General features: G+C 45.4%; 47 protein-coding genes (1 of these 47 only partly in view). 16 read left to right on the top strand and 31 right to left on the bottom strand.

Translation table 11 applies throughout. The annotated features are described in order from the left end of the window. A protein-coding gene (topA, locus tag FEF09_RS08505) for a type I DNA topoisomerase (RefSeq protein ID WP_146304708.1) crosses the window boundary here: on the top strand, positions 1-1,084 show its 3' portion. 1,271 nt of this gene lie to the left of the window's left edge; 1,084 of the gene's 2,355 nt are visible here — the last part of the coding sequence; the start codon falls outside the window, past its left edge; its stop codon occupies positions 1,082-1,084. Positions 1,085-1,107: 23 nt separating this feature from the next. Next, complete coding sequence (locus FEF09_RS08500; protein WP_146304707.1) at positions 1,108-1,995, top strand: transglutaminase-like domain-containing protein; 888 nt, start codon at positions 1,108-1,110, stop codon at positions 1,993-1,995. 331 nt (positions 1,996-2,326) lie between these two features. Here FEF09_RS08500 and FEF09_RS08495 read toward each other — a convergent pair whose 3' ends face one another. Further along, positions 2,327-4,462, bottom strand: coding sequence for a carboxy terminal-processing peptidase (locus FEF09_RS08495; protein WP_146304706.1), 2,136 nt, complete (start codon positions 4,460-4,462; stop codon positions 2,327-2,329). 304 nt (positions 4,463-4,766) lie between these two features. On the opposite strand from FEF09_RS08495, the gene FEF09_RS08490 reads away from it, so the two are divergent. After that, positions 4,767-6,023, top strand: a complete 1,257-nt coding sequence (locus tag FEF09_RS08490) for an MFS transporter (RefSeq protein WP_146304705.1) — start codon at positions 4,767-4,769, stop codon at positions 6,021-6,023. A 5-nt stretch (positions 6,024-6,028) separates the two neighbouring features. On the opposite strand, the gene FEF09_RS08485 is transcribed toward FEF09_RS08490, so the two are convergent. Next, complete coding sequence (locus FEF09_RS08485) at positions 6,029-6,523, bottom strand: YkgJ family cysteine cluster protein (RefSeq protein ID WP_146304704.1); 495 nt, start codon at positions 6,521-6,523, stop codon at positions 6,029-6,031. 362 nt (positions 6,524-6,885) lie between these two features. Between FEF09_RS08485 and gcvP the strand changes: the two genes are divergently transcribed. Beyond that, a complete protein-coding gene (gene gcvP / locus FEF09_RS08480; protein ID WP_146304703.1) occupies positions 6,886-9,756 on the top strand; it encodes an aminomethyl-transferring glycine dehydrogenase in 2,871 nt (956 codons plus the stop codon). A 121-nt stretch (positions 9,757-9,877) separates the two neighbouring features. Here the strand turns inward: gcvP and FEF09_RS08475 are convergent, their stop codons facing one another. Together FEF09_RS08475 and FEF09_RS08470 are read right to left on the bottom strand one after the other, a co-directional pair. Further along, the gene (locus FEF09_RS08475; RefSeq protein WP_146304702.1) at positions 9,878-10,564 is read right to left on the bottom strand and encodes an RloB family protein; all 687 of its coding nucleotides are present in this window, start codon (positions 10,562-10,564) and stop codon (positions 9,878-9,880) included. After that, entirely contained in the window at positions 10,548-11,912 is a 1,365-nt protein-coding gene (locus FEF09_RS08470) for an AAA family ATPase (protein WP_146304701.1), read from the bottom strand. The genes FEF09_RS08475 and FEF09_RS08470 overlap by 17 nt, the downstream gene beginning before the upstream one ends. A 254-nt stretch (positions 11,913-12,166) precedes the next feature. Between FEF09_RS08470 and FEF09_RS08465 the strand changes: the two genes are divergently transcribed. From FEF09_RS08465 to FEF09_RS08450, 4 genes are all read left to right on the top strand, one after another. Beyond that, the gene (locus tag FEF09_RS08465) at positions 12,167-12,685 is read left to right on the top strand and encodes a hypothetical protein (protein WP_146304700.1); all 519 of its coding nucleotides are present in this window, start codon (positions 12,167-12,169) and stop codon (positions 12,683-12,685) included. 129 nt (positions 12,686-12,814) lie between these two features. After that, on the top strand, positions 12,815-13,165 hold the full coding sequence (locus tag FEF09_RS08460) for an MmcQ/YjbR family DNA-binding protein (protein WP_146304699.1): 351 nt from the start codon (positions 12,815-12,817) through the stop codon (positions 13,163-13,165). Between the two features lie 24 nt (positions 13,166-13,189). Next, positions 13,190-15,082 (top strand): CocE/NonD family hydrolase, encoded by a 1,893-nt coding sequence (locus FEF09_RS08455; protein WP_146304698.1) that lies wholly within the window; start codon positions 13,190-13,192, stop codon positions 15,080-15,082. Between the two features lie 70 nt (positions 15,083-15,152). After that, the gene (locus FEF09_RS08450; protein WP_146304697.1) at positions 15,153-15,875 is read left to right on the top strand and encodes an FKBP-type peptidyl-prolyl cis-trans isomerase; all 723 of its coding nucleotides are present in this window, start codon (positions 15,153-15,155) and stop codon (positions 15,873-15,875) included. Positions 15,876-15,957: 82 nt separating this feature from the next. Here FEF09_RS08450 and FEF09_RS08445 read toward each other — a convergent pair whose 3' ends face one another. The 8 genes from FEF09_RS08445 to FEF09_RS08410 form a co-directional block, all read right to left on the bottom strand. Continuing rightward, positions 15,958-16,953, bottom strand: a complete 996-nt coding sequence (locus tag FEF09_RS08445) for a chorismate synthase (RefSeq protein ID WP_089808840.1) — start codon at positions 16,951-16,953, stop codon at positions 15,958-15,960. Between the two features lie 48 nt (positions 16,954-17,001). Continuing rightward, entirely contained in the window at positions 17,002-18,282 is a 1,281-nt protein-coding gene (aroA, locus tag FEF09_RS08440; RefSeq protein ID WP_146304696.1) for a 3-phosphoshikimate 1-carboxyvinyltransferase, read from the bottom strand. Between the two features lie 12 nt (positions 18,283-18,294). Further along, positions 18,295-19,320 carry a 3-dehydroquinate synthase gene (gene aroB, locus FEF09_RS08435; RefSeq protein WP_146304695.1) on the bottom strand — a complete coding sequence of 342 codons (1,026 nt, stop codon included), beginning with the start codon at positions 19,318-19,320 and terminating at the stop codon, positions 18,295-18,297. A 14-nt stretch (positions 19,321-19,334) separates the two neighbouring features. Further along, positions 19,335-20,426 carry a chorismate mutase gene (locus FEF09_RS08430; RefSeq protein ID WP_146304694.1) on the bottom strand — a complete coding sequence of 364 codons (1,092 nt, stop codon included), beginning with the start codon at positions 20,424-20,426 and terminating at the stop codon, positions 19,335-19,337. An 82-nt stretch (positions 20,427-20,508) separates the two neighbouring features. Continuing rightward, positions 20,509-21,351, bottom strand: coding sequence for a prephenate dehydrogenase (locus FEF09_RS08425; protein WP_146304693.1), 843 nt, complete (start codon positions 21,349-21,351; stop codon positions 20,509-20,511). 5 nt (positions 21,352-21,356) lie between these two features. Beyond that, complete coding sequence (locus FEF09_RS08420; RefSeq protein ID WP_146304692.1) at positions 21,357-22,523, bottom strand: pyridoxal phosphate-dependent aminotransferase; 1,167 nt, start codon at positions 22,521-22,523, stop codon at positions 21,357-21,359. Between the two features lie 33 nt (positions 22,524-22,556). Continuing rightward, positions 22,557-23,381: a prephenate dehydratase gene (locus FEF09_RS08415; protein ID WP_012789609.1), complete on the bottom strand. Its 825-nt coding sequence runs from the start codon at positions 23,379-23,381 to the stop codon at positions 22,557-22,559. A 563-nt stretch (positions 23,382-23,944) separates the two neighbouring features. Further along, entirely contained in the window at positions 23,945-24,169 is a 225-nt protein-coding gene (locus FEF09_RS08410) for a hypothetical protein (protein ID WP_146304691.1), read from the bottom strand. A 269-nt stretch (positions 24,170-24,438) separates the two neighbouring features. Here FEF09_RS08410 and FEF09_RS08405 point away from each other — a divergent pair, with 269 nt between their 5' ends. Continuing rightward, positions 24,439-25,014 carry an RNA polymerase sigma factor gene (locus tag FEF09_RS08405; RefSeq protein WP_146304690.1) on the top strand — a complete coding sequence of 192 codons (576 nt, stop codon included), beginning with the start codon at positions 24,439-24,441 and terminating at the stop codon, positions 25,012-25,014. Positions 25,015-25,062: 48 nt separating this feature from the next. Continuing rightward, positions 25,063-26,157: a S1C family serine protease gene (locus tag FEF09_RS08400; RefSeq protein WP_146304689.1), complete on the top strand. Its 1,095-nt coding sequence runs from the start codon at positions 25,063-25,065 to the stop codon at positions 26,155-26,157. A 177-nt stretch (positions 26,158-26,334) separates the two neighbouring features. Here the strand turns inward: FEF09_RS08400 and FEF09_RS08395 are convergent, their stop codons facing one another. The 16 genes from FEF09_RS08395 to FEF09_RS08320 form a co-directional block, all read right to left on the bottom strand. Beyond that, positions 26,335-27,057: a carboxypeptidase-like regulatory domain-containing protein gene (locus tag FEF09_RS08395; protein WP_146304688.1), complete on the bottom strand. Its 723-nt coding sequence runs from the start codon at positions 27,055-27,057 to the stop codon at positions 26,335-26,337. A 98-nt stretch (positions 27,058-27,155) separates the two neighbouring features. After that, positions 27,156-27,305, bottom strand: a complete 150-nt coding sequence (locus FEF09_RS08390; RefSeq protein ID WP_012789604.1) for a lmo0937 family membrane protein — start codon at positions 27,303-27,305, stop codon at positions 27,156-27,158. A gap of 1 nt (position 27,306) precedes the next feature. Then, positions 27,307-27,492 (bottom strand): CsbD family protein, encoded by a 186-nt coding sequence (locus tag FEF09_RS08385; RefSeq protein ID WP_146304687.1) that lies wholly within the window; start codon positions 27,490-27,492, stop codon positions 27,307-27,309. Between the two features lie 66 nt (positions 27,493-27,558). Beyond that, positions 27,559-28,509 carry an aldose 1-epimerase gene (locus FEF09_RS08380; RefSeq protein ID WP_186774245.1) on the bottom strand — a complete coding sequence of 317 codons (951 nt, stop codon included), beginning with the start codon at positions 28,507-28,509 and terminating at the stop codon, positions 27,559-27,561. Between the two features lie 1,111 nt (positions 28,510-29,620). Further along, the gene (xylA, locus tag FEF09_RS08375) at positions 29,621-30,949 is read right to left on the bottom strand and encodes a xylose isomerase (protein WP_146304685.1); all 1,329 of its coding nucleotides are present in this window, start codon (positions 30,947-30,949) and stop codon (positions 29,621-29,623) included. Positions 30,950-31,013: 64 nt separating this feature from the next. Then, on the bottom strand, positions 31,014-32,495 hold the full coding sequence (locus tag FEF09_RS08370) for a xylulokinase (protein ID WP_146304684.1): 1,482 nt from the start codon (positions 32,493-32,495) through the stop codon (positions 31,014-31,016). A gap of 51 nt (positions 32,496-32,546) precedes the next feature. After that, the gene (locus tag FEF09_RS08365) at positions 32,547-34,253 is read right to left on the bottom strand and encodes a sodium/sugar symporter (protein ID WP_146304683.1); all 1,707 of its coding nucleotides are present in this window, start codon (positions 34,251-34,253) and stop codon (positions 32,547-32,549) included. 120 nt (positions 34,254-34,373) lie between these two features. Next, on the bottom strand, positions 34,374-35,504 hold the full coding sequence (locus FEF09_RS08360) for an NAD(P)/FAD-dependent oxidoreductase (RefSeq protein WP_146304682.1): 1,131 nt from the start codon (positions 35,502-35,504) through the stop codon (positions 34,374-34,376). Between the two features lie 131 nt (positions 35,505-35,635). Next, positions 35,636-36,589: an NADP-dependent oxidoreductase gene (locus FEF09_RS08355; RefSeq protein WP_146304681.1), complete on the bottom strand. Its 954-nt coding sequence runs from the start codon at positions 36,587-36,589 to the stop codon at positions 35,636-35,638. A 120-nt stretch (positions 36,590-36,709) separates the two neighbouring features. Next, the gene (gene ilvA, locus FEF09_RS08350; RefSeq protein WP_146304680.1) at positions 36,710-37,966 is read right to left on the bottom strand and encodes a threonine ammonia-lyase; all 1,257 of its coding nucleotides are present in this window, start codon (positions 37,964-37,966) and stop codon (positions 36,710-36,712) included. A 91-nt stretch (positions 37,967-38,057) separates the two neighbouring features. Beyond that, positions 38,058-39,101 carry a ketol-acid reductoisomerase gene (gene ilvC / locus FEF09_RS08345; protein WP_146304679.1) on the bottom strand — a complete coding sequence of 348 codons (1,044 nt, stop codon included), beginning with the start codon at positions 39,099-39,101 and terminating at the stop codon, positions 38,058-38,060. Between the two features lie 38 nt (positions 39,102-39,139). Then, positions 39,140-39,730: an acetolactate synthase small subunit gene (gene ilvN, locus FEF09_RS08340; protein WP_089808875.1), complete on the bottom strand. Its 591-nt coding sequence runs from the start codon at positions 39,728-39,730 to the stop codon at positions 39,140-39,142. 38 nt (positions 39,731-39,768) lie between these two features. Continuing rightward, a complete protein-coding gene (gene ilvB, locus FEF09_RS08335; RefSeq protein ID WP_315898152.1) occupies positions 39,769-41,523 on the bottom strand; it encodes a biosynthetic-type acetolactate synthase large subunit in 1,755 nt (584 codons plus the stop codon). Continuing rightward, a complete protein-coding gene (ilvD, locus tag FEF09_RS08330) occupies positions 41,489-43,168 on the bottom strand; it encodes a dihydroxy-acid dehydratase (protein ID WP_146304678.1) in 1,680 nt (559 codons plus the stop codon). Before ilvD ends, ilvB begins: the two co-directional genes overlap by 35 nt. A gap of 409 nt (positions 43,169-43,577) precedes the next feature. Continuing rightward, the gene (locus tag FEF09_RS08325) at positions 43,578-44,483 is read right to left on the bottom strand and encodes a branched-chain amino acid transaminase (RefSeq protein WP_146304677.1); all 906 of its coding nucleotides are present in this window, start codon (positions 44,481-44,483) and stop codon (positions 43,578-43,580) included. Between the two features lie 408 nt (positions 44,484-44,891). Then, complete coding sequence (locus tag FEF09_RS08320; RefSeq protein ID WP_146304676.1) at positions 44,892-45,794, bottom strand: sugar phosphate nucleotidyltransferase; 903 nt, start codon at positions 45,792-45,794, stop codon at positions 44,892-44,894. A 199-nt stretch (positions 45,795-45,993) separates the two neighbouring features. Here FEF09_RS08320 and FEF09_RS08315 point away from each other — a divergent pair, with 199 nt between their 5' ends. From FEF09_RS08315 to FEF09_RS08300, 4 genes are all read left to right on the top strand, one after another. Continuing rightward, the gene (locus FEF09_RS08315; protein WP_146304675.1) at positions 45,994-47,334 is read left to right on the top strand and encodes an alpha-L-fucosidase; all 1,341 of its coding nucleotides are present in this window, start codon (positions 45,994-45,996) and stop codon (positions 47,332-47,334) included. A gap of 109 nt (positions 47,335-47,443) precedes the next feature. Continuing rightward, a complete protein-coding gene (locus FEF09_RS08310) occupies positions 47,444-49,765 on the top strand; it encodes a family 20 glycosylhydrolase (RefSeq protein WP_186774244.1) in 2,322 nt (773 codons plus the stop codon). Positions 49,766-49,851: 86 nt separating this feature from the next. Beyond that, entirely contained in the window at positions 49,852-50,766 is a 915-nt protein-coding gene (locus FEF09_RS08305; protein WP_146304673.1) for a 1-aminocyclopropane-1-carboxylate deaminase/D-cysteine desulfhydrase, read from the top strand. Positions 50,767-50,937: 171 nt separating this feature from the next. After that, complete coding sequence (locus FEF09_RS08300) at positions 50,938-51,729, top strand: hypothetical protein (RefSeq protein ID WP_146304672.1); 792 nt, start codon at positions 50,938-50,940, stop codon at positions 51,727-51,729. Between the two features lie 83 nt (positions 51,730-51,812). On the opposite strand, the gene lipB is transcribed toward FEF09_RS08300, so the two are convergent. Continuing rightward, on the bottom strand, positions 51,813-52,529 hold the full coding sequence (gene lipB, locus FEF09_RS08295; protein WP_146304671.1) for a lipoyl(octanoyl) transferase LipB: 717 nt from the start codon (positions 52,527-52,529) through the stop codon (positions 51,813-51,815). A 474-nt stretch (positions 52,530-53,003) separates the two neighbouring features. Between lipB and FEF09_RS08290 the strand changes: the two genes are divergently transcribed. Together FEF09_RS08290 and FEF09_RS08285 are read left to right on the top strand one after the other, a co-directional pair. Next, positions 53,004-54,074, top strand: coding sequence for an RluA family pseudouridine synthase (locus FEF09_RS08290; protein ID WP_222596935.1), 1,071 nt, complete (start codon positions 53,004-53,006; stop codon positions 54,072-54,074). A gap of 103 nt (positions 54,075-54,177) precedes the next feature. After that, positions 54,178-55,803 (top strand): gliding motility-associated C-terminal domain-containing protein, encoded by a 1,626-nt coding sequence (locus FEF09_RS08285; RefSeq protein ID WP_186774243.1) that lies wholly within the window; start codon positions 54,178-54,180, stop codon positions 55,801-55,803. Positions 55,804-55,883: 80 nt separating this feature from the next. Here the strand turns inward: FEF09_RS08285 and FEF09_RS08280 are convergent, their stop codons facing one another. Then, positions 55,884-56,816, bottom strand: a complete 933-nt coding sequence (locus FEF09_RS08280; protein ID WP_012789581.1) for a hypothetical protein — start codon at positions 56,814-56,816, stop codon at positions 55,884-55,886. Positions 56,817-56,840: 24 nt separating this feature from the next. After that, positions 56,841-57,644: an anti-sigma factor domain-containing protein gene (locus tag FEF09_RS08275; protein ID WP_146304668.1), complete on the bottom strand. Its 804-nt coding sequence runs from the start codon at positions 57,642-57,644 to the stop codon at positions 56,841-56,843. Between the last annotated feature and the right edge of the window lie 27 nt (positions 57,645-57,671).

Raw genomic sequence — 57,671 nt, 5'->3', positions numbered from 1 at the left:
TTTACCCGCCCTCGCTGTAAAACAGGCGCTGGATCTGAAAGAGATGAAGGCGACAGAACGTTATAGCCGTCCTGCTCCGCGTTATACGGAAGCAAGTCTGGTAAAGAAACTGGAAGAATTGGGTATCGGTCGTCCATCTACTTACGCACCTACTATTACCACCGTACAAAAACGCGGGTACGTAGAGAAACGCGACAAGGAGGGTATCAAAAGAAACTTCCGCATCCTGAGTCTCAAGGCTGACAAGATCACGAAAGTAACAGAGAGTGAAAATACCGGTGCAGAGAAATCTAAGCTGTTCCCGACTGACCTTGGTATGATCGTGACAGACTTCCTGAACCAGTATTTCAGCTCCGTAATGGACTACGGCTTTACCGCCAAGATCGAAGGTGAATTTGACGAAGTGGCACATGGTAAAAAGATCTGGAATAAAATGCTGAACGACTTCTATACGCCTTTCCATAAAGATGTAGAAAACACACTGGAAAAAGCGGAAAGAGTAAAAGGCGAACGCCAGCTCGGTGTTGATCAGGAAACCGGTAAACCAATCGTGGCACGTATGGGACGCTATGGCCCTATGATCCAGATCGGTAAAGCGGAGGACGAGGAAAAACCGAAGTTCGCAAAAATGAAGTCCACTCAAAGTATAGAAACCATTACTTTAGAGGAAGCAATGGAACTGTTCAGACTTCCCCGTAATCTGGGACAGTTTGAAGATCAGGACGTACTGGTGAACATCGGACGCTTCGGTCCATACGCAGCACATAATAAGCAGTTCTATTCCCTGAAAAAGGAAATGGACCCGTACACAGTGGAACTGGATGAAATAGCACCGCTGATCGTGGAAAAGAGAACTGCTAAAGACGAGCGTACCATCAAAGTATTCGAAAAAGAAAAGATTCAGATACTCAAAGGCCCTTACGGACCATATATCAAACAGGGGCTTAGAAACTATAAGATCCCTAAAGAAAAGATAGATGCCGCCGCTGACATAACGCTGGAAGAAGCCAAAGCTATCATAGAAGATGTGAAGGCCAATCCTCCAAAGAAAAAAGCGCCTCCGAGGAAGAAAAAGGCGGAATAAATGGACACCTGTAGATTCATTTTATGCACGAGACCAAAGAAATAAATGCTTTGTTCCACCTGCTGGACGATCCCGATCAGGAGGTGTATGATACTGTTGCCAACAAGATCTTATTGTTTGGAAAAGAGATCATCCCTAATCTGGAAAATCTGTGGGAAAATACAGTGGATGAGTCTATCCAGGAAAGGATAGAACAGCTGATCCACCGGGTGCATTACAGCGATTTACAAGTAGCCCTTCAGCAATGGAGTAAAGCAGAAACGCCTGACCTGTTGCAGGGAGCTATTCTCGTAGCCCGCTATCAATTCCCTGATATGCAACCCGGACAGGTGGTCGCTGAAATAGAAAGGATCAAAAGGAATATCTGGCTGGAACTCAATAACTATCTCACGCCATTAGAACAGATCAATGTCCTCAACAGCATGATCTACAACTACTTCGGACTGAAAGGTGAAGAAGTGGCCTATGTGCGCAAGAACCAGTTTTTCATCAATCAGGTCATTGAATCCCGTAAGGGTAACCCTCTGACTAACGGTATCGTATATCAGAGTCTGTGCGCTATGCTGGACCTGCCTGTATACGCGGTGAATATTCCCCGCCAGTTTATCCTGGGTTATTTCGATACCTTTTATGACTTTACCGAAGTACCCAGACCGGACGATACCCGTATTTTGTTCTTTATAGACCCTATTCAGGGACAGATCTACTCCCATCAGGACGTAGAAGGCTATCTGAAAAGGATGTCTATACCGGCTACGCCTTACTATTTTCAACCGCAGTCTAATAAACGCGTTATACAATTCCTGCTGGAAGAACTGATCAAGTGCTTTCAGGATGATAAGGACGGGTTTAGAAGAGATGAACTTAAAACACTGATCAAACTGCTGGATGACAAGCAACAGGAGGAATAAGCCGAAACAATCCAACGCATTTACAACATTACGCTTACTTATAAACTACAAGAGGGCTCGCTAAAAACGAGCCCTCTTGTAGTTTAACCCGGATACTTTGACATCTTCCTGTTACTACAGGCAGGATGGATATCTTACGCACGTACCTGTTATATAAATATATACAGCTGCCGAAAGTAAGCGTCCTTCTCTTCTTTCTGTCCAATGACCTTCCATGCGGCGAGTCCGCTGTAATAGAAAAGGGAGAGGCGCTTCTTATCTGAAGCGCCTCTCCCTTTTAGTATAATTTCAGGCAATCAACATGCAATCATGCTCAATCGCCCAAGCTTCATTATTTATTCGCCGGCTTACCCTGCAGTTTAGGATAAGACAATGCGATCAGGTCGTTCATCACATTCACTGCTTCATCCAGATAGATATCTTTCTGTCTGAATTTCAACCAGTCTTTGTTACGCGCCAGTTTTGAAGAATCGCTGGCCAGTCTGTCCAGATCAACTCTCAGACTAACGATGTTCAGTTCTTTTACTTTATCATTCACCGCATCATAACGTTTCAGCGCATTGCTGTTAGTTTTCTGTTCGGCTTTATATGTCTGCAGGTTCAGGGAATAAGCTTCCTGACTTTCCATTTTCTTCAGGGTGCTGATGTTATCATTCATCATTTTGAATGCCTCGCTGCCCGCCAGACGTTTTTCGCTGCTTCTCTTCAGTGCTTCTACAGGCACCGGATCGATCCAGGTAGTATAAGGCGCTTTAGGAATTTCATCCCATGCCAGCGCATCATCATCTTTACGTTCTGCTACTTCATAATAAGGATCTGGCAGCAGGATATCGGAAGTCACACCTTTCAGCTGTGTAGAACCACCATTTGCACGGTAGAATTTCTGCTGAGTCAGTTTGATCGCTCCCAGTGCACCAATTTCCTTGTTGGAATAGAAGTCATCCAGGTTCAGCATACGCTGTACGGTACCTTTACCAAAGGTATTGCTACCGATAATCACCGCACGTTTGTAATCCTGCATGGCAGCCGCCATGATCTCAGAAGCGGAAGCGCTGTATTCATTTACCATGATTGCCAGCGGACCACCATACTGCACGCTCTTATCACGGTCACGCAGGATCATCGGATCTCCGCTACGGGATTTTACCTGTACAACCGGACCTTCCGGAATAAACAGGCCTGCCATCTGTACAACGTCCTGCAGGGAACCACCACCATTGAAACGCAGGTCAAGGATGATACCTTCCACGTTCTCTGCTTTCAGTTTGGTGATTTCTTTTGCAACATCTTCTGCACAACGGGCGCCATTTCTGTCGTTGAAGTCTGCGTAGAATTCAGGCAGATAGATATAACCCAGTTTATGCTGACCATTAATAATGGCTGATTTTGCAAATGTATCGTCCAGTACCACTTCGTCACGAACGATGTCGATCACTTTCTGTGTACCGTCTACACTCTTTACGGTCAGTTTCACCACAGAACCTTTGCTACCGCGGATCAGTTTTACGGCATCTTCCACCGCATAACCGGTTACGTCAACAGGTTCTTTATCACCTTGTGCAACTTTCAGGATCGCGTCGTTGGCTTTCAGACGACCGTCTTTCCAGCTGGCGCTACCAGTTACGATACTGGTGATCTTGATCTTACCGTCTTCTTCTTTCAGCTGTGCACCGATACCGAAGAACTTACCAGCCATCTGCTCTTCAAATGCCCTCTTTTCAGCAGGCGGGAAGAAATCAGTGTGTGGGTCCATGGTAGTGGTGATCGCGTTGATAAACAGGCTGAAACGTTCGTTGTCATCCTGTTTGTTCTTCAGACGGTCAAAGTAACGGTCGTATACGCTTTTCACCTTTGCCCTTGCATCTGCTTCCAGTTCGGCGTCAGTTTTAGGCTTTTCGGTGCTTGCTTTATCTTTCTGATCTTTTTGTTTGTCGCGGCTTTCCTGCAACTCCACGTATTTCTCCAGCACACGATATTTTAACACTTTTCTCCATGCGTCCTTGCGGGCTTCCTGATCAGCAGGAAAGTCGATCTTGTCAGGATCCAGTGTTACTTTTTCCTCTTTACTGAAGTCGAACGGCTGCGCGAGCAGTTCCGGATAGATAGCTGCTGCTTCGGTTACACGCTGTTTGATGAGCGTATTCACCGCATTGAAGCAATCCAATGGAGCTCCCTGCAGTTCATCATCGATATGTGTAGCGACTGTCTGCAGTCCCTGCACATCACTTTTCAGGAAAAACTTCTTCTCGGGGTCCAGGCTCTTCAGATATTTATCAAAAACTTCCTTTGAATAGGCGTCATTAATCTCCTTAGGCTGATAGTGTCCCTGAGTGAGTATTTGTCCTACCAGGCCCATGATCACTTCGTATCTGCCGGGAGGATCTTCTTTATGCAGTTTGCTGAATGCTAAAACCCCCATTGAGATGGAGAGCAGGGCAACTGGTATAATCACTTTCATTCTTCTCATAGAAATCCAAAATTGAGCGTCATCAAATATAACATAAAATACCCCATCCAGTCAGAAGGGCAAATTGCTTTTAACAAAAGATTGAGAAACAGTACAATGCAGCAAAACATGCAATTGGCTCGCATTTAACAGGTTGCTACATTTTACGCTTTAACAGATGCCAAAACCAGACCAACTTCTATCAGGAGATTTGATATATAAAAATAAGCATCTTCTGTCGATTTTGTCTGACCGTTTATCAGATTAGCCTACCTCTCAATGCTTCAAATACTGTATTTTTGCCACGGCTACAAAAAACTGCACAGTGGATAATCCGGCGACTATCAAGAACGACCCATACGCTTCGTTACGCATACCTGAATTCAATTATTACCTTGTCATCCGTTTTGCGCTGGTCTTCGCACTGGCAATGCAATTTACCATCGTTGAATGGAAAGTGAATGCCCTTACGCACGATCCTTTTGCCCTCGGTCTTATCGGACTGGCAGAAGTGATACCGGCGGTATTGATTGCGCCTTTCGCCGGGCACATTGTGGATAAACGGGAAAAAAGAGGCTTGCTGTTGCTGTGTGTTATTGCCTATATCATTATCGGATCGGGGCTGTTCCTGCTTACGTGGGACAGAGCTGTGGAGGGGATTCCTACAAAATGGGTACTCAATATGGTCTATTTCCTCGTATTTCTCGGGGGTGTAGCCAGAGCCTTTCTCAGTCCTGCGAACTTCTCTCTTATGGCGTTGATCGTTCCGAGAAGCCTCTATGCCAATGCATCTACCTGGAGTAGTAGTTCATGGCAGATCGGTGGCATGGCGGGGCCGGCACTGGGAGGTCTGTTCATTTATTTTCTGGGTATACACTGGTCAATGCTGCTGGTAGTAGGTGTTTTCTTTGCTCCTTTGTATTGCCTTATCAAGATCAAACCTAAACCGATTCATTATAAAGCTCAGGGTGAAAGCTTCATGGATGGCCTGACCAAAGGCATGCGTTTCGTCTGGAAGACCAAAGTGGTACTCAATGCGATGGCACTGGACATGTTTGCTGTATTGTTTGGCGGAGCGGTGTCTATGCTGCCGATCTTCGCTACTGACGTATTGCATGTAGGCTCACTGGAGTTTGGCTTCCTGCGTGCTGCGGTAGCAGTTGGTTCCCTGACGACCATGTTCGTACTGGCTTACAAGCCACTGGTCTATCATCCCGGACTCAAGCTGCTGGCGGCTGTTTTCGGCTTCGGATTGTGTATTATCGTATTCGGTCTTTCCACCAGTTTCCTGCTCTCCTTCTTTGCATTGCTCATCAGCGGCATGCTGGATGGTATCAGTGTGATCATCCGTCAGACCATCTTACAACTGAAAACGCCTGACGATATGCGCGGCCGTGTGGCAGCGGTAAGTTCTATGTTCGTGGGTTCGTCCAATGAGCTGGGCGCATTCGAAAGCGGATTTATGGCCCGTCTGATGGGCCTCGTACCTTCTGTCGTTTTCGGCGGATGTGTGACATTGGGGGTAGTGATCACCACCTATATCATTTCGCCTGCTATGCGTAAACTGGATCTGAAAGCCTGACGACGCTAGAGTCTGGTGACTTTCTTCAACTTTTCCAGTACATAGAATACGGCAGGACAGATCGTGCTGTTCAGGTATGTGATGTTTGGCCGCTTGATAAAATCAAAGCTGTCTGTATAAGGGTAATTCTCACAATCCCCGGGACGGGCATCGTAAATGCTGCAGTAGTTGTCAGCATCAAGGAATGGACATGGACTGAACTTCACCACATAATCACCGTCTTCATCCATACGCAGATATTTCTCGATAAATGCGGATTCTTTCATGCCCAGATATTTGGAAATACGTTTGATATCGGGCATTTTGAAGCGCGGGCTGATCGTTTTGCAGCAATTGGCACATTTCAGGCAATCCACATGACTGAAAGCTTCATCGTGCATATCCGGCAGTAACTTCTCTACGCCCCTTCCCCTCTTTGTCTGTAGTTTTTGCAGGAATTGCTTGTTGGCCTTCTGCTGCTCCTGGGCTTTCTGTTCCCAGTTGATAAGTAATTCGTCCATTTGCCGCAAAGATACGGATTAACAGCACCCTGCAAATAGTCTTCCCCAACCCTTATCTGACCCGGAATAAATACTATTTTCCACGTTTAAAACCCCATTAGAACCTTATCAGGCCGTCATTGCCTTGTTCCGGAACGAAGAGATAACGGCGTAATGCTGAAATAGTAAGGGTGTACGATGAGGACGCGGCTATTTCTATCTGAGCCAAACGCCGCTACCAATAACTTACATTTTCATGACAATCCTCTCTCTTTGATACCTAGATTTATCACCGCAATTTCCCCAACGAGCGGCGTGGTTTGGCCATTGTTAGAAAACAATATAGCTTTGCACATTCTTTTCAATCATACCTGCTTTACATCATGAATCTTTTTGATATACAACAGAATGAATTTGTTGGCCGTCACATCGGGCCAAATGAAGCTGAGACTAAACACATGCTGGATACCGTAGGAGTATCTTCCCTTGAAGAGCTGGTAAGCAAAACAGTGCCTGGAGCCATCCGTATGCAGCATCCGCTGGCGGTACCTCCGGCAATGAGTGAGAGCGACTACCTGCGTCATCTGAAAGACGTATCTCTGAAGAATCATGTATTCCGCAATTACATCGGACAGGGTTACTACGATACGATCACTCCAAGCGTGATCTTACGTAATGTGTTTGAAAATCCAGGATGGTACACACAGTACACTCCTTACCAGGCTGAGATCGCTCAGGGTCGTCTGGAAAGTCTGCTGAACTTCCAGACCATGGTAAGCGACCTGACTGGTCTGCCTATTGCCAATGCGTCTCTGCTGGACGAAGCAACTGCTGCTGCTGAAGCAATGGCAATGTTCTTCAGTGCACTGAACAAAGATCACGACAAACTCTCCCGTCCGAAGTTCTTTGTTGATGCCAGCACATTCCCGCAAACCATCGACGTAATATACACCCGTGCTACTCCGCTGAACATCGAGGTAGTGGTTGGTAACTACAATACTGCTGCTATCGACGAATCTTACTTTGGCGCACTGGTACAGTATCCAAACAGCCTTGGTGGCGTTGAAGATTACCGCAATTTCGTTGAGAAAGTACACGCAGCCGGTGCTTATGTAGCAATGGCAACTGACCTGCTGGCACTGACCCTGCTGACCACTCCGGGAGAACTGGGTGCTGATGCAGCTTTAGGTTCCGCACAGCGTTTTGGTGTTCCATTAGGTTTCGGTGGTCCTCACGCAGCTTTCTTTGCTGTAAAGGATGAATTCAAACGTTCTATTCCGGGTCGTATCATCGGTGTAAGCATCGACGCACAGGGCAACCGTGCATTGCGTATGGCGCTGCAGACACGTGAGCAGCACATCAAACGTGAAAAAGCAACTTCCAATATCTGTACTGCACAGGCACTGCTGGCTAACATGGCAGCTATGTATGCGGTATATCATGGTCCGAAAGGCCTGAAAAATATCGCCACCCGTGTAGCGATCCTGACTAACGCACTGGCTCAGAAGCTGAGAGCAAAAGGTCTGGAACTGAGTGCTTCTTTCTTCTTCGATACAATTGAAGTACGTGTAAGCAACAGCGCAGCTATCAGAGCGAAAGCAGAAGCAATTGGTATCAATTTCTTCTATCCTGAAGCAGGTCGTGTGATCATCTCTCTTGATGAAACAGTGACTATTCAGGATGTTAACGATATTCTCGGCATCTTCGAAGCGGGTACGATTACCAGCAACAGTCCTGAACTGAAAGCAACCAGCATCCCTGCCGGTCTGGAAAGAACTTCCGCTTATCTGGTACACCCTGTCTTCAACACACATCACAGCGAGTCTGAAATGATGCGTTACATGAAGCTACTGGAAAATAAAGATCTGTCTCTTAACACTTCTATGATCTCTCTGGGTAGCTGTACCATGAAACTGAATGCAGCTACTGAAATGATTCCATTAAGCTGGAGCCATTGGAGCAAGATGCACCCGTTTGCGCCTAAAACACAGACAGGTGGTTATCAGCAGATAGTAGATGAACTGAGCGATTATCTGTGTAAGGTAACTGCATTCGACGCTTGTAGTCTGCAACCAAACAGTGGTGCTCAGGGCGAATATGCAGGTCTGCTGGTGATAAAAGCATACCATGAAAGCAGAGGTGAAGGTCACCGTAATGTGATGCTGATCCCTATCTCTGCACACGGTACCAACCCTGCATCCGCTGTAATGGCTGGTTTCAAGGTAGTAGTAGTAAAAGCGCTGGAAAACGGTTATATCGATGTAACTGACCTTAAAGCGAAAGCTGCACAATATGCGGAGAACCTCGCAGGTATCATGATCACTTATCCTTCTACCTACGGTGTATACGAAGAGAGCGTAAAAGATATCTGTAATACTGTGCACGAATTTGGCGGACAGGTATACATGGATGGTGCAAACATGAACGCACAGGTAGGTCTTACCGCTCCCGGTCTGATCGGTGCTGACGTTTGTCACCTGAACCTGCACAAGACCTTCGCAATTCCTCACGGTGGTGGTGGTCCTGGCATGGGCCCGATCTGCGTAGGTAAACACCTTGCGCCATTCCTGCCGGGTCACGTAAGTCTGGATACCAAAGCACATACACAGGCAGTATCTGCGGCACCTTATGGTTCTGCTTCCATCCTGCTGATCTCTTATGCATATATCCGTCTGCTGGGTGCTGAGGGTCTGAAACAGGCGTCTCAGTTCGCAATCCTGAATGCTAACTACATGAAAGCGCGTCTGGAAAAAGCATACGATATCCTGTACAATGGTGTGAACGGTACATGCGCACACGAGTTCATCGTTGACCTCCGTCCATTCAAAGCTTCAGCAGGTATTGAAGCAGAAGATGTGGCAAAACGTCTGATGGACTATGGCTTCCACGCTCCTACCCTGAGCTTCCCTGTAGCCGGAACTATCATGATCGAGCCTACAGAAAGTGAAGATAAAGATGAACTGGATCGCTTCTGTGATGCGATGCTGTCTATCCGTGAAGAAATTGCAGCTGTTGAAAATGGTGCTGCTGATAAACTGAATAACGTACTGAAACATGCTCCGCATACACAGTTTGTTATCACTGCAGATGACTGGACCCGTCCTTACACCCGTCAGCAGGCAGCTTATCCGCTGGACTACGTGAAACTGAACAAGTTCTGGCCTTCTATCAGCCGTGTGAATAACACCCATGGTGACCGTAACCTGATCTGTACCTGTGAGCCGGTTAGCTCCTATGCAGAAGCAGAAGCGTAATATGATATTGAGCACTGAAAGATAAAAGTCCTGAAGATTGAATCAGGCAGAAAATATAAGCGGCGGTATCGGGAGATATCGCCGCTTTTTTTATGTCATAAATACTGGTCAGTAGATATAGTCAAATTGCAGGATCTTTCTTTAAAGGCGCTAAAATCAAATCAAGCGCCTCCTTTATATAAGGCAATATGACTTTACCAAGTTTAAAGACCTCAGTCGTATATATTACCGGCTGGCTCCCCTCCTCTTCATAATGTTGTTCCGCATTAAGAATTGCTGATTGAATTGCTACCGGCATTGATCGGCTATCAAAACCACCGGGAATAACTGTACTTACATATTGCTTAAATGACATGCCACTGCGAACATGTTCTTCATTTGGGTTTAAATCAAAAAAATGATAATACAGCCAGATTTCAAAACAAGGATTACTTTGCGCTATTAACCACATTGGTTTTTCTTCTCCATTTTTGTTGCTACAATGGTCACGGAGTGTCGCAATCTTATTCTTTTCATTCCATCTGTCTGTATCAATCACAAACCAAACTTCATCCCCCTGCTCTTTACTTAACAAGTAATGTGGTGTTTCATCAAAAAATAGCTTTTCCGCATTTTCCATCAATTTTGTCGGATCAGACAAGCCATTTTCTGATGGAATCGGAATGATTTCAATTGTTGATGAAAAGCCCTGAAAGTATCTAAAGTATTCCATTTCACGTTTTTCTCCTTCACAAAAAATATAGATTTTACGGGCGTCTTTATTCGCTTCGAGCTTCTGATAAACTTTGTTTCTACTCAGATATTTCATCTTTATTCCAATTAAGATCTCTCAAATTGGACAAAAATGGAATACCACCATAACGCCCATTTAGATAGCCATTTTCAATATTAATAGTGCTATGTACTTTATAATCACTCAGCGAGTATAATCTGGACGCGCCCCCGACGTCTTTCTGAGCAAACCAGATCTCATCGGTTCTCAAAATATCCTGATCTAATAAATTGGATTCATGAGTAGTAAAGATCATCTGTCCCCGGGCCTGCGGATCATGAGAAATTTTCCTGACGATTTCTTTTATTGTTAACGGATGTATACTTCTTTCTATCTCATCTATTATATAAACCCGCCCTTTATGAATGATGTCCTGAAATGCAGGTATGTAGTCAATTAGTCTTCTGGTACCATCAGATTCCAAAGAAACATTAAAAGGAATATTCTTTCCACTGATAGTTCTATGATTAGTAACCAGCTTTTTTATTACAATCTTTTCGCCCTCTTTAACCAAAGAAAGTTCATCACCTGACCTGTTAGAAACCGGTATGACGCCATCAGGCAAATCCTTTATTTTTTCGATTAGCTGAATGAGTGTTTCATCCACTTCTGACATGTCGGTATCCAGCTTATCAACTAAATTCTCTCTGACAACTTCTATATTAGTAACTCCCGTATTTAAACTCGGTAAAAACTCGTTTGCAAAAGTTTTCATATCCTCACGGGTATCAAGGATATTCGCAATAGCACCGGGTCTTGCATCGGGACGAATAACAACCAGATCATATTTAAACCAATCTGCTACGCGAGTAACATCAGGAAATTCTTTTGCATATTTCGCTGATAAAAATGAAAGCAGTGATTCATTTGAAGAGATTAATTTCTCTGCTAAAACTTCTGCAAAAAGTCTGTTCTTTTCATTTGAAAGATATTCCGGATAAAACCTGATCTCTTGTTTTTCCTCCATCATTTCTCTCTCGAAAATCAATTCATCCTCTGTTGATTTACTTTTCGCCAGATATTCATGAAGAATATTTTGTCCATCAAACGTAATACTGTAATAGTAAATAGACGCATCTGCAAATAGCTCAATTGCTATAGATATTGGTTCACGCTCATTTTCTTCTGACAACTTAAATTTCAGATGTTTTACCTGAGATGGCAATTTCCCACTCTCAACGATTTGCTCCAGTAAATGGATGGCTTTAATCAAGTTAGATTTACCTGAACCATTAGCGCCATAAATGGCACTAAAACGAAGCACAGCAATGTCGTTCAAAAGTGTTTTATGATGTGGAAGATTAGTCGTTCTGTTGGGAAATAGATTAAACTCCGTCTCCTCTTTAAATGAAAAAAGGTTCTTAACAACGAATCTAAGTATCATTTCCGTGATTTTTTCACACAAAGCTACCTAAAATGAATCAAAAAATGTCAATTAACGGCCTATAAGACTCAAAACCGTGAATTTTTCACACTTAGACACGATTTTTCATATTTTTCAAATAAATTGTAGAAAACTTATCCTGATTTCCAACCATTTACCCCTCACTGATACAAACTTACCCTCCTTTCCATGTTCACTATTATTAATTCATTAATATTTTACATATATTACATATAAGAAAAACCGTTATACTTATGCAGGACTACTCTTTTATGACCACTGAAGAGATCTTCCTCCTCCAGGATGCGTTGAAGAAAAACAAAAAGCAGATCTACAAATTCATATCGTTCGGTCTGCTGCTGGTAATCATCGCAGCTTTTGTACCTCATTTTTTCCTTAGCAAACGCCTCAGCGAAGAAGAGATCAATCAATCTCTTTTCTCCTATAAAAACGCCTGGTTCTGGGTGTGGCTGATGTCCTTTGTACTGGCACTGGTCTTTGCATTGATCAAAGTGACGGATGTACGTTACTATACCATCAAAAAAGATCTTACCAAACTGGAAAAAGGGCAGATACAGGTACCACTGGAAGCTATCTATCAGGGCAACAATGAGATGCAGACCAGCTTCATTGTTCAGCAGGAAGGAGTGAAGAAAAGAAAGCGTCTCTTTTACTGGATGCGCGGCCGTCTGGATGACTTCAGATCAGGTCAGCAGGTAGAGATCATATACGGGCGCTATTCCCATGTCATTCTCGCTATCACCAAGCTGTAAATTCATCATTAACCAACCATATCTGCTCATGTAGCACTATCAACCTCTATTATAAGCAAGAGGCCAATCCTGCGAGGTTGGTCTCTTTTTTTATATTTGACGATACTCCATCGCACATACAAGATATTTATGAATATTGAGCAATTCCGGGAATACTGTCTGGCCCTGCCAGGCGTGACTGAAGAGTTTCCTTTTGGTGAAGAGATACTCGTGTACAAGGTCAAAGGAAAATTATTTACCCTGACACATCTTGATAACTTCGAAACCATCAACCTGAAATGTGATCCTGAGATTGCTATAGAGCTCCGTGAGAGATATGATGGTGTCACCCCCGGTTATCATATGAATAAAAAACACTGGAATACTGTCGATGTGCAATCGAATATCCCCAACAAACTGATACTTCAGTGGATAAAAGATTCTTATGATCTCGTTGTGAAGTCACTGCCAAAAAAAGACAGGGAAAGCCTGTTATCTTAGCCATAATAAACCGTTCATTTGCTTATGAGAAAATTGCTATCGCTGCTCATTGCAGCGCTGATTATGCACAGTTCCTGTGTAAAAGCCCTTAATCAGGACTCACTGTGGGTACGTGAGAACTACGTCAAAAAAGAGGTATATATCACGATGCGTGACGGTGTAAAACTGTTCACCTCTATCTATATGCCGAAGGATAAGTCTGAGAAACATCCTATTCTCATGTCCCGTACCCCTTATTCCTGTGCACCTTATGGTGAGGACAAATACCTGCCGCTCTGGAACAGCCACTTTATGTCGTACCTGAAGCAGGGCTATATATTCATTCAGCAGGACGTGAGAGGCCGCTGGATGAGTGAAGGTACCTTTGTTGATGTACGCCCTTTTAACCCAAACAAAAAAGGCAAACAGGATATCGACGAAGCCAGCGATACCTATGACGCTATTGACTGGCTGGTTAAAAACCTTGAAAATAACAATGGTAATGTTGGTATTCTGGGCATCTCCTATCCCGGCTTCTACTCGACTATGGCAGCGTTAAGCGGTCACCCGGCATTGAAAGCTGTAAGTCCGCAGGCACCGGTAACAGACTGGTTCATGGGGGATGATTTCCACCACAACGGCGCATTCTTCATCACAGATGCTTTCGCTTTTTACACCAGCTTCGGTAAGCCAAGACCTAAGCCAACCACTATCGGTCCAAGCGGTTTTGAGTACCACAATACAGATAACTATGACTTCTACCTGCGCACAGGTGCTGTAAAGAACTTCACCAGACTGATGGGCGACAGTATCGCTTTCTGGAAAGACCTTGTTGCACATCCTGATCTGGACAACTGGTGGAAAGCACGGAATGTAAGGCAGTTCCTGACCAGCGTAAAACCAGCTATGCTGGAAGTCGGAGGGCTGTTTGATGCGGAGGACTGTTTCGGTGCATGGAATACTTATAAAGCTATCGAAAAACAGAGTATCAAAACCAACAACCGTGTAGTAATGGGACCGTGGTATCATGGTCAGTGGTCATCGAAATCAAACGATGGTTCTGCCCTTGGTAATGTGCGTTTTGGAAGCGCTACCTCTCACTGGTATCAACAAAATATAGAAGAACCATTCTTCAATTACTACCTGAGAGGTATAGGTACAGACAGTATTGCGGAAGCCACTGTCTTCTTTACCGGCGAAAATCAATGGCGTAAACTGGCGCAATGGCCGCTGCCGGCGCAAACGAAACAACTTTATCTGCAGGCAAACGGAAAGCTGGATTTCAGTAAGCCGTTAAATGCAGACAGCTTTACCGCATATGTGAGTGATCCGGCGAAACCGGTACCATATACTGAAGATGTACATTTCGACCGTACTATTTCCTACATGACCGATGACCAGCGCTTCGCTTCCAGACGTCCGGATGTAGCAACTTTTGAAACAAACGTACTGACTGAAGATGTAACCGTGGCAGGTCCGCTGCTGGCGAAACTGGTTGTCAGCACCAGCGGAACAGACGCTGACTTTGTTGTAAAACTGATCGACGTATTCCCGAATGACTTCAGATATGAAACCGATGCCCCTACTGAGCATCGCAGACTGCCATCTCATACATATCCGATGGGAGGCTACCAGATGCTGGTTCGTGGCGAGATCATGCGTGGAAAGTACCGTAACAGCTTTGAAAAGCCGGAAGCATTCAAACCAAACACACCGACAGACGTTAATTTCAGTATACCTGACATCGCGCATACCTTCAAAAAAGGGCATAAGATCATGGTACAGGTACAAAGCAGCTGGTTCCCGCTGGTGGATAGGAATCCACAGGTATTTACCAACATTTATACCTGTGATGATAAGGACTTCCGTAAAGCAGATATCCGTATTTACCACGATGCACAGCATGCGTCTCATATAGAATTGCCGGTAATCAAATAGTTACTAACTTGCAGGGCATTCCGGCAGGGTGTTCCTACCGGGATTACTGTACAGTTCAATAAACCATTATATGATCAGAAAAGCCCTATTACTTGGAGTTTTGGGCGTGGCTACCCTTCCGGGTTACGCGCAAAAGAAAAAGAAGTCTAAAAAAGACGAAGCGGTTCCGGTAGCGGTTGCTCCGGCTCCATTATTACAGACCAAACTGGATACGATCAGTTATGCTATTGGCCTGGAATTTGGCAGTATGCTGAAAATGCAGGGACTGGACAGCGTTAAAACCGAAGTACTGTCCCAGGCGCTGAAAGATGCCATGAATAACGGCACACCTTTGATTACTAAAGAACAAGGCAATATGAGTGTAAGTGATTATTTACAACAGTTAAAAGCGGAAAAGATGCAGAAAAACAAAGTAGCCGGCGAACAGTTCCTGGCAGAAAATAAAACAAAACCGGGTGTAGTTGCACTGCCAAGCGGCCTGCAATATCAGGTGATCACTGAAGGTACAGGTCCTAAGCCTACCATCAATGACAAAGTAAAAACACACTACCACGGTACCCTGATCGACGGTACTGTATTTGACAGTTCTGTAGAAAGAGGTCAGCCGATCTCCTTCCCTGTCAGCGGTGTGATCAAAGGTTGGACAGAAGCTTTACAGTTAATGCCTGTAGGTTCTAAATGGAAACTGTTCATTCCTTCCGATCTGGCTTACGGTGAGCGTCAGGCAGGACCAAAAATCGGCCCTAACAGCGCGCTGGTATTCGAAGTAGAACTGATCGCTATTGAAAAATAGTTTCATCTGCAACGATGATATAAAAGAAAGCCCCGGTCTGTTATAGACCGGGGCTTTCTTTTATACAGATTTTTATTCCAGATTAACGGAACACTCTTGCACTACGCTGTTCCAGCAGCATGAAATCTGCCAGCGCCATTGCTGCTACTGCCTCCAGTACCACCGGTACTCTCAGGGCAATACACAGATCATGACGACCTTTTACGCTGAAGTTTTCCACTTCACCGCTTTTGATATTCAGAGTATGCTGTTCTTTTGGTGTGCTGGAAGTTGGTTTTACCGCTACGCGGAATACGAGCGGATTGCCATTAGTAATACCTCCTACTACACCGCCTGCATGATTAGTGGCTGTTTTACCACTGGCATCCAGAATAGCGTCGTTATGCTCAACACCCTTCATACGTGCAGCTGCGAAACCAGCACCAAATTCAATACCCTTGATGGCAGGAATGGAGAATACTGCATGTGCAATGGTTGATTCTACAGAATCAAAGAAAGGCTCACCCAAACCGATTGGTAAACCTTCTACCACGCATTCTACAATACCCCCAACAGAGTCTTTTGCTGCAATAGCAGCTTCCAGTCCCTGTTCTGCATCCGGCAGACCAGCGACTTCTTTCAGAGTTGCTTTTACGGAGATACCAGGACCCAGTATTTTCTTGGCTATTACACCAGCAGCTACCAGATTAAGGGTAAGACGGCCACTGAAGTGACCACCGCCGCGATAGTCTTCAAAACCACCGTATTTATGCGTTGCTACAAAGTCCGCATGACCGGGACGAGGAAACTCACGGAGCTTCTCATAATCGGTACTGCGGGTATTGTTGTTCTCGAATAATATTGTGATGGGAGCACCGGTAGTATGGTCATTGAATACGCCGGACTTGATAAAAGGCAGGTCCTCTTCCTTGCGGGGCGTAGTACCTTTCGCACCGGCTTTACGTCTTTCCAGATCAGGCAGGAAATCCTCCTGAGTAAGCGGAATACCGGCAGGGATACCGTCTATATTCACACCTACGCTGGCGCCATGCGATTCGCCAAATACATTCACCCGGAATAATCTACCAAAGCTGTTCATGCTGTTTGAATATTTTTTACAGTAAGGATATATCCCTTACCGTTACTATTAATGCGTCAGGCTTGCTGTACCCTGTTTTTTTACTATACCACCGAGCTTCTCCAGATGATCGTAGAATTCAGGGTATGATTTGTTAATGGCTTCTGCGTCTTCGATAACCACAGGTGCATCAGCAGTCAACGCTGCTACTGCGCAAGCCATTGCAATACGGTGATCGTTGTGGGAGCTTACAACCGCGCCTTTGATACCGGTGCCGCCATGTACCAGCATTTCATCGCCATGCAGGTCAATTACGATACCCATTTTACCAAATTCTTCCTGCAGTGTTTTACCGCGATCACTTTCTTTATGTGCCAGTCTGTTCACACCGATAATTTTCGTTGTGCCTTCGCAGTTAGCAGCCAGTGCTACCAGCGGAGGGAACAGATCAGGGCAATCAGTTGCATCGAAATCAAACGCCTGCAGTTTCTGTTTTTCCACAATCACGGTAAATACACCCGGCAGCAGACCAGCGCCTGCTTTTTCCAGTGCTTCCAGAATGGCTTTATCAGATTGTGCGGACTGTGTATTCAGGTGATGCACTTCCGCTTTACCAGCTACAGCTGCAGCTACCAGCAGGAAAGCAGCACCGCTCCAGTCACCTTCCACTGTGTATTCGCCTGCCTTATAAGACTGGCGCTTACCGAAGTGGAATTTTTCATATTGCTCCTCTGTTACCTGTACACCAAACTGCTGCATCAGTTGCAGGGTAAGTGCGATGTAAGGTTTACTTTTCAGATCTTTTACAGTGATGGTTACGTCTTCCGCAGCAGCACCGTATGCCATCAGCAAACCGGTCAGGAACTGAGAACTGAGTGAACCGTCAATTGTAATATTTTTTGGTTGCAAAGGCCCCTGAATGTTCAGCGGCAGCCTGCCTTCACGCGTAGCGCATTTAACATCCAGCTGAGGCAGTACTTCTTCGAAGAAGTCCATCGGGCGAACCGTCAGGCTGCCATGACCGTTGATCGTAATGGCTTTTTCAGAAAGTGCAGCAATCGGTGTGAACATACGGATACCGAGACCGGATTCACCACAGTTGATTTCCGGAGACACAGGCTGTACACCTTTGCTTGTTATTTCGATATGATCTTCATTACGCTTAATCTCAGCACCCAGTTTTCCCGCAACGTCCAATGCTGCAAGACAGTCATTGCTCAGACCGGGATTACGGATAATGCTGGTGCCATTGCTCAGTAATGCAGCTGCAACTGCGCGTTGCATTGCACTTTTGGAAGGATTGGCGGTCACTGTACCACTGATAGCGCCGGGCGATATTGTTACTTGCATAATTAGTTTGATTTAAAGTTCATCCAGCAATTGCTTCAGTTCTGCAATAGGTACAGGTTGTGTAGTAGCCTTACCTATTTCTTCGAGCAACACAAAGTGAATCGCATCTTTCTCGCGCTTTTTATCCAGCTTGAAGATGTTGAACACTTCTTCTTTGTTGGAGGTAAGCGTCACCGGCAACTGGTAATCGTTAATGAGACGGATCAACCTGTTGGTTTGTTCAACAGGTAATCCTTTCAATTTTTCTGAGATCTTGGATGCTGCTACCATACCAATAGCAACAGCCTTCCCATGCGCAATGTTTTCGATCTTTTCTACCGCATGTCCCAATGTATGACCGAAGTTCAGCCAGCGGCGGGAGCCGGTTTCAAATTCGTCTTCCAGTACTACTTTGGTTTTCAGTTCTACAGAACGTTCTACCAGATATTCCAGAACAGCCACATCGCGCTGCATGGCTTTATCGCGGTTTTCTTCGAGGTAGGTGAACAGGCTGGCATCGAGGATGCAGGCATACTTGATGATCTCCGCGAAGCCGTTGTGCCATTCTTCTGCCGGCATTGTCAGCGGCAGTGAGTAGTCAAACAGAATGAACTCAGGCTGACGGATTGTACCCAGCATGTTCTTATGTTTACCATGGTTGATACCGTTCTTGCCACCAATGGACGCATCCACCTGTGCCAGCAAAGTAGTAGGAACAAAACCAACAGGCATACCCCGCATGTAAATGCTGGCTGCATATCCTGTCAGATCGGTGGTCATACCGCCGCCAATGCCGATCAGCATGGTCTTACGGTCGGCCTCCAGTTCAATCAGACCGTTGATGATCTGATCGAGGACTTCTCCGCTTTTATGTTCCTCTCCATCCGGGATCACCAGCTTTTTCCAGCCTGGCAGTTTATGTCCGTGGTGTTCGTCCACATTTTCATCCAATACCAGTACGGTACGGGAAGGATCTGCATAATTGCCCAGCTGTAGCAGGCTGTCTCCCAGATAATATTTCGTATTACTATGCTGGAACTGGTAAGATAACGTTCTCATATTTTGTGTTGTGTCTATTTGTCTTCGTTCATCACTCTGTTCTGCCTGTTGATGGATTCCAGATGTACTGCATCAAAGTATTTCAGGATGAAATCTTTTGTCAGACCCAGTTTCTCACCTTTGGCAATACCGCGCTCCAGAATTTCATTCCAACGGTTTGTCTGCAGGATGGTCACGTTGTTCTCTTTCTTGTACAGACCGATCTTTTCAGCCACTTTCATACGGTTGCCGAGCAGCAGCAGTATTTCGTCGTCGATCTGGTTGATCTGACCACGGAGTTTATCCAGTGCAGAGTTGAATTCTTTCTTGTTGGTATGCTCATGGCGCCATGTGATACCTTCCAAAATTTCTGCCAGTCTTTCCGGAGTAACCTGCTGTTTAGCATCGCTCCATGCTTTGTCAGGATCGATGTGAGATTCCAGCATCAGACCATCATAATCCAGGTCAACCGCTTCCTGTGCAATTTCCTGCAGAATATCGCGACGACCACCGATGTGGCTTGGGTCACAGATGATTGGCAGTTCAGGCATACGACGTTTCATTTCAATTGGCAGGTGCCACATTGGGGCATTACGGTATTCAGTATTACCGTAGCTGGAGAAACCGCGGTGAATCAGACCGATCTCGTTGATGCCGGAGTTACGTACACGCTCTACAGCACCGATCCACAGTTCGAGGTCAGGGTTGATCGGGTTTTTGATCAATACAGTTGTATCCACACCTTTCAGTGCGTCAGCAACTTCCTGTACAGAGAATGGGTTTACAGTGGTACGGGCGCCGATCCACAGGATATCAACGTTATGTGCCAGTGCTTCTTCTACCTGTTTAGCGGTAGCTACTTCTACTGCCAGTGGAAGACCAGTCAGTTCTTTTGCTTTCTGTAACCATGGTAAACCGGTAACACCGATACCTTCGAAAGATCCCGGACGGGTACGTGGTTTCCAGATACCGGCACGCAATACGTCTACTTTACCGGTTTTAGCCAGTCTCAGGGCTGTATCAAGTACCTGTTCTTCGGTTTCTGCACTGCATGGACCGGAAATGATCAACGGCTTCTTATCTGAAGTCGGATCGGAGAATTTTGTTTTTGCGAGAATCTGTTCCATCGTTTGACGCTTTGCAGACCATAGACGATAGTCGTCCATAATCCTGTGATTGTTTGTTTTCTTGTTATAATCCGACTATCGGCTATTTCAGTATTTTCCTGATCTTATTTGATTTCTGGATCAGTTTGTAAAATGTTTCGTAATCTTCATTTTCCAGCAGCTGCTTCATTTGCTGTAACTGATTAATATGTTCATCCAGTACGTCCAGCACATTATTGCGGTTATGCTTAAAAATCGGTACCCACATATCAGGGGAGCTTTTTGCCAGCCTTACAGTAGATTCAAAACCACCACTTGCCAGTTCGAAGATGCGGCCCTGTTCCTTCTCTTTCTCCAGTACTGTCAGTGCCAGTGCAAAAGAGGTAATGTGAGAGATGTGTGATACATATGCTGTGTGCAGATCATGCTCTACACCGTTCATGTATACAAGGCGCATCTGCAGTTTATCTACCAGGTTTTCTATTACTTCGAGCGCATCTTCATCGCTGTTCTTCACATCACAAAGTACCATCGTCTTTTGCGTGAAGAGGTTTTTAATAGCAGCTTCAGGCCCTGAATACTCCGTGCCGGCCATCGGGTGAGCCGCTACGAAGCGTCCTCTGTTGGGATGACCGGCAACGAGTTGCAGTATCTTTTCTTTTGTAGAACCTACATCCATGATGACATGTTCAGGTCCTGCGTTATCCATTACAGTTGGCAATATCTGCAGCAGTGCATCAACCGGTATGGCCAGTATGATCAGCTTTGAACGCTGCATAGCATCTTTCAGGGATGCGCCTTCGTCAATGATCTTCAGCTCCTGTGCTTTTATCAGGTTAGCTTCGCTCTGGTCTACCCCTATGATCCAGTTAGCCACACCCTTTTCTTTAAGGGTGATAGCCAGTGAACCTCCGATTAATCCTGTTCCTACTATAGTTGCGATCATGACTGTTACTGCTTAAATTTTGTTTTTATCCTATCCAGCACTTCATCGAATACTTTCTCATCCTTACAGAGACTTACCCTGATATAACCGTTGCCATTGCTACCGAAGATACCGCCTGGTGTGATAAAAACCTGTGCTTGTTGGAGGATGGCATCTGTCAATGCGAATCCGTCTTTTGCCTCAGCAGGAATCTTTGCCCATACGAACAGTCCTACCTGATTTTTATCGAAAGTGCAGTTCAACAGTTCCAGCAGTTCAAACACTTTCCTGCGGCGGCCTTCATAGATACCGTTCAGTTCTGCGTACCATTCCGGACCTAGCTCCAGTGCTTTCACAGCGGCCATCTGCAGCGGCTGGAACATACCGGAGTCCATATTGCTCTTGAAACGCAGTACTTCATTGATCCATTCCTGCTTGCCTACCAGCATACCTACGCGCCAGCCGGCCATATTGGATGATTTACTGAGGGAGTTCAGTTCGAGTACTACCTCTCTTGCCCCCGGCGTCTGCAGCAGACTCTGTGGTTGTTTGTTCAGGATAAAGCTATAAGGATTATCATGACAAATTAAGATATTATGCTGTTGCGCGAATGCGATCAGTTTATGTGCAAACTCCTCATTAAAGCGGGCGCCTGTTGGCATATGCGGATAGTTCACCCACATCAGTTTCACTTTACTCAGGTCTCTTTTAGCCAGTGCATCCAGATCAGGCAGCCATCCGTTCTTTTCTTCCAGATCGTAGTCTACTACGGTTGCACCGCTCAGGTTTACAGCAGAACGATAGGTCGGGTAGCCGGGATTAGGTACAAGGGCCTCATCTCCTTCCTGCAGGTAGGTCATGCAGATATGCATGATACCTTCTTTAGACCCGATCAGCGGCAGCACTTCCTTTTCAGGATCCAGCGAAACGCCATAGAAGCGTTGGTACCAGTCGGCCATCGCTTTACGAAGTGCCGGGATACCTTTATAGCCCTGGTATGCGTGGGTGTCAGGCTTTTGTGCATATTCATGCAGTGTGGAAATAACGGAAGGATGAGGCGGCAGATCCGGACTACCAATACCAAGGTTGATCACCTTAGCGCCTGCTTTATTCATCTCGTCTATTTCCCTGAGCTTTTTGGAGAAGTAATATTCTTCCGTCTGCTGCAGCCTTTTTGCTACCTGTAAGTTCATAATGCTTTGTTTTCCGCGTCCTGATGTATGTGATTAATGAGTGTTTCCTTTCTGATAGATCCCTAATACCTTAAGATCTTCTGTAAGCGGCTGAATTTTACTGATACTCTTTTCAAAGTGGCTCAGATTTTCAAATTCGAAATCCGCATGGAAGTAATAGTTCCATTCTTTTGCAGGCATAGGGAACGACTGTATTTTACTCAGGTTGATCCCTGCCTGTGCGACCTGTGTCAGCACTTTTGCCAGACTTCCGCGCTCGTGAGAGGTCTGGAAGTAAACGGAGGCTTTATTGGCGTCCGGCGCTGGTGTAACTCCGTTGGGAGAAATAACCAGGAAGCGGGTATAGTTGTTCTTGATGGTATGGATATTTGGTGCGATGATCTCCAGACCATATATATCAGCAGCCAGTTTACCAGCTATTGCTGCCGTACTTTTCAGTTTCTTCTGCGCAACGTGTTTGGCACTCAGCGCGGTATCTTCTGTTTCCACCAGTTTCATATGCGGATGCTTTTCCAGAAACTCTGTACACTGGAGCAGCGCCATATGATGTGAGTGTACTTCGCGTATATCCTCCAAGGTTTGACCCGGCAATACCATCAGGTGTTGTCTGATATGCAGGTAAACCTCTCCGATTACGTGCAGACCTGAGTTTTTTAACAGCGAATAGTTAGGCAGAATGCTGCCGGCGATGGAGTTTTCGATGGCCATCACGCCAGCGTCTGCATCTTTCTGTTTACTTACTTTCTTAACGAGTTCCGGAAAGGATGCGCAACATTCTATCTCTATTCCCTTACCATAATAAGCCTCTGCTGCTATCTGATGAAAACATCCTTCAAAACCCTGGATCGCGATACGCATTTTTTAATGTTTGGTTTGAATTTGTAGTTGCTGTAGCAACTACCGTATAAAATGAAAAAGGGCCCCGGTGGAGCCGGGACCCTTTTTATTTGCAGTTATTTTATTCGTGCATTTTATTACAAAAGAGTCCCGGCCTTTACGACGCAAAAGAAGTAAAAGAAAAAGTAAAAGAAATAAAGGCTGAAACGGCGTAACATAAATGCGTGTTATTGACTTTGTCGGAAAAAAAGAAGGCCTCCCTATCCGGGAGGCCTTTGCTAGTTTCTTTTATATTCGAGTACTACAAACGACCTCCCTATTTCTGGTACCAGAAATAATAGAAACCATAAAAGTAACCAAAGGTTGTTTGCTGTATCATATTTGCTTAATTGCCTGACAAAAATACACCACGATTTGAATTGTCCAAGCGTCTTTGTCAAAAATTACATTATTTCTAACAAATGCCATTCTTTTCGACATTTTGTTCAAAAACAAGCCTAAACGAAGGGGCTTAGCGAAAAAAAAACCGCCCCGTCAGAGACGGAGCGGTTATATAAAAGCCTTTTATTTGCTTACCAGGTCGATTAGTGTGCAGCTTTAGCTGAATCAACGGTAGCTTTAGCTGAATCTACTACAGCAGCAGCAGAATCAACGGTAGCAGCAGCTGTATCAACAGTTGCAGCAGCTGAATCGATAGTTGCAGCAGAAGCAGTAGTATCTTCTGTAGAAGCAGAACCACCATTACCGCAAGAAGCTACGAATACACCCAGAGCTAAAGCAAAGAAACCGATTTTCAGAGCATTTTTCATTTTGACTATGTTTTAGGTTTTTGAAATATTATTTACTCTTTATACCGGGTTTGAAAAAAGGTAACCCACTTTTTTTAAAAAAATTTTTTTCACCCTCTTTTTGCCTCAATTTCAGGTTCCGGCAAGGTATTTTCCTATATAGATACCAAACTATATATGAAACAGGTGCCTAAACAACCGGCTGAAAAGACAAGTGTTCTGTCTGATTTGGGATTTGGATTTTTTTTCTGCTACTTTGGGTTACCAAAGCCATTTAATCGTATTAATAAGTGAAGCATAATCAGAACATAGAACGGGATCGGGAATTACTACTGGGATTAACCAGGAATGACGACAGAGCGCTGGCGACCATCTATACGGAGAATTATCCTTCCATATTAAGAATGGTTTTACAGTATAATGGGTCTGAAGATGACGCTAAAGATCTTTTCCAGGAGGCGATGATCGTTTTATACGAAAAGGCGCAGAAGGGAGAATTTGACCTTTATAGCAAACTGAAAACATACCTGTATGCAGTTTGCCGTCATATGTGGTTAAAGCGGTTACAAACGGGAAGCTGGCAACTGGCCCTCCCCGATGAACTGGAAGAGGTACTGCCTGCCGATGACACTAACGCCATCGCTGAGCATGAGGAGAAAGACCAGCAGTTCAGGATCATGGAAAAGGCAATGGGCAGCATGGGTGAGCCCTGCAAGACCATCCTTGAAGATTACTATGTCAGGAAACTTTCGATGCAGGACATTGCTGAGAAATTCGGGTATACGAACTCAGAAAATGCCAAGAATCAGAAATACAAATGCCTGATGAGGCTCAAGAAACTATTTTTCGAACAATATAAATCTTAGGACCTGACAGGTGTAATACCTGACAGATCTGCAAAAGCGGTTACAGGGATGAACGAATTTTCATTGATACGTGATATTGAACGCTATCTGGAGGGCGAAATGAACGAGCAGGAAAAAACTGCTTTTGAAGCGCTCCGCCAGTCCGACCCGGCGGTCAATGAGCAAGTGCTGGCACACCAGCAGCTCATTAAACAGCTGGAGTATTTTGGACGCAGGTCAGCGTTACAGGAGAAAATGGATAAAATCCATGCTGGTCTGGCTAATAAACATGTATCAATTGCACCTTCGTCGACGCCTGAACCGAAGAAAGTCTTCTCTATCAGCAGAAGATTGCTCATCAATATGGCCGCAGCTGCCGGTATAGCTCTGCTGACCTCCGTGTCTACTATCGCGCTCATGCAAAGAGCAAGCAGACAAAAGACTACTGCCGAATATGAGGATGTAAGACGCGTACTGAACCATATTCAGCGCTCACAGAACGCCCTCATCAACGATATCAACAGCTCCAAAAAAGCACCTGCCAACCCCGGCACTTATGGTGGCACCGGGTTTGCCGTATCTAATAACGGTTATGTCGTGACTAACTATCATGTCATAGCAGGAGCCGACTCCATTTATATTCAAAATACCAAAGGCGAAGCCTTTAAAGCAGCCAGCGTATTTGAGGATATCACTGCCGATCTGGCCATCCTTAAGATCACTGACTCCACTTTCAAAGGTCAGCCACTGCCTTACTCTCTGAAACCACAGCGTGCAATGCGTGGTGAACAGGTTTTTACTTTGGGGTATCCAAGAGATGAGATCGTTTACGGAGAAGGTTACATCAGCGCTCAGACCGGCTTTAACGGTGACAGCGCGGCCTATCAGGTGTCTATCCCGGTTAACCCCGGCAACAGTGGTGCTCCGCTAATGGACAACAAAGGTGACGTAGTAGGTATCGTAACCGGCAAACAGACAACTGCTGATGGTATCGCCTTCGCAGTGAAATCAGCACATCTGAAACGTCTGCTGGAACAAATGCCGAAAGACAAACTGCCTAAAAAAGAATGGAACCATAAAAACAATAAACTCGAAGGACTAAGCCGCGTTGAGCAGGTGAAGAAATTGGAAGAATTTGTTTACATGGTGAAAGTCTATAATTGATAAGATATTTTTCTATTGGCCTCTGCATGCAAACGGCCACTCTGGAAACAGGGTGGCCGTTACTAATTGAATCAGAAATTAAAAGCCAATAACCTCCTGTGATAAAGCGAAAGGGAGCGGCTCGTGAAGAACCGCTCCCTTTCGCTTTATGTTTATAGTCCGGGGTAAGCTATTGAATTAATTCTTCTTCACCCAGGCCTTGTATTTATCCGTAATCCAATAGATCAGGTCTTCCTGTGGCATTGTCCGCAGCATATTATGATCCGGATGGTTGTCCCGCATAAACAGCTGTAAAGAATCTCCTTTCAGACTGGTCACTTTACTCACAAATGCCGCTGTATATCTTGAATCTATGTAGCGTTCCTGCTCCGCCTTCGCGAAAATCTTTTTAAACTCCCGCTTCTGCTTCTCTTTCCGCGAATACCGGGTGAAAGGGCTAAACACAATGCCTGCCCCTACCGGCGTATTACCACCAGCCAACGGCATATCTTTTTTGTCAAGGATATAGCCAAACTGTTCCCTACGGGCAATGGAGTCCGCCTGATAAGGACTATACTGTGCCCCGACGTCAACCCCATGCAACTGCCGGGATTCAACTACAAGGGAGACATTCCGGGTTTCCGTACCACTTGCTTGTATAACGACAAGACTATCGGACTTATACCCCAGGAAGGAGAATACGATGACGTCCTTCGGACTGGCAGCAATCTTGTAAAAACCGCCCTTGTCTGAATAGGAGCGCCGGCCTGTGCTCTTGTTCGTTACGCTTGCATACGGAAGGACAAGCTTGTTTTCCTTGTCCATAATAGTTCCCGTCACTGTAACCTGCGCCTGTACCTTTATAGCCAGCAGGCCGCAGCAGCAGAACAGGAATAATATTCCGGTAATGAGTCTTTTCATGTAGCTGATGAATTATTCTACAAGCAATATCCTAAAAAAATAACGAAAAAAACCTCTCAGTATTTGAGAGGTTTCGCATGATATTTAAAAAAATAGACTCATCTTGACCCCCTTATGATCTGAAGGAGGATAGCTACGATCGCAATCACCAGCAGGATGTGGATCAACCCACCTGCTGAATAAACGAAGAAGCCTAACAACCAGCCTATAATGAGTATTACAGCTATGATATATAACAGACTTCCCATTTTACGCAGATTTTAAGAGTTTAATAATTTCATCACGTGACTTGCCTAATTTCTGCTGGAGTTTTCCTATCAAACGATCTTCCTGACCTTCTTCGTACAGTAAATCATCATCTGTAAGATCAGCGTACTGCTGCTTAATTCTTCCTTTAAGCTCATTCCATTTGCCCTTGAGTTCTAAAGTATCCATAACATATCTTTTTTGGGTGAACAATACAGATAAAGTTCCAAAGACTATGCCAACGGAGACCTTTTTCTACCACGCGGCAGCGGAAATCCCTGTGCTAAAAGTCCTGCTTTCTCCTGCTGGCAAGGAGATCAGCCCCATACCATTGTTAAAGGCATTGGGCGGCCCGGTCAGGTTCTCAATCGCAATACTCCTGCGGTGTGGCGGGATATACAGCTGCAATACAGGATAACTGCTATCCGGGTAAAAAGTGATTGCTATGTGCTTTAAAGGGTCTCTCAGCGTGCAGGAAGAAGCATGCTGGCCGAAGTTGAGCAGAAAGGAATTATCCAGCGGAATACCCTCCAAAGGAGAAGATTCCAGAAACCTGTCATAAGGTAACACCCTACCGGTTGGAATCAGCTGCGCATTAAATTCCACTATCTGTTCCGATGCGAACTGCAGTTCCATGTCATCTATAGGCGTACCAGTTGTAAAATAAGGATGCCAGCCGTCCATAAGCGGTATAGCAGTAGCAGCATGATTACTAATGGTAGTACTTATCTCCAGCCGGATATCCGGTTGTAAACGGTACGTCACTTCGCAATCGTACGGAAACGGATATCCTTTATCTTCTCCTTTATACTGATAACGTAATACAGCTATTGCACTTCTTTCATTCGCGTGCAATTCCACTATATCAAAAGCCACGTCATATAACAAACCATGGATGCAGCTGCCGGGAGTAATTGCTTTCTCTATAATATACTCCTTCCCTTCCCATTCATAGCGCCCGCCGGGAATACGACAGGCAAAGGGGCTCAGCTTAGCGCCTTTAAAGTACTCCGCCTTATTCGCCTGATAGTCCTGCAGATTACTATACCCATCAATGATGTTCAGTTCTTCTGTTCCATGAGGTATCCTGAATGCATGCAGCATAGCGCTATGCGCAGGAATGATCTCCACCTGTATATCATTGAGGTCATCCTTCAATGCAATGATATCAAAACCGTCTTTATGAAATTGTTCTACAGAAAACATATGTAATGGTCGGTTTATTGAGATAGTCTGCATTTCAGCAGTAATCATCTATTTAAAACTTCAGTGCACAATGTGCTGAACATACCCCAATTTCTCAGCTGAACATTGGACAATCATGCAACTGCTTATCACGCACGGAAAGTTACGCAAACTTTATGGCACATTGCGGGCGTACCTTTCCTTCCCGACCGGGTAATCACCTCATATTTCCTAAAGCGGTTTTGCTATCAGGAGTTCATTCTCTTGTTAAATATCAATACGGAAACATTGCGGAGTAGTAATGACTATCGGTAAAGCTATTTGTTCACGGGCGTGATAATGAGAAATGCCCTGCAATACTATTATTACTGACTGTTCACCTGTTCATGCATTCTCTTATCAAATACTAATGCGGAAACATTGGGTGTAGTAATGACTATCGGTAAAGCTATTTGTTCACGGGCGTGATAATGAGAAATGCCCTGTAATGCTACTATTACTGACTGTTCACCTGTTCATGCATGTCTCTTATCAAATACTAATGCGGAAACATTGGGTGTAGTAATGACTATCGGTAAAGCTATTTACTCACGGATGTGATAATGAGAAATGCCCTGTAATACTATTATCATTGCCTGTTCATCTGTTCATTCATTTTCTTATCAAATACTAATGCGGAAACATTGGGTGTAGTAATGACTATCGGTAAAGCTATTTGTTCATGGGCGTGATAATGGGAAATGCCCTGTAATACTACTATTACTGACTGTTCTCCTGTTCATGCATGTCTCTTATCAAATACTAATGCGGAAACATTGGGTGTAGTAATGACTATCGGTAAAGCTATTTACTCACGGGTGTGTTAAGGGAAATGCCCTGTAATACTATTATTACCGACTGTTCATCTGTTCATTCTCCTATCAAAGTACCAATGCAGAAACATTGAGATGCAATAATGCCTATCGGTAAAAGCTATTCTACACACAAGTGTTACAATGAAGAGTATCACTGTAAAGAGCGTGGACTTCTTTTTATTAATTCTGACAACAACAATTTATAATCCTCCTAAAAAAAAACAGTCCTGCATAACGCAGGACTGTCTCATATTTTCAACTCAACAATGATCAGCTGATCAGATATATTGATTGATGATATTCTCCAGCCATTCCTGTTTACCACTGATATGCTTAGGCTCACCGTTGCTTATGGCAAAGCTGCGCAGGTCTTCCAGTGTCAGCGTACCCGCTTCGAAATCTTTACCCTTACCGCTGTCGAATGAAGCGTAACGATCTTTGCGGAACTGTTTGTATGGAGACTGTTCCAGCACTTTCTCTGCGATAACAGCAGCACGCGCGAAGGAATCAATACCACCGATATGTGCATGGAAGATATCTTCCAGATCAGTTGAGTTACGGCGTGTTTTCGCATCGAAGTTCACACCGCCGCCAGCGAAACCACCTGCTTCCAGAATCACCAGCATGAATTCAACCATATCGTTCAGGTTCATCGGGAACTGGTCAGTATCCCAGCCGTTCTGTGCATCTCCGCGGTTAGCGTCGATACTACCCAACATATCAGCATCGGCAGCTACCTGCAGTTCGTGCTGGAAGGTATGGCCTGCCAGGGTTGCGTGGTTTACTTCCAGATTCAGTTTAAAGTCTTTATCCAGTCCGAAGTGACGCAGGAAACCTATTACGGTAGCAGCATCATAATCGTACTGGTGTTTGGTAGGCTCACAAGGCTTTGGTTCAATAAAGAATGTACCGGTGAAACCCTGTTTACGTGCGTAATCTTTTGCCATTGTCAGGAAGCGGGCCAGATGTTCCTGTTCGCGCTTCATGTTCGTGTTCAGCAGGGTCATATAACCTTCGCGGCCGCCCCAGAATACGTAGTTTTCACCACCCAATGCAATTGTTGCATCGAGGGAGTTTTTCACCTGCGTACCGGCGTAGGCAACAGCAGCGAAGTCAGGATTAGTAGCAGCTCCGTTCATATAGCGCGGATTACTGAATACATTCGCAGTACCCCACAGCAGTTTCACACCACTGGCTTTTTGTTTTTCTTGTGCATACGCTACAATCTGCTGCATACGGCTTTCGTACTCGCTGATCGATGCACCTTCATCTACCAGATCCACATCGTGAAAGCAGTAGTAAGGAACGCCCAATTTAGTGAAGAATTCAAATGCAGCATCCATTTTATCTTTCGCACTCTGCACTGCATCAGTAGCAGTTAACCAGGGGAAAGCTTTGGTGCCCGGACCGAACGGATCTCCGCCGGTACCACAGAAGGTGTGCCAGTAGGATACTGCAAAACGAAACAGTTCCTTCATGGTCTTGCCACCGATCTTTCTGTTCTCGTCATACCATTTGTAGGCAAACGGATTTGTTGACTGAGGTCCTTCATAGGCGATTTTACCAATGCCTTTGAAGTATTCCTGATTCCCTAAAGTAATACTCATTGTCTTTCTTTTTTTTGAACCAATACGTGTGTGTATGTAATGTAACTGCTAACGTGTAATTCAGTTACTTAATAATGCGCTGTAAGCCTTGCAGCCACTGGTCGTAGATACCAGCGTACTGTTGTTGCAATGCGGCATCCGGCTCTATGGTAGCCAGACATTCCATGCCGCGGAATGCATCCTGTTCTGTGTAGAGTCCTGCCCCTATCCCGGCAGCCCTTGCCGCTCCCTGAGCGCCGTCTGTATTATACAGTTCGATCACCACATTGGCGGTGTTGGCAAATACTTCACGGAAAAGCGGACTAAGGAACATGTTCGCCTGTCCTGCCCTTACACGCTGGATATTCAGACCCATATCCGTCATGATATCCATACCATATTTCAGGGCAAAAACGATCCCTTCCTGTGCTGCGCGCAACAGGTGTTCGCGGCTATGTATATTGAAGTTGAGACCATTAAATACAGCTCCTGTTTCCTTATTGCTCAGGATACGTTCTGCACCATTACCAAAAGGATAGATCTGTAAACCGCGGGAACCGGCGGGCGCTTTGCCTGCCAGTATATTCATTTCATTGTAATCGAGGTTGCCGGTTGCCTGTCTTAACCAGCTGTTGAGAATACCTGTACCATTAAGGCACATCAGTACACCGTTACGTGGATCTTCTTTTGAGTCATTGACATGTACGAACGTATTCACACGGCTTTCTTCATCAAAAGCGATATGATCGTGTACTGCGTAGACTACTCCGGAAGTACCTGCGGTAGTAGCGGCTTCACCCGGCTTCAGTACATTCAGTGAGAATGCATTATTAGGCTGATCACCTGCGCGGTAAGTAACCGGTGTACCAGCAGCTATACCCAGCAGGGCTGCTGCCTGTGCGTTTACTTTTCCCTGCAGACCAAATGTTGGTACAATGGCAGACAACAGGCTTTCGTCAATATTATAATGCTTTAACAATACAGGAGAAACCTGACGACCGCTAAAGTCCCAGAAGATCCCTTCTGACAGACCAGAAACAGTAGTAGCCGCTTCACCGGTCAGCCGCATCGCGATAAAGTCGCCCGGCAGCATCACCTTGTGAATACGGTTGTAGATCTCCGGTTCATATTGTTGCACCCAGCGCAGCTTAGAAGCTGTAAAGTTACCGGGTGAATTCAGCAGGTATTGCAGGGACCAGTTATGGCCGAGACTATTAAAAGCCTCATTCCCTATTTCAACGGCGCGGCTGTCGCACCAGATAATAGAAGGACGCAGCACCTGCTGGTCTTTATCCACGCATACCAGACCATGCATCTGATAAGCGATTCCTATACCGGCAACAGCACTCCCGTCAAAGGGGTGCTGTTGCTGTAGTTTTTTTGTAGCATTCTGAACCTCCTGCCACCACATTTCCGGGTCCTGTTCTGCCCATCCGGCTACAGGTGCCAGCATAGGCATTTCCTGTGCGGGACTGATAGCTGTGGCGAGACATTTCCCTGTTTCCACATCCAGCAGCGCTGCTTTCACAGAGGAGGAACCGATATCGTATCCAATCGTATATCTCATAGCGCAATCTTCTTCGTTTCTTGATGGTTAATTTGTTTCAGCAGCGTACGATTACCAGAAGATAGTGTACAGTGCCGCAAGGATACCACAGATAAGCAATGCGATCACGGTGAATGCAGTAGAAGGTTTGAACATAGACGCATCTACTTCGAGGCCTTTTGACTCACCCTCAGTTACCAGCGTACCACCAACAACCACCTGTTTCTTAGCAGGAGCTGCCAGAGAAATAACGATCATACCCACTACACAAACTGCAAACACGATACCCATACGATCGAGGAACGGAATTTCGTAAACACCTGCCGCATTAGGTACTGCCATACCCAGATCATACAGGGAAGACAGATCCGTCCAGTTAGGCAGGAATTTCAGGAAGATAGACATTGCAAAACCACCGATCATCGCGAATAACGCGGCATTGGAAGTCGTCTTTTTCCAGAAGAACCCTAACAGGAACATGGCGAAGATACCCGGTGATACGAAGCCGGTGTACTCCTGAATGAACTGGAAACCACCTTTTTTATCGATACCGAGGAACGGAGAGATGATGATAGCGAGGATCATGGCAACAATTACCACAACACGACCTACATTCACGATCTCTTTTTCACCTGCTGATCTGTTGAAGATCTCTTTATAAATGTCGAGAGAGAAAATAGTAGAAATACTGTTTGCTTTACCTGCCAGAGAAGCTACCACCGCTGCTGTCAGCGCTGCGAAAGCCAGACCTTTCATACCGGCAGGCAGAAGGTTCATCAGCACAGGATAAGCGTTATCAGGGGTCAGTTCACCTGCTTTCATCATTTCAGAGGAGAACACACCTTCTTTATATAATACATAAGCTGCGATACCTGGCAATACCACGATCACCGGCATGAGCAGTTTCAGGAAACCTGCAAACAGCAGACCGCTGCGCGCTGTTTTCAGATCTGCACCCAATGCACGTTGTGTAATGTACTGGTTACAACCCCAATAGTTCAGGTTTACGATCCACATACCACCTACCAGTACTGTCAGACCGGGCAGATCGAGATAATGCGGATTGTCCTTTTTCAGAATCATATGGAAATGCTCTTCAGCATTTTTAGTCATCAGGGAGAAGCCTTTCAGTACACCGGTTTCACCGAAATGTTCTGATACAAGGCTCAATGCCAGATAGGTTGTCACCAGACCACCTAATATCAGGAAGAATACCTGAATAACGTCTGTATAACCAATTACCTTCATACCACCCAGTGTGATCACGATTGCAAATACTGCGATCAGCGTCATACACAAGTAGAAAGGAATACCGGAGATTGTATTTACTGCCAGCGCACCCAGATAAAGAATAGAAGTCAGGTTTACCACCACGTACAGCAACAGCCAGAAGACGGCCATGATCGTACTTACCGTTTTATTATACCTTGTCAGCAGGAACTGCGGCATGGTATAAATCTTATTCTTCAGATAGATCGGCAGGAAGAAAACCGCAACGATGATAAGTGTTGCAGCTGCCATCCACTCATAAGTGGAGATAGCCAGACCTATGTTAAAACCGGAACCGGCCATACCGATGAACTGCTCCGCAGAGATATTGGACGCAATCAGGGAAGCACCAATAGCCCACCAGGTAAGGGAACCCTCCGCCAGGAAGAAGTCTTTGGAATCTGTTGTTTCGCGTTTTTTCTTTTTGTAGATATAGAGACCGTAACCGGCAACAATCACGAAATACACTAAGAAAACAACATAATCGAGGAATTGTAAACTCTTTTGCATAAAAAAACGTGGTACGTGGTAATTAAATTAGGAATCAATATAGCAACATTTTTAATAAACGTAAAATTTACGTTTAAAATTTTTCACTACGTGTTGGGCATATTTGTTTGTTTTTCATTTTTATTCAGTCAGAAGAGAAGAAAGTTGTTCTCCTACAGCGGAACCTATTGCGACACCCATACCGCCCATCCGGACACCCGATACAATATTTCGGGTATAGAACCGTATCACGGGCTGGCGGGTCTTTCCAAAAGCCATGATACCTGTCCATCGGTCAGTGATCATAAAGGAATGCTTTGGTAAGATAATGTCATGGAGCCGGTTTTCCAATTGCTGTTGTATCTCCTGGTTAAGATCAAAGCTTGTTGTGGCTTCTTTTTCGAAATCGAGGTTCCGGCCACCGCCAAACAGCACCCTGCCATCCAGCTCCCGGAAATAAAAATATCCCTCGTCCATATGAAATACCCCCCTGAAGGGAAGGTCCGGAATCACGTTGGTCAGCAACACCTGTCCTCTGCCAGGTTGAAGGTCAATCTCCGGCATCAGTTCTTTGGCAAAGGCATTGGTACATACCGCCACTCTTCTGGCCATAAAACCGATCTCCTCTCCATTGCCCGCTGGTACGACTACGCGCACTCCTGTCTGCAGGTCTTCCAGCCGGCTGACGTTGCAACCTGTTTTGATTTCTACTCCTTTTGTAATGGCGAGGTCTATCAGACAGCGCATCATGCGCCCGGTATGGAGCTCTCCTTCGTAGTTATTACTGATAAGTGCTTTTACATACTGGCTGTTGAAGCCAAAGCCCTTTATCTTATTATTAACCAATGTAAACGCCTCGCCGCCCAGTAATGGTTGCAGCAGGGCGTTTACCCGGTCTATTTCTGTCAGTGTATGTTCTTCCTGTGCCCCGATCAGTTCATGGCTGCCGTTTTCCCGGTACTCCATATACTCATCCCCGATCCGCTTGCGCAACAGGTGTAGTCCGTTACGACGCATCTGTAAGAGGGCAGTGACTTCTTCGGCAGGCATGGTCCTGAGATCTGACAATAATTCTGTCAGACTCCCTATACAGGCAAAACCCGCATTTTTTGTACTGGCGCCGGTAGGCAATACATCCCTTTCCAGTACCAATACACGCGCCGCCGGTAGTTTCTCTTTCAGACTTACGGCCGTAGAAAGCCCCACTATACCACCGCCGGCAATGATGTAGTCGTATTGTAAAAGGCTTTGTTTCTCCCAGTAGCTTAACATGCTTTCTGATTTGGCCGTAACAGCCTGTTTTTCAAAACGTCGGAACCCGCGATGTATTGTATCTCCAAATGTACATTATTTTTAGATGTCAACCTGACATTAATCAAGCTCCAATCCTTTGTCCATTCTCGCTACACTGTTAATACTATTTTACCTCTTCCATGTCCGTTCTCTAAAGCCTGATGTGCTTTTACGATATCAGTCAACGGGAAAGTCTGATCGATCTCCACTCTCAGCCTGTTATTACTCAGTAAAGCAGCCAGCTGTTCCATTCTTTCTCCGGATGGTCTTACTGACATCCATTTCACTTCTACTCCTTTCTCTTTTGCTTTGGCAATCACCGCAGGATCATCTTTGTACATACTCGGCAAGGATACCAGTATGCCACCGCGATTGAGTATATCGAGGGAACGGAGTGCCGTTTCACCGCCCATACCGTCGATGACAACGTCCATACCCTCCAGCACTTCTTCAAATTTTTGTGTTTTATAATCGACCAGCTGATCGACGCCTAACTGTTCAAGGAAGGGATGATTGGCAGCAGAGGCAGTCGCTGCCACGAAACAGTGTTTCCATTTGGCCAGCTGTACAGCAATGTGACCTACGCCTCCTGCAGCGGCCTGAATCAGGATACGTTGTCCCCACGTGATACCGGCATGATCAAACAAGGCTTCCCATGCGGTCAGTCCGGCAAGTGGGGTACCTGCAGCTACCTCGAAGGATATATCTTTAGGTATAATGGCAAACTCATCTTCCTGTACTACAGCATACTCTGCATATGCATTACCGGGTTCAGGGAAATTACTCATACCGAATATGCGGTCGCCGGTAATAAACTTACTCACACCTTCACCCACACTTACTACTTCACCGGCTATATCCCAGCCTAAAATGGCCGGCAGTGTCTGAAACGACGCATATCCTTTTCCGGAACGGGTTTTAAAATCAACAGGGTTCAATCCGATGGCCTTTACTTTGACCAATACTTCCCCGGCTCCCGGCAGGGGTATCGCTACTTTCTCAATTCTGAAAGCAGTGGCCGGCCCAAACTCAGGCAATACAGCCGCCTGCATAAAATTACTCATACTTGCAGATTTTGTCTTCAAATTAGCGATAAAAACGGTAATTGTCACATATGCAAAAGGGGCATTATGTTTTATAACCAAAACATAACGCCCCTTCAGAAGCCGTTTATCACTAAGTAGTTAAACCAGATAGCCGAACAGATTGTCGTCCTTGTTCAATTCAGTGAAGTGAATATTATACTTACGGAAATTAGCCACGAGGATATCATAATCCTCTCTGTTTTTCAGTTCCACACCAATCAGTGCGGGGCCGGTTTCCTTGTTGTGTTTCTGAATAAATTCAAAACGTGTGATATCATCATCAGGTCCCAGCACATGGTTCACGAATTCTTTCAGTGCACCCGGACGCTGTACAAAGCGGATGATGAAGTAGTGTTTCAGACCTTCATATAACAGGGAGCGTTCCTTGATCTCCTGCATACGGTCGATGTCGTTGTTGCTGCCGCTGACAACACAAACTACCTTTTTGCCTTCAATTTCTTTCGCGTAATAATCAAGCGCCGCAATGGAAAGTGCCCCTGCAGGCTCCACTACGATAGCGTCTTCATTGTACAGCCTTAATATAGTTGAGCAAACCTTCCCTTCCGGTACCAGTTGCATTTTTGTCAGAACATCTTTGCAGATACTGAAATTGAGTGTACCTACTCTTTTTACGGCGGCACCATCCACAAAACGTTCAATCTCGCTCAGTGTAACCGGTTCGCCTGCCTCCAGTGCACGGCTCATAGACGGAGCGCCTTCCGGTTCCACGCCAATGATCTGTGTATGGGGACTGTATGTTTTAAAATAAGTACCGACACCTGCTGCGAGTCCGCCACCACCAATAGGCACGAACACATAATCGATCTTCGACTGGTCTTCCAGAATCTCTACAGCAACGGTACCTTGTCCTTCAATGATCTTTGGATCATCGAAAGGAGGAATGAAAGTCATATTGTGCGCTTTGGTAAAAGCCTGAGCTTCTGCCGCACAATCATCAAATGTATCGCCTACCAGTCTGATCTCAATGTTCTCGCCACCGAACATATTTACCTGATTGACTTTTTGTTTTGGCGTAATTATCGGCATGAAACACACGCCTTTAATATCCAGCTGACGGCATGCATAGGCAAAGCCCTGCGCATGGTTACCCGCGCTGGCACAGGTTACTCCTTTTGACAGCGTTTCTTTATCCAGACTGCTAATCAGGTTGTATGCCCCACGCAATTTATAAGATCTTACAATCTGCATGTCTTCTCTTTTGAGATAGACATCTGCATTGTACCTGCGGGAGAGCGTGGCGCTGTAAGTAAGCGGGGTACGGTTCACCACAGGTTTTAACTTCACCGCAGCATCGAGTATGTTGAGCGGATTCACGCTTGTTAGTACCTGGGACATTTGTAATTCAGAATTAAGCATCAGGAATTAAGAATTAAGCAACAGGAATCAAATTCCCAATTCCTTAATTCCTAATTCCTGATTGTATTGATTAGTTATTTGGGCGCAGTTTTCTTACCGCAGCACCAGCCTGCCACATTTCGCTTTCACGCAGTTCTCTCAGTTCTTCGTTCAGTTTATCACGATAGTCAGGAGTGCTGTTAGATGCGATAGAACGTGCAGCTTCTTTACCTGCAGCAACGCTTGCGTACAGTTCTTCGAATACTGGCTGGCTTGCGTCTTTGAATTTCTTCCACCAATCCAGCGCACCACGCTGAGCAGTAGTAGAACAGTTAGCATACATCCAGTCCATACCGTTTTCAGCAACCAGCGGCATCAGAGACTGAGTCAGTTCTTCTACTGTTTCGTTGAATGCTTCAGATGGAGAGTGACCATTCTTGCGCAGTACTTCGTACTGAGCAGCGAAGATACCCTGGATAGCACCCATCAGGGTACCACGCTCACCTGTTAAGTCAGAAGTAACTTCTTTTTTGAAATCTGTTTCGAACAGGTAACCTGAACCAACACCGATACCCAGTGCAATAACGCGATCACGGGCTTTACCGGTTGCATCCTGATAGATAGCAAAGCTGGAGTTCAGACCCTGACCAGCCAGGAACAGTCTGCGCAGGGAAGTACCGGAACCTTTAGGGGCTACCAGAATTACATCCACATCAGCAGGAGGAACGATATTAGTCTGGTCTTTATAAGTAATACCAAAACCATGGGAGAAATATAACGCTTTACCTTTAGTCAGGTGTGTTTTCAGTGTAGGCCACAGTGCGATCTGACCGGCATCACTCAACAGGAACTGGATAATTGTACCTTTCTGAGCAGCTTCTTCGATCTCGAACAGCGTCTGACCGGGAACCCAGCCGTCAGCAACAGCCTTATCCCAGGTTTTAGAATCTTTACGCTGACCGATGATAACGTTGAAACCGTTATCTTTCAGGTTCAGTGCCTGGCCGGGACCCTGTACGCCGTAACCGATGATAGCTATCACTTCATCTTTCAGCACTTCTCTAGCTTTTTCCATTGGGAATTCTTCTCTGGTTACTACGTCTTCCAGTACCCCTCCAAAATTGATGGTTGCCATGTTTTGATAGTGTTTGTTTTTTTTATAAATGTTGTAAACTAGATACTTTCTTCTTCTGCAGACACTTCTGTGTGTTCTTTATAGGTTGCCTGCTTCAGGTTGTCAGGACGCTGTGTTTCCAGCTCCTTCAGGTGATCGTGGAAACGACGGCTCCATTTGATAATGGCCACTCTTCCACTCTTTGAATATTCGATCAGACCATATGGTGCAAGCTTTGCCTGCAGATCAATCAACTCCTGCTGATGACCGGTCTTTTCGAGTACGAAGTAGTCTTCGGTGATGGTAAGGATACGTGCATTATTCTCACGGATCAGCAGTTCGATATTACCGTTCTGCAGCGCCTTTGTAGAGATCTTATACAGCGCCAGTTCCTGATATACCACTTCGTCTTCTTCATGCACAAATGCGCGGTGGATTTCGATCAGTCGCTCGATCTGACCAACGATCTTCACCAGCTTTTCTTTTTCAGAAAGCACTGTGATGATGAACTTGTATACGCCAGGAATCTCAGTTTCAGCCGTTGTAAGACTCGTGATATTTATTCCACGGCGGGTGAAAATAACGGTTATGCGACTGGTGATACCAATCCTGTCTTCTGTATATACCGTTATTGTATATTCTTTTTGCATAGTGTTCGTTGTTAATGATTGCTGAACCTTTCTTCCTGCTACTCGAGCCTGATATTTGCTATCGGCTGGCCGGAAGGCACCATTGGGAATACGTTGTCTTCTTTCTCCACAACTACTTCCAGCAGATAAGCGCCCTTGTGAGAGACCATCTCATCTACAGCGGCAGCGATATCTGCACGGTCAGTCACTTTTTTACCCGGAATGAAGAACCCTTTTGCAATCTGTACGAAGTCAGGGTTGGTCATTTCTGTAGAAGAGTAACGTTTGTCAAAGAACAGCTGTTGCCATTGACGCACCATACCAAGGAAGTTGTTATTCAGGATCACTATTTTCACACCTATTTCAGACTGATAGATAGTACCCAGTTCCTGCAATGTCATCTGGAAACAACCATCACCGATCACGGCCACCACTTCTTTTTCAGGTGCACCTACTTTCGCGCCCATTGCCGCCGGCAATGCAAAACCCATCGTACCCATACCACCGGAAGTGATGTTGGTATTCGGATCTTTAAAGCGATAATAACGGGAAGCAATCATCTGGTGCTGACCTACGTCGGTTACCAGTATCGCCTTACCTTCGGTTCTTTCAGAGATGAGGCGCACTACTTCCGCCATCTTCAAACCACCTTCAGTAGGATAAAGTTCTTTTTTAGATACTTTTTCTTCTTCCTGTTTGTCTGCCTCACGGAATGTCTGTATCCACTCGTCATGTTTTGCAGGTTTCACCAAAGCCAGTAAAGCTTCCAGTGCTGTTTTGGCATCTGCATGTACAGCTACATCCGCTTTGATGATCTTGTTGATTTCAGCTGCATCGATCTCTATGTGGATCACCTTCGCCTGTTTCACATATTGTGATACATCACCTGTGATACGGTCGTCGAAACGCATACCTACAGCGATCAACACATCACACTCATTGGTCATGATATTCGGCGCATAGTTACCATGCATACCGAGATAACCAACATAGTTCGGATGATCAACCGGTACGGCTGACAGACCCAGTAAGGTGGAAGCAATCGGGATACCTGCTTTTTCAGCCAGTCCGATCAGTTCTGTTTCAGCACCTGACAACAATACACCGTGACCACAGAAGATATATGGTTTCTTTGCATTATTGATCAGTTCTGCTGCCGCTTCTACTGCCTCAAGATCCAGTCTTGGTACGGGACGGTAGCTACGGATATAATCACATTTCTTGTATTCAAAGTCAAATTTCGCAACCTGTGCATTTCTGGTGATATCTACCAGTACCGGACCGGGACGGCCGCTACCCGCGATATAAAATGCTTTGGCGATAGCGCCTGGAATATCTTCCGGACGTGTTACCTGGATGTTCCATTTGGTGATCGGCATGGTGATACCAATCACGTCTGTTTCCTGAAAGGCATCTGTACCCAACAGATGTGCTGCTACCTGACCGGTAATACACACCATCGGTGTAGAGTCCATGTAAGCGTCAGCGAGACCTGTCACCAGGTTGGTAGCACCCGGACCGGAAGTAGCAAAGACCACCCCTGTTTTGCCGGATGACCGCGCATAGCCTTGTGCGGCATGCGTAGCACCTTGTTCGTGACGGACCAGTATATGATGAACTTCATTCTGGAAATCGTAAAGGGCATCATAAATGGGCATAATAGCGCCGCCAGGATAGCCGAAAATGGTTTCAACACCTTCTGCAATGAGCGAGCGGATCACTGCCTCAGAACCAGTCATATTAAGTGGAGCAGTCGTAGCTGTCCGCTTTTCAGCCGGCTCAGGCTTCATCGGTAACACATCCTTCTGTTGCATTTGAAACGAGTTTTGCATATTTATATAATACACCGTTAGTTACTTTCAACGCGGGTTTCACCCATTTCGCCCTGCGGGCAGCCAGTTCTTCTGCACTCAGTTCCACGTTGATTGTATTCTTTTCAGCGTCAATTTCAATTATGTCATTGTCCTGTACAAGGCCGATGGTACCACCTTCTACCGCTTCCGGTGTGATGTGTCCCACTACGAAGCCATGTGTACCACCAGAGAAACGTCCGTCTGTGATCAACGCTACGCTCTTACCGAGACCTACACCCATGATAGCAGATGTTGGTTTCAGCATTTCCGGCATACCAGGTGCGCCCTTAGGACCTACCTGTCTGATTACTACTACGTCGCCTGCTTTCACACGACCACTCTGAATACCTGCGATCAGCTCATATTCACCTTCAAACACACGTGCAGGACCACGGAAACTTAAACCTTCCTTACCGGTGATTTTTGCTACAGAACCCAGTTCTGCCAGATTACCATACAGCATCTGGATATGACCGGTCGCTTTGATTGGTTTTTCAACCGGTACAACGATATCCTGTCCTTCGAATTCCAGATCCGGTACACTTTCAAGGTTTTCTGCCAGAGTCTTGCCGGTTACTGTCAGACAGTGACCATGCAGATATCCTTTTTTCAGCAGATATTTCATTACTAATGGAACGCCACCAATGTTATGCAGATCTTCCATCAGGTATTTACCACTTGGTTTCAGGTCAGCGATCAGAGGTGTTTTATCACTGATACGCTGGAATTCCGGTAATCCGAATTTCACACCTATTGCTTTGGCGATTGCGATGAAGTGCAGTACAGCATTGGTACTACCACCCAGCGCCATCACAACGGTAGCAGCATTTTCAAATGCTTCAAGCGTCATGATATCAGAAGGTTTGATATCTTTCTCCAGCAGGATGTGGATATATTTACCAGCTGACAGACATTCTTCTTTTTTATCCTTGCTGAGTGCAGGGTTAGAAGAACTATAAGGAAGACTCATACCTAATGCTTCAATAGCTGAAGACATGGTATTTGCCGTATACATACCACCACAGGCGCCGGCACCCGGGCAGGAATGCTGTACAATGCCTTTGAAGTCTTCTTCGCTGAGCTGACCAGCCATTTTCTGGCCCAGCGCTTCAAATGCAGAGATAATGTTCAGGTCTTTTCCCTGATATTTACCAGGAGCTGTAGAACCACCATATACCATGATAGAAGGACGATTCAGACGTCCCATTGCGATCAGTGAACCGGGCATGTTCTTGTCACATCCGGGTACGGTGATCACACCATCATAATATTGAGCACCTACAACCGTTTCGATGGAATCAGCAATCAGATCACGGCTGACCAGAGAATAACGCATACCGGGAGTACCATTTGTCATACCATCGCTGACGCCAATAGTATGGAAAGTAAGTCCGACGAGATTATTAGCCCAGACCCCTTTCTTGACCTCCTGTGCGAGATCATTGAGGTGCATATTACACGGATTACCGTCATAGCCCATACTGGCAATGCCTACCTGCGCTTTCTTCAGGTCTTCTTCAGTTAAACCGAGTGCGTACAGCTGCGCCTGTGTGGCCGGCTGTGTTGGATCCTGCGTGAGCGTTTTGCTGTATTTGTTTAATTCCATCTGTTTATAAAAATTTCCGGGTTGCTATTTAAGTAGGTACAAAATAGCAGTGATAAAAGCCAAGTTCCAAACCAATTACTGACCGGTTAGCCGGTATTCAAATCTCTTCGTTTTGTGGCCAAATCCGCTGTGGTACTGGATAACGTACTTTCAAAAATCCAAATTCCAACTTGGTTAAAAAAGGCTGTAACGGGAAGAATGTGAGGCCTGAACGAAGTGTTTATAGAAGGCATCACGCTTTATACCATAGGTACAAAGCGTGATGCTTTGTTAGCTATCTGATTCAAATGGGATACGATACTATCGGTTTTATACAATAGTGTATCACTCTCAGGTTAATGTATATAGAGGAAATACAACCTGAATCAGCACGAGTTTTCATGAATATCTGTGTACTGATACCAGTGGCTTACGCGACTGGAACCGCAGCGCGATCGAATTCTTTCTCCAGTACTTTCGCTTTGTAAGCCTGCTGCAGCAGTTTACCCAGAGAAGTAGCCCATGGCTTGTTAAAGCTGTGGCCATCGAGTGAATCCCAACCTACTACTTCAGCAGCAGTACCGCAATAGAATACACAGTCAGCTGTTTTCAGTTCGTCAGTAGTGAAGAGTTTCTCTTCCAGCGGAATACCCAGTTCGTGACACAGTTCGATCACGGTAGCACGGGTAATACCTGGCAGGATGTTGCCCGGAGGAGGTGTGAAGATTTTACCGTCTTTTTCGAAGAACAGGTTAGCACCAGGACCTTCAGCTACGAAGCCGTTGATATCCAGCAGCAGCGCCTCGTCGTAACCTTGTTCCTTTGCTTCCTGTGAAGCCAGGATGGAGTTTACATACAGACCAGCTGTTTTGGACTCGATCTTGAATGCTTTTGGATTCGGGCGCTGGTAAGATGAAGTCATCACACGCAGCAGTTTTTCGCCCAGGTATGCACCCCATTCCCATGCACAGATCAGTACATGTGTTTCGGAGGCAGCCTTCAGTGTCATGTTCGGAGGGCAGAAAGCGAGCGGACGGATGTACGCCTCTTCCATATTATTCATTTCCAGCACTTTGTAACAGGCCTTTACCAGTTCATCATTATCAAATGGATACGGCATGTGTATTAATTCGCAGGAACGTTTAAATCTGTCGAAGTGTTCTTTTGCTTTGAAAATCTTCACAGTTCCATCAGCTGTTTTGTAAGCACGGATGCCTTCAAACACAGCATACCCATAGTGTAATGACTGACCATACAGATCTGTAGTGGCCGCGGTAGCTTTCTTATACTCCCCGTTAATGTAAAGAATGGTGTTCTCGTTGTAATAGCTATACATAATTCAGATATTAGAATTCGATTTTGGATTGCTTTTCTAATTACAGGCACAAAAAAACGCCTTCCTCTGATGGAGGAAGGCGTCTTGTTTATCATTAGTGATTGTACACGTTAACCTATCCTCCATACTGGTGGCTAATAATGACAACGACAATCACGACTAGTGTAATAGCCCAGTTGAGCTGAGCTACTATGTGATTAATCTTATTGTTATCTTTATTTACCCACATGGAGGTATGCTTTTTTTTTGCTTCTACAAATGTATTGGTCATAAAACTAAAAAACAATACAATCCAAAGATTTAGTTATTTCGCAAACAAAACTTCACTTTTTGAAGTTTTTGAAATAAAACACCGATTCTTTAGCTGAATTCCATACAAATAGCAAAATTATTACAATTCTTCAGCTTCTATTTCCAGAGGTTGTCCGGATATTCCCCACTTTTTACCAGAGCAGAGAGGCTTTCCTGTACACCGGGAGCATCTTCTTTATAAGTAACACCAAACCACTGCGCACCTGTAGGGATGACATTTACAACACCTACTTTGTTCTTAATAAAGTGATCTACCACGATAGGAATGAAGAATTCAGACTTAGGTTTGTCTCCATTCTGCTGCAGGAAGTCCTTGAACAGGTCCTGACTCATTTTAAATACAGAAGGATGGAAACCCCAGAAGTTCATAGAAACCGGAGTATCAGGCGCCAGTTCGTGTTTGCTACCATCAGCATCTTCATACACGATCTGCTCTCCATCTTTATATACCTTGGTTCTTTCGTTGATAGCAGCCAGATTGCTTTCACTGTCAGCTGCACACACGCCGCGGGAAACGGAACCATGTTCACTGATCGTTTTGCTCAGCTGATAACCAATTACGCTGTATACATCCGGTTTAGCATCATTTTTCAGAAAAGCTGCTGCTTTCTCAAATGAGTCACGACCATAAAAATCATCTGCATTGATCACTGCGAAAGGCTCGTTGATAGCATCTTTTGCACACAATACGGCATGCGCTGTACCCCATGGCTTGGTACGGTCAGCCGGCATCGGATAGCCATCTGTGAATGCATCCATCTCCTGATATACATAATCAGTAGCCACACGGCCCTTCAGTTTAGGTTCAAATATTTCCTTAAATTCTTTTTCAAAATCCTTGCGGATAATGAACACTATCTTGCCGAAACCAGCACGGATAGCATCGTAAATGGAGTAATCAACAATTGTTTCACCGCTGGGGCCAAACTGCTGGATCTGTTTTAAGCTACCGTATCGGCTAGCCATACCGGCAGCAAGGATCAATAAAGTTGGTTGCATTTATAGATTGTTTTTTGTGTTTTCATGTATTGGATGAACATTTTCCTGGCGATAAATTTAATCATTAAAACTATTTTCACAGCTTCTTTTTGTTACCAAACTGTTACGCCTATGGGCCATCATTCAACAAATCCCGTACCAACCGGGGCAATTTTATAGAATAAAAAAATATTACATTTTAAACACATGTGAATATAGAATGAGACGTTTACTGTTATCGGTAGTCCTGATACTACCACTACTAAGAATTGCCAACGCACAACAACACACACAAGCTGATTCCATCCGTGAAAAAATGCAATGGTTTGCCGATGCTAAACTCGGCATCTTCATTCACTGGGGTATCTATTCCGTCAACGGAGTAGACGAATCCTGGTCCTTCCATAACAGGAAGATCGCCTATACTGACTATATGCAGCAGTTAAAAGGCTTTACCACAAAGAATTATCATCCGGAAGAATGGGCTGCATTAATCAAAGAATCCGGTGCACGTTATGCTGTAATGACCACCAAACACCATGACGGTATTGCCCTATGGGATAGTAAACTGAGCAAACTGGATATGGCCAACAGCACGCCTGCCAAACGTGACGTACTCACTCCTTTCTATACTGCCTTACGTAAACAGGGCATCAAAGCTGGTGCTTACTTCTCACTGATAGACTGGAGTTATCCGGATTATCCACAGTTTCTGAAAGACAGCAGCCGCTATGACGCAAAGAAAGATCCAGCCCGCTGGCAACGCTTCCTGAACTTCTATGAAGGTCAGCTCAAAGAAGTAATGCAGCAGTATAATCCTGACCTCTGGTGGTTTGATGGTGACTGGGAACATAGCGCTGAAGAATGGGAAGCTGTGAAAATCAGAAAGATGCTGACCAGCCATAACCCCAATACCATTATCAACGGACGCCTGCAGGGATATGGTGATTATGATACGCCTGAACAGAACTTCCCGGTATCCAGACCACATTACAACTGGTGGGAACTCTGTATGACCATTAACAATAACTGGGGCTATCACCCGGATGACACCAATTTCAAAACGCCTTATGAAGTCATCACCATCTTTGCAGATGCAGTCAGCAATGGCGGTAATATGCTGCTGGATATCGGCCCTGCCGAAGATGGCACCATTCCTGCTGAAGAAGTGCATGTGCTGAAAGAGCTGGGAGCATGGAATAAAAAACATGCACCGGCCATTTTTAATACGGTAGCAGGAATTCCGGCAGGACATTTTTACGGTCCTACCACTTTATCAAAAGATTCCACTACCTTATACCTCTTCCTGGCTGGTAATGTAAGCGGTCAGGTAATGGTGAAAGGCCTGGTGAACAATATTAAAAAGATCAGTGTCTTAGGCAATGCGCAACAGCTGACGCATAAAGTGGTAGGAAAGATCTCCTGGAGCGCCGTACCCGGACTGGTTTATATTGACGTCCCTGCTAACGTACAGGATAAATACATGACTGTACTGGCGCTGGAATTGGACGGCAAAGTAAAGCTGTATCGCGGTAAAGGCGGATTCCTGACAAACGAATAAAACAATATCTGCAGTCCGCCCAACGGTGGACTGCAGATTCCATATAGTAAATGAGGAGGTGGACAATGACTTGGAACGGCCAGTAAATAACCATACCAACATGACGCATATGAAAACATTATTCCTGTCGATGCTCGCAATTTGCTGTTACCTGTCAGGTACCGCACAGTTGAAAACCGGCGACATCACTATTATCCCTGAGCCACTACTGCTCAATCCTATGCCCGGCAGCTTTGTTGTAAACGATCAGGCAACCATTCAATACAGTGGCAAAGGCGCTGAAAAAACAGCTGCATTCCTGAATGATTACCTGCAACGTAATTACAACTTCAGGCTTCCTGCCAATCCTGCATCAGCATCCGGACAAGCATCCAACTCCATCATCAAAATTGTGGAAACACGCAACGGCAAAGCAGAAGGATATATACTCGAAGTAAATACCGGCAGAGTATATCTGCAAGGCGACGCAGCCGGTCTGTTTTATGGTCTGCAAACACTGATACAACTGTTTCCTGTTAATAAGAATATTAAACCTGCGACTGACACTGTCAGACAAACTCCTTATAATGGCAGCCTGCATCTGCCCGGTGTAAAAATTCAGGACTATCCACGCTTTGCCTACCGTGGCATGATGCTCGATGTAAGCCGCCACTTCTTCCCTCCCGCCGCCATCAAACAGTTTATTGATATGATGGTACTTTATAAATTCAATCGCTTCCACTGGCACCTTACCGACGATCAGGGATGGCGCATTGAAATCAAAAAATATCCGCGTCTGCAAGAAATTGCTTCTACCAGAAAAGAAACCATCGTTGGGCATCACCGTCGTAGTACAACCTATGATGGTACACCTTATGGCGGTTACTATACACAGGATGAAGTACGCGATATTGTTAAATATGCAGCAGAAAGAAATATTACGATCATCCCTGAAATAGAGATGCCGGGCCACTCACAGGCTGTATTGACTGCCTATCCATCTTTTGGTAATACCAAAGGTCCTTATGAAGTACGTACTACCTGGGGTATTTCCAAAGATGTACTGAATCCTGTTAATGATTCTGTATTTACCTTCCTGCAGGATGTATTGACAGAAGTCATAGACCTCTTCCCCAGCCAGTTTATCCACATTGGTGGAGATGAATGCCTGAAAGACAGATGGAAAGAATCCGCAGAAGTACAGCGTATGATACGCAGACTCGGACTGAAAGATGAACATGCTTTGCAGAGTTATTTCATTCAGCGGATGGAGAAATTTGTCAATAGCAAAGGACGTTCTATTATCGGATGGGATGAAATACTGGAAGGCGGACTGGCAGCCAATGCGACCGTTATGAGCTGGCGTGGGGAAGAAGGTGGTATTGCTGCCGCAAAACAGCAACACAATGTCATCATGACGCCTAATACTTATCTGTATTTTGATTATACACAGGGACAGCCCGCTACAGAACCACTGAATGCAGCTGCTTACCTGCCATTGAAGACTGTATATAATTATGAGCCATTACCACCATCGCTAACGCCAACGGAACAACGTTATATCAAAGGTGTACAGGGAAATATATGGACGGAGTTCATTCCGGATCAGCAGATGCTGGATTACATGATATGGCCGCGTGCACTGGCCCTGTCTGAAATAGCATGGGCACAACCCGGCAAAAAGAATTATAACCGCTTCCTGCGTAAGCTGCCACTGGAGCTTTCCCGCATGAGTTATGCAGGTATTAATTTCCGTATACCTGAACCTATCGGATTAGAAAGTAAAGTGGTGACGACGCCATCGGTAAGTGTCACACTAAAGACCCCGGTGAAAGGTGGTATGATCTATTATACAACTGATGGTACGCAACCCGGATTGCGCAGCAAACCTTATACACAGCCTGTTACGATCAACGTTCCGGAAAATGGTACGGCTCAGTTAAATTGTATTGTGGTATTGCCTGGAGGACGGGTGAGCCCATTATATAGCGCTTCCTATGTACGGAAAGCTTTCCTCCCGCCTGTAGTGACTAAACAAGGCGCAAAGGGCCTGCGTTTTTCTTTGGTAAAAACAGTACCTGCCAGTGCAAAGCAATTGCCTGAAAAAGGTGATAGCAGCGGTATATTGCCAGCAGTGGATATCCGTCCGCTGCCTGTAAAAGAATACGGTGTTACATTCACCGGACTGGTTAAGATTCCCGCGGATGATCTCTATGAATTCCATCTGAACAGTGACGATGGCGCCGTTTTTTACATAGATGATCAGGTAGTAGTTGATAATGATGGTCAGCATGATCTGCAGGACCGTAGTGGCTTTTTACCTTTACGAAAAGGCCTGCACCGCATTAAGGTACAATACTTCAATACCGGTACCGGCGCATGGCTGGATGCAGGTATATACAGAAACACAGAGAAACTGAATCCGGCGGATGTGTTTTTCACCGGACAGTAAACAGTTGTTCATATCATTTTGTAGTGGGTGTGTCTTATGACACACCCTTTTTATATATACAACCCAATGTCGTTACTTTGCGCGTCATGCAATTTGATTACGACAATATACAACTGCAGTTCATTACCCCTTCATGGTTGCCCTCCGGTATCCGTGCCGCTGTGTTAAGGCTGGATCTGCTTCATCCGGAAGTATCGGGCAACAAATGGTTCAAGCTCAGATATAATCTTGACGCTGCGATCAAAGCGGGTAAAAACCATATTGTCACCTTCGGCGGTGCCTATTCCAATCATATTGCCGCTACGGCAGCTGCCTGTCAGCTGGCAGGCATTACCTGTACCGGTATTATCCGGGGAGAAAGACCGCCGGTGCTAAGCCATACCCTACAGGAAGCAGCCGCCCGCAATATGGAACTGGTATTCATCAGCCGGGAGGCCTATCGTCAGAAGGAGGATACAGACTGGACTGCGCTTTATCCGGATGCATTCATCATACCCGAAGGCGGCCATAATGCGCTGGGTGCAAAAGGCTGTGAAGAGATCCTGCCGCTGGCCATCAGGCGGATGGAGGCCGTTGATAAAAGTGTTATTTCTCCTGTATCAGCTACAGGATACTTCAGCCATATCGCCTGTGCTGTTGGTACCGGTACCACACTGGCCGGTATTATCAATAGCGCAACACCACAACAGACGGTCTTTGGTTATGTGGTATTAAAAGGCGCCTCCTACCTGTCAGATGAAATCCGGTCCCTGCTATATCCCATACCTCATCCTCACTGGGAATTGCTCCATGAACATCATGGCGGAGGTTATGCGAAAGTACCCGCTACATTAAAAGCCTTCATGGCTGAGTTTCATAGTGAAACCGGTATTGAGGTGGACTTGATCTATACTTCCAAGCTACTGATGGGGTTCAGACAGGATATACAGGAAGGCAGGTATCCGGATGGTAGTAATGTGTTACTTATCCACACCGGCGGATTGCAGGGAAACGCCATATAGCAGATTTGTTTATATTTACGGTAGTAACTATTTCCAGCCACAGGATAGCCTTGCTATCTTTGTTTGGATTTTTTTAACGGTATTTGATACCTGTCAGGTCTATCATTTTATTATTTTTGCCAACTTAAAGAGGAAACCCGGCGTTCTTGTATAAATCAAGGCTCCGGAGACATGGATACAGCACAGGAATTAGCATTTATGAAGCAGTTGTCGCGTCTTATTTTATTCGCAGTTATTTTTACAGCATCAGTATTTTCAGTTAAGGCACAGACCCAATCTAATACACCTCCGGTATTACCTGATTTCTCGGCCCTCATTAAGACGGGCAAGATCTCACTGGAATTCATCTCCGGTTTCCGGGATGTGAAGTTTATCGGTGTTCAGCGCTCTCTGGATAGCGTACTGAACTTCAGTACGATTGGTCTGGTGAGTAATCCGAATGATTTCAGGAATTCCTATAATGATGTCAAACCGTTGCCCGGGTCTAACTACTATCGTCTCTTTATCCAATTTAATAACGGACGCTATCTGTATTCCAAAATTGTATTGGCTGTACCAGACAGTACAATAGATGCAACCAAAAAGCTACAATTGTCAGATGTAAAAGAAGCGATCGCCGCTGCGAAAGAGGCGGGTATTAATACAGGTACCAATCCTACGACCGCGAAAGAGAAGGTTGTGAAAGAGGAAAAGATCGTCTGGCATCCGTCTAACTACATTTATACCACTGCCGATGGCAATGTGAATATCAAGCTGCCGGATGCGCCGGAAAAGAAATACAGTGTTAAGTTCTTCGAACCGGATGGTTCCTTCCTTTTTGAGATTCCACAGATAAAGGAGCCTTTCCTGATACTGGAAAAAGCGATCTTCCTGCATGCGGGCTGGTTCAACTTCGAGATCTATCAGGAGGGGAAAGCATATGAGAAATGGAATCTCTATATCCCGTTGACTTACAGAAACTAACAATTAACACGTTTATAAAAGCGCAAAGCCCTCTCCGTCAATGACGAAGAGGGCTTTGCGCTTTTATAACTGATATGTTGTCTTTAGTCCATGATCATTTCAGCACCGAAGACGGTAGCGAAATGCTGTGCAATCCGGCTTTTTACTTCCGCTTCAGCTACTTCTCTACCCAGCTCTTCATGCATGGAGGCTACTTTTTTATCAACAATGCCACAAGGCACGATATTTCCAAAATAGTCCAGGTTGGTATTCACATTCAGCGCGAAACCATGCATAGTCACCCAACGACTGCAACGTACTCCCATGGCACAGATCTTACGGGCACGCGCCGGATCCTGCGGGTCCAGCCATACGCCAGTCTCTCCTGCAGAACGCTCGCCTTTGACGCCATAATCTGCCAGTGTAAGGATGATAACTTCCTCCAGATTACGCAGGTATTTCCCTATATCTGTAAAGAAATTTTCCAGATCGAGGATTGGGTATCCTACTACCTGACCGGGTCCGTGATAGGTGATATCACCGCCGCGGTTTGTGCTTGAAAAAGTGATGCCTTTATCTTCCAGCTGCTGACTATCCAGCAGGAGATTTTCCATATGTCCGCTCTTACCGAGGGTATAGATATGCGGGTGACCGCAGAACAACAGGTAGTTTGTCGTTTCCTGTGCCTGTCCCGGCGCCTCTACCCCTTTTGCCAATGCCTGTTTGATGCGTACAGTCTGCTGTAAAAGTTGCTCCTGATAATCCCAGGCCTTCTGATAATCAATGATTCCCAGGTCGTTCGTGTGGATCTTCTTGTTCATATTGCAGGTGCAAAAATACGGAATTACCACTTGCTGTGCTCTATCAGGAATTGGATGGAGTTATACTATACTCATGCTACGTTAATGCTACGTAAAAAAGGTAGCATTAACGTAGCATGAGTATAGTATAACTATTGATAAGACAAGAAAAGCGTATCGTTCTATTGATGAGATGTCCCGAATGCCCCCTATTAGCCACAAAAGCACTATTGACATGACGCATACACGACGCATATACGACGCATCTATGCTTTATCTCATGCTACATCCCTTCCTTTGAATATACCTATATTATACCCGATAGTGTCTGCCATCTGACCCAATACCCTACCCAATATTATGTCTTATCGCTTGAAAATGAGCATCACCTGCCAGCATTTCTGGAATATACCTGAAGCATCTCCTGATCAAAGCTTACCCAAACTGTGGACTTGCGCCCGGTTATTCGTACCTTTGCCAAAATTTTGAATCCTCATGGCGGAAGAACTGATTGAAATTGACGATGAACTGGAGAACGGCGAAGGCAGCGAGGAGCTGTATGAGCGGGTGAATATAATAGCTGACAAAGGTCAGGAGCCACTTCGTGTGGATAAGTTCCTGATGAACCGGGTAGAAGGTGCTACCCGCAACAAAATTCAGCAGGCATGCGATAACGGCATGGTCATCGTCAATGACAAACCGGTTAAATCCAACTATAAAGTGAAGGCGGGCGATCGTATCGTTGTGTATTCCAATAAGAATCCGGAGAACACGCAGGTGATTCCGGAGGAACTGCCGCTGGATATTGTATATGAGGACGAAGATTTAATGATAATCAACAAGTTGCCGGGCATGGTGGTACACCCTGGCTGTGGCAACTATACCGGAACCCTTGTCAATGGACTGGCCTGGTATCTGGGCGACCATACCACAACACCGGCGCCGGAACCAAGCATCCCACGTTTCGGTCTGGTACACCGTATTGATAAGAATACCAGTGGATTGCTGGTAGTAGCCAAGTCGGAGAAAGCCATGAACGATCTGGCAAAACAGTTCTTCGATCATACTGTACAGCGCCGTTATCTGGCCCTTGTATGGGGTGATTTCGAGGAAGATGAAGGAACCATTGAAGCGCATGTTGGTCGTCACCAGAGATTCCGTAAGATCATGGATGCCTATCCTGACGGAGAATATGGTAAAGAGGCGATCACCCACTATAAAGTGCTGGAACGTTTTAATTATGTGACACTTATCGAGTGCCGTCTGGAAACAGGACGTACTCACCAGATCAGGGTACATATGCAGCACATCGGCCATTCCCTGTTTAATGATGATACTTATAACGGTGACCGTATCCTGAAAGGCACCGTATTTGCCAAATACAAACAATTTGTGGAAAACTGTTTCGAAATCATGCCACGCCATGCCCTGCATGCGCAGACACTTGGTTTCATACACCCGCGTACACGTAAACCTATCCATTTTGAAAGTCCGTTACCTGAAGATTTTAAAGCCGTTCTGGAGAAATGGAGACGCTATGTGAGCGCCCGACCATTAGAAGAGTAAATCCATTAAAAAATTAAAACATATCATTTTTTGTTTTAATTTAGCACCTTACCCATGTCCCTTCATGAGAAGCCTATATCTATTAATCGCGGTTTTAATAACCATGCTGGGTGCATTTAGTGCCCAGGCACAGACACAATTTACGTACTCGACGACCTGCCAGAATGATAGTGTTAGATTTGAAATAGCTGAAGCGGACCTCGCAGGCATAGACTCCGTACGATGGTATTTCGGCGACCCGGCCTCCGGAGCTGCGGATACATCCCGCAGAATTAAAGGCGCCCATCTTTACAATACCGTTGGTCCTTACACTGTGCAACTCATTGCCTACCGTGCAGGCGTACCGTCAACATCTACCACGAATCTGAACATTGTGGCGCCGGTTATCTATGACTTTGGCCCGACCGATCAGACCCTCTGTGATAGCACGACCATTACACTGACAGCACCGGATGTACCCGGGGCCACGTATGAATGGCAGGACGGTTCCACCGGCCGGAGTATCCTTGTAGACACCATGACCACCTATAAGGTAAAGATCAATGGTTGTCTTGTACCCGATTCCGTTAACATCTTTTATACGCCTGTTCCGGAAATAGATCTGGGTGACAGCAGTCTGGTATTGTGTCTCGGTGAGACCATTGAACTGGATGCGACTGCACAGAACTGTACTTATATCTGGAACACCGGGGCTATCACACCTAATATCATCGTACATAGTGATGTAGCGATGCCATCCACGCCTTACATCGTTACGGCAGATGCAAAAGGTTGTGGTCTGTACCGGGATACGATCTATATCGCTTTTGCCGGTGCACAACATCCATTCTCACTGGGTAAAGACACGATCCTTTGTCCGGGAGAATCCATCACGCTGGATGCGACCACACCCGGCGCTACCGGTTATCGTTGGGGTAACCGCGCAACCACAGCTACGACAACAATCAGAAGTAACTGGGATCTCTGGGTATTTGTAGAAATCAACAATACCTGTGAAGTACTGGATACCATTCTGATACGTTATAAACCAGACAGAGAACTCGATCTCGGCAATGATACCATCGTATGTAAAGGTGAAACACTGGTATTGAAAGCTGATTTCGGAACAGCCTCCTATCGTTGGCAGGATACTTCCAAACAAGCGACCTTCTATGTGCGGGAAACCGGTTATTACTGGGTTGAAGCAAAAGTAGGCCGATGTATAGATCAGGATACTATTCACGTACAGTTTGAAGATACCTTACGTACAAATCTGGGGCATGATACCCTGTTGTGTATGGGAACGGTATATAATCTGCATCCTGACGGAGCCGGTATGAATTATAAATGGCAGGATAGTTCTTCACTGCCGATATTCCCGGTCACGCAGGCCGGACACTATGCGATTGTGGCCAACAATAGTTGCGGACAATCGATAGATGAAGTGGATATAGCTTTCCAGGAATGTGGTTGTCAGGTGTATCTGCCGACGGCCTTTACACCGAATGCAGATGGCGTGAATGATTACTTCCGACCGAAATTCCGATGTCCCATTACGGAATTTGAGCTGGTCATTTTCAACCGCTGGGGGCAACGGATTTACTACACCACCGATCCGGATGTAGGTTGGAAAGGTACCTGGCAGAAAGGAAGAGTACCGTTTGGAACCTATGTATGGATGATGGATTACAAAGTGGTGTCAACGGGAGAGAAAGTGAAGAAGACAGGTTCTGTAACAGTGATCTACTAAGACAAAAATAATAAGCAATAAAAGCGAAGAGCGTACGGCACAGGCAGTACGCTCTTCGCTTTTTTATGCAACTATCTTTATTACTGTGGTGTGGTAAATGTATGGAACCGTGCGATGAACTTTGCTGTTTCCCGCTTTTTGAAAGGTACGTCCCATGTACCATCGTAAGTAACCAGTGCAGGGATGAGTAAACCTTGTTGTTTTGTCATTTGCACATCCATTTTCACATCGAAGTCGAACAGCATTGTTTTATAGGAAAGCGAATATTTACGTCCGACGATTTCGAAGTTATCTTTATTAAAATAAGTAATCAGTTCATTCACCACTACATCTCCCCTGTCCAGACTATTAAGATCAGGTTTGGCTTTTGCGCTGAATACATAACAGGATACACCGAGATATTCCTGTGAAGAGATGGCGAAATTATAAAAACGCTGTACTTCCGGATCGAAGATGGCGACTTTACCACCGACGATAGGAACACCTCTGACAGGTTTGCCCGGATTAAAAATGAGTTGTTTCAGTTGTGCTTTATGACGAGCCATACTGCCTTTGGAGCTTTCTGGTTCTTCTCCTGTAGCATCCGCACAAATGGTACCTTTTGTAAAAAAGAGGTTGCCGTATAACTCTGCAGTGTAGTAGTTGTAATTGCCTTTTTTATCGAAGAAGTCGCCGGTAATATTTTCGGTCAGCACTTTCATGGTACGACATCTGCCTTGCATAGACTGTAAGGTCTGGCTTTTCAGCGATGCCTGTATTTCATTGCTTTTATTATAGATACGGATATCGTTGTCGGCGGTATATCCGAGGAGGTGCAGATTTTTAAAGGCGCGATAAAAAGTAGTGTCATCTTCTACTCTTTTGATAAAGCTGTTGACGTCAAAGCCTATACGTTTGGCTTCAACGATCACTTCATCAAGGTTTACAGTCATTCCTTTGTAGATAGCTGTATCCTGCGCATAGGTTTGCTGAAAAAATAAGAGTGTGACAGTGTAGATCCAGAGTTTTCGCATGATGCGAAATTATGTATTTTCTTGTTAGCTGGCTTTTCCTGCGACGTACATCTGATCAAGTGTGGGAGATGGGCTGCCGCCTTTGTTCTCCAGTGTGATGGCAAACATCTCTGCATTATCGATGGATTTCATCTTATGCAGCAGTTCATCTTTGTTACCTGTTTCGAAGACCCCCATGTCAACGGGTTTACCACCTACGATGGCCCAGAGCTGATATTGCTTATCTGCAGCGGGTTCTGGCAGGTTATTCACCATGACGAACACTTCTTTGGATTGCTGATTCCAGTATACGGTAGCGAGTGCGGTGGGGAAAGGTTTGGTGCCGGACATCTTTACTGCTTTCATGGAAGGGCTTTTTACGATATTCATAGAAGCTTCCATTTGCTCGAGGCGGGTGCGGTAGAGATTGGATTCTGACGCCATTGAATTTTGTGAGGAGAGTAATGCTTCGTAGCGGCCTTTGTAGTCATTGATCTGACCGGAGTAGATGTAATTCATATACAGGCTACCGAGCAGCGCAACAAACACAGCAGCTGCAATCCAGCGCCAGGCGCTGCTTACATACACTTTCTCCTCATTTGGGAAAGCGATGGCTGTTTCTTCTACATAAGTTCCGTTTTCTTTGGCAGTCTCTTCGTCGGCAATGATACGGAGGATATTCTGTTTTACTTCAGGTTTTGGTGTTTTCGCCTGTAATGTAACGTATTGTTCCATATCGAGCTGACAGTCATCCACTGCAGCTCTCACTTCCGGATACTGAGCCATGCCGCGTTCCAGCTCCTCTATTTCGTTGGAGGTGGCGAGTCCGCTAACATAAGCTTCGATCAAACCGGACGATATGAAACGTGATGCGTC

The organism is Chitinophaga pinensis, assembly GCF_007896845.1.
Taxonomy (GTDB): Bacteria; Bacteroidota; Bacteroidia; order Chitinophagales; family Chitinophagaceae; genus Chitinophaga; species Chitinophaga pinensis_C.
This window is presented reverse-complemented; position numbering and strand designations above follow the sequence as displayed.

What these genes read in the sequence shown, in the direction of transcription:
- FEF09_RS08500 (WP_146304707.1), top strand. Translation starts at nt 1,108, where the DNA reads ATGCACGAGACCAAAGAAATAAATGCTTTGTTCCACCTGCTGGACGAT.
- FEF09_RS08495 (WP_146304706.1), bottom strand. Translation starts at nt 4,462, where the DNA reads ATGAGAAGAATGAAAGTGATTATACCAGTTGCCCTGCTCTCCATCTCA.
- FEF09_RS08485 (WP_146304704.1), bottom strand. Translation starts at nt 6,523, where the DNA reads ATGGACGAATTACTTATCAACTGGGAACAGAAAGCCCAGGAGCAGCAG.
- gcvP (WP_146304703.1), top strand. Translation starts at nt 6,886, where the DNA reads ATGAATCTTTTTGATATACAACAGAATGAATTTGTTGGCCGTCACATC.
- FEF09_RS08475 (WP_146304702.1), bottom strand. Translation starts at nt 10,564, where the DNA reads ATGAAATATCTGAGTAGAAACAAAGTTTATCAGAAGCTCGAAGCGAAT.
- FEF09_RS08470 (WP_146304701.1), bottom strand. Translation starts at nt 11,912, where the DNA reads ATGATACTTAGATTCGTTGTTAAGAACCTTTTTTCATTTAAAGAGGAG.
- FEF09_RS08465 (WP_146304700.1), top strand. Translation starts at nt 12,167, where the DNA reads ATGCAGGACTACTCTTTTATGACCACTGAAGAGATCTTCCTCCTCCAG.
- FEF09_RS08460 (WP_146304699.1), top strand. Translation starts at nt 12,815, where the DNA reads ATGAATATTGAGCAATTCCGGGAATACTGTCTGGCCCTGCCAGGCGTG.
- FEF09_RS08455 (WP_146304698.1), top strand. Translation starts at nt 13,190, where the DNA reads ATGAGAAAATTGCTATCGCTGCTCATTGCAGCGCTGATTATGCACAGT.
- FEF09_RS08450 (WP_146304697.1), top strand. Translation starts at nt 15,153, where the DNA reads ATGATCAGAAAAGCCCTATTACTTGGAGTTTTGGGCGTGGCTACCCTT.
- FEF09_RS08445 (WP_089808840.1), bottom strand. Translation starts at nt 16,953, where the DNA reads ATGAACAGCTTTGGTAGATTATTCCGGGTGAATGTATTTGGCGAATCG.
- aroA (WP_146304696.1), bottom strand. Translation starts at nt 18,282, where the DNA reads ATGCAAGTAACAATATCGCCCGGCGCTATCAGTGGTACAGTGACCGCC.
- aroB (WP_146304695.1), bottom strand. Translation starts at nt 19,320, where the DNA reads ATGAGAACGTTATCTTACCAGTTCCAGCATAGTAATACGAAATATTAT.
- FEF09_RS08430 (WP_146304694.1), bottom strand. Translation starts at nt 20,426, where the DNA reads ATGGAACAGATTCTCGCAAAAACAAAATTCTCCGATCCGACTTCAGAT.
- FEF09_RS08425 (WP_146304693.1), bottom strand. Translation starts at nt 21,351, where the DNA reads ATGATCGCAACTATAGTAGGAACAGGATTAATCGGAGGTTCACTGGCT.
- FEF09_RS08420 (WP_146304692.1), bottom strand. Translation starts at nt 22,523, where the DNA reads ATGAACTTACAGGTAGCAAAAAGGCTGCAGCAGACGGAAGAATATTAC.
- FEF09_RS08415 (WP_012789609.1), bottom strand. Translation starts at nt 23,381, where the DNA reads ATGCGTATCGCGATCCAGGGTTTTGAAGGATGTTTTCATCAGATAGCA.
- FEF09_RS08410 (WP_146304691.1), bottom strand. Translation starts at nt 24,169, where the DNA reads ATGAAAAATGCTCTGAAAATCGGTTTCTTTGCTTTAGCTCTGGGTGTA.
- FEF09_RS08400 (WP_146304689.1), top strand. Translation starts at nt 25,063, where the DNA reads ATGAACGAATTTTCATTGATACGTGATATTGAACGCTATCTGGAGGGC.
- FEF09_RS08395 (WP_146304688.1), bottom strand. Translation starts at nt 27,057, where the DNA reads ATGAAAAGACTCATTACCGGAATATTATTCCTGTTCTGCTGCTGCGGC.
- FEF09_RS08390 (WP_012789604.1), bottom strand. Translation starts at nt 27,305, where the DNA reads ATGGGAAGTCTGTTATATATCATAGCTGTAATACTCATTATAGGCTGG.
- FEF09_RS08385 (WP_146304687.1), bottom strand. Translation starts at nt 27,492, where the DNA reads ATGGATACTTTAGAACTCAAGGGCAAATGGAATGAGCTTAAAGGAAGA.
- FEF09_RS08380 (WP_186774245.1), bottom strand. Translation starts at nt 28,509, where the DNA reads ATGTTTTCTGTAGAACAATTTCATAAAGACGGTTTTGATATCATTGCA.
- xylA (WP_146304685.1), bottom strand. Translation starts at nt 30,949, where the DNA reads ATGAGTATTACTTTAGGGAATCAGGAATACTTCAAAGGCATTGGTAAA.
- FEF09_RS08370 (WP_146304684.1), bottom strand. Translation starts at nt 32,495, where the DNA reads ATGAGATATACGATTGGATACGATATCGGTTCCTCCTCTGTGAAAGCA.
- FEF09_RS08365 (WP_146304683.1), bottom strand. Translation starts at nt 34,253, where the DNA reads ATGCAAAAGAGTTTACAATTCCTCGATTATGTTGTTTTCTTAGTGTAT.
- FEF09_RS08360 (WP_146304682.1), bottom strand. Translation starts at nt 35,504, where the DNA reads ATGTTAAGCTACTGGGAGAAACAAAGCCTTTTACAATACGACTACATC.
- FEF09_RS08355 (WP_146304681.1), bottom strand. Translation starts at nt 36,589, where the DNA reads ATGAGTAATTTTATGCAGGCGGCTGTATTGCCTGAGTTTGGGCCGGCC.
- ilvA (WP_146304680.1), bottom strand. Translation starts at nt 37,966, where the DNA reads ATGTCCCAGGTACTAACAAGCGTGAATCCGCTCAACATACTCGATGCT.
- ilvC (WP_146304679.1), bottom strand. Translation starts at nt 39,101, where the DNA reads ATGGCAACCATCAATTTTGGAGGGGTACTGGAAGACGTAGTAACCAGA.
- ilvN (WP_089808875.1), bottom strand. Translation starts at nt 39,730, where the DNA reads ATGCAAAAAGAATATACAATAACGGTATATACAGAAGACAGGATTGGT.
- ilvB (WP_315898152.1), bottom strand. Translation starts at nt 41,523, where the DNA reads ATGCAACAGAAGGATGTGTTACCGATGAAGCCTGAGCCGGCTGAAAAG.
- ilvD (WP_146304678.1), bottom strand. Translation starts at nt 43,168, where the DNA reads ATGGAATTAAACAAATACAGCAAAACGCTCACGCAGGATCCAACACAG.
- FEF09_RS08325 (WP_146304677.1), bottom strand. Translation starts at nt 44,483, where the DNA reads ATGTATAGCTATTACAACGAGAACACCATTCTTTACATTAACGGGGAG.
- FEF09_RS08320 (WP_146304676.1), bottom strand. Translation starts at nt 45,794, where the DNA reads ATGCAACCAACTTTATTGATCCTTGCTGCCGGTATGGCTAGCCGATAC.
- FEF09_RS08315 (WP_146304675.1), top strand. Translation starts at nt 45,994, where the DNA reads ATGAGACGTTTACTGTTATCGGTAGTCCTGATACTACCACTACTAAGA.
- FEF09_RS08310 (WP_186774244.1), top strand. Translation starts at nt 47,444, where the DNA reads ATGAAAACATTATTCCTGTCGATGCTCGCAATTTGCTGTTACCTGTCA.
- FEF09_RS08305 (WP_146304673.1), top strand. Translation starts at nt 49,852, where the DNA reads ATGCAATTTGATTACGACAATATACAACTGCAGTTCATTACCCCTTCA.
- FEF09_RS08300 (WP_146304672.1), top strand. Translation starts at nt 50,938, where the DNA reads ATGGATACAGCACAGGAATTAGCATTTATGAAGCAGTTGTCGCGTCTT.
- lipB (WP_146304671.1), bottom strand. Translation starts at nt 52,529, where the DNA reads ATGAACAAGAAGATCCACACGAACGACCTGGGAATCATTGATTATCAG.
- FEF09_RS08290 (WP_222596935.1), top strand. Translation starts at nt 53,004, where the DNA reads ATGGCGGAAGAACTGATTGAAATTGACGATGAACTGGAGAACGGCGAA.
- FEF09_RS08285 (WP_186774243.1), top strand. Translation starts at nt 54,178, where the DNA reads ATGCTGGGTGCATTTAGTGCCCAGGCACAGACACAATTTACGTACTCG.
- FEF09_RS08280 (WP_012789581.1), bottom strand. Translation starts at nt 56,816, where the DNA reads ATGCGAAAACTCTGGATCTACACTGTCACACTCTTATTTTTTCAGCAA.